The organism is Verrucomicrobiota bacterium, from assembly GCA_019247695.1.
In the GTDB taxonomy this organism is placed as follows: domain Bacteria; phylum Verrucomicrobiota; class Verrucomicrobiia; order Chthoniobacterales; family JAFAMB01; genus JAFBAP01.
Genome location: JAFBAP010000112.1, coordinates 1 through 57,671, shown reverse-complemented (window position 1 = coordinate 57,671; position 57,671 = coordinate 1). Strand labels below are relative to the sequence as shown.

Here is a 57,671-nt window from a genome sequence, read left to right as displayed (position 1 = left end):
ATTCGCCTGCGGGTGGCTGGGCGCCCGATGGGGCGTGCTCGCGACGGTGCTGTTGACTGAGGGCGCCACCGCCGCCCTGATCCTGGCGGTGTTGAGCCTGCCGCTCACCCCGACGCTCGTCGCGCTGCCGCTATTGGGGGTCATGCTCAACGGCACCTCCTCGGTGCTTTACGGCACGGTACCCGAGTTGGCGCCGCCGGGCCGGGCCGAGCGCGCCTTCGCTCTATTCTACACCGGCGTCATCGGTTCGGGGGCGCTTGCGCCCGTGCTGTACGGCTTGGTGGGCGACTGGGCCGGGCCGCGCTGGGGCACCGCGATGACGGCCGGCACCGCCCTGCTCACCTGGCCGTTGGCCCTGCGGCTGGCGCCGCGCTTGCGGACAACGGGCGTCCGTTAGCGGCACGATCACCGGTAACCGATTCTTTTGTCCAGCCAAGCGATGGGCCGGGCAAAGGCATGCCCCTTGCCGAGCGCGGGTTTTTGGACATAAAGGACCTATGTCGGACCCCGACGTCACCAACCCCGCTTCGCCTTGGCCTTACCTGCCCACGCTCCTACGGCTCGTGCTGGCGGTCGGCTGCGGGGTCTTCGTGGGCTTGGAGCGCGAACACCACGGCAAGGCAGGCGTGCGGACCTTTGGCTTGGCGGCCTTGCTGGGCTGCGTGGGCGGATTAGCCGGGGATCGGTTCGCCACTTTGGCGATGGCATGTTTGCTGGTGCTGGTGGGCTTGATGAACTGGCGCCAGTTTACCCTCCGCCAGACGCTCGCCCTCACCACCTCCACTGCGCTGCTGCTCGTCGGATTTGCCGGCGTCTTCTGCGGCCAGGGCCATACCTTTACCCCGGTAGCCGTGACGGTCATCACCGCGGCGTTGCTGGCCTGGAAAGAGACCATCAGCGGCTTTGTGGTCGGTTTAAGCGACCTGGAATTGCGGTCCGCCATCCTCTTGGCCATCTTGAGTTTTCTCATCTACCCGGTGCTGCCCGCCCGGGCGGTTGACCCCTGGGGCTTGATCGAACCGCAGGGTACCTGGATCACCGTCCTTCTGATCGCCGCCCTTGGCTTTGTCAATTACGTGCTGTGGAAACTTTACGGCCCGCGCGGCTTTGACATCACGAGTTTCCTGGGCGGTTTGGTCAACAGCACCGCCGCGGTGGCCGAATTGGCCCAACGGGTTAAAGAAGGCGGCGAGGGCCTTCTCGCCGTGGCTTACCGGGGAACCTTGCTGGCCACCGCCGCCATGCTCTTGCGCAACTCGCTGTTGTTGGCCCTCCTGGCCTGGCCGGCGTGGGTGAGCAGTTTGATCCCCCTGGCGCTGATGATCCTCTTCAGCATGCTTTTCATCTGGAAGGGCCTCAAACGGGGCAGCGCTGGCCCGGAAACCCCGAAGTTGAACCTCGAGCAACCCTTTTCGTTGAAGGCCGCGCTAAAATTCGGGTTAATCTTTCTGGCGTTGCACGTCGCGGGAACCCTGGCCCAAAAGCGCCTTGGCACCTGGGGATTTTATGCCGTGAGCGTCGCGGGGGGCTTGGTCTCGAGCGCTTCGGCCGTGGCCGCGGCCGGCACGGCCGCCGCCCACCGGGAGGTGAACGCCGCGATTGCGGCGAACGGCGCCGTGCTGGCCTCTTTGACGAGTACGCTGGTCGACATCCCGCTAGTGGCCCGGGTCGCCGCGCAGCGATCGTTGACCGTACGGTTAAGCGCGGCGCTGGGGGTCATTGCGGGTGCAGGCATCGTGGGAATCGTGTTTCACGATTGGCTCAGGCGCTGACCTCAAAGCCCAAAGTTGCCCGTCGGCACGAGTTTTTCCGCCGAATCAGAAAAGCTGCAACGCTTCAGGACGAAACATCGGCCCCGATTTGCCCCGGTCTCCACCGCGGTCCCTCCCTGAGCGCACCACAAGGCTCTATGCCCCGCGCACTCGGACCCGGCAGGGCATGCGTATACTTAGAGTTTCTGCGGAGTTGTAAATGCAAGAAATGGTGATTTGTGCTCTGTCTGACCTCGTTGGTTACATCGAGGAACATTGCTCCTGCCGGGGCGAGGTTTTCTTCCGTGGCCAGCGCGTCGACGAACCGCTGCTACCCTCTATTGCCCGCCTGCATCCCAAGCATGGGGGCTTATTGGAGACTGAACAGGCGCTGCTCAGGCAGTTCATGCGCCGTAGCCTGCCCTTTCTGGAGATGCGCCCCGAAACCCAGTGGGACTGGCTGGCCGTCGCTCAGCATCATGGGCTGCCCACCCGATTGCTCGACCGGTCGGTAAACGCTTTGGCGGCGACCTGGTTCGTCGTGGAGCGGCCCGCCGAGTCGGACCATGGGGTCATCTGGTTGTTCCACGCTCGAGAGGGGTTGGTGAGTGATGGGGGCGATTACGTGGACAGTTCCGGGAAGGGCAACCCCTTCGAAATCAAGCAGCTCAGCATTCTCGTTCCACGCTTGGTCTCCAGCCGGATTGCGGCCCAAGGCGGCTACTTCACCGTTCACCCGAGCCACGACGAGCAATCGCCCTTCCGGGCGCTGGAAGAGGATGAACACTTCGAACAGCGACTCGTGAAACTCAAGATCCCCGCGGCCATCTTCCCGAGCATCCGGCACGATCTCACCCGCCTGGGCGTCAATGCGATGAGCATCTACCAAGACTTGGTGGGCCTGTGCCAGGACATCAGGTGGCGTTACGCGTACGCCGCAGACGAAGGGCCGGTCATGTGGGAGGACGGGAGCGAGCGCTCGCTTGCCGGCGTTCGGAAACGTTGTCGAGCCTTACAAAGCAAGCAAGGCCTTTCGAGCTTTTCAGCGGTTTGCAGCTAAGCGGTAGTTCTCGTGCGCTTACCCCTACCGGATCCCCGCACGCTCCACGGCCAGAAGGTGCTTTTGATGGCAAACCGCGAGGCGGCCATCCAATCGCTTCGGACCATGGAGCGCTTGCCGCGACTCTTCCGACGCTGGTAACCGCGATTTGGGCGGCCGGGCCCACCCCCCCCGCGAGCACCCCGCAGCCGGTTCCACTTTTCTTTACTCGGCGGTCTTCGTGCCCGCATCTTTTGGTCGTTGCTGAACCAGGACAATCCCGAACACAATGGCGGCCAGCCCGGCCCAGTCGCCGGGCCCGATAGCTTCGTGCAACAGGCACGCGCTCAGCGCCAAGCCAAACGCGGGCGTGAGGTAGTAGTAGGCGCTCACACGGCTTGCCTCCCCATGGGTCAGCAACCAAAACCACAGCAACGAGGCCCCAACGCTGAGGACCAGGACCAGGTAAGCGAATGCCAGCAGTAACTCCGGCGTGATCGTCACGCCCAAGGGCTCGAAACAGGCCGCCGTCACGGCCATGAAAAGCCCGGCACTGCTCATCTGCAGGGCCGTGACCACCATCAGATCGAACCGGACCGCGTACCGCTTGAATATCAGCGTCGAGCAGACGTTGGCCATGACGCCGCCAAAGGCCAGCGCCACGTCGGGCGGCAGTGCGGTCGTGCCGCCGGTGCGCGCGAGCACGATGGTCAACACCCCGCCAAAGCCGATCACCAAGCCTGCCAGCTTGGTGATCGACAGCCGTTCTTTGAGGAAATAAGGCGCGACAAGGGCCAGCAGGAGGGGGTTGGTGCTGGCAATGATGGCGCCCATGCCGGCCGAGAGGCGGTGCAAGGCCGTGTAGGTCAGTCCCAAGTAAAGGGCGTTGCCAAACAGCCCGAGGATCGCCGCGAAAACCCAACCCGAAACATGTTTCGGCCACGGCGGACGCCGCGCAACCGCGATGCAAACCAGCACCACACCCGCCGCGAGGAACCGCGCCGCCAGAAACCATAAGGGCGGGCTCTGGGTGGAAGCCACTTTGCTCGGCACGTAAGCCGAGGCCCATAAGAAAACGTAGAAAACCGCCAGCGTGGTGCCCACCCAGCCTTTTGCGGGGGGAGCGGCCGGCTTCGCTGTCATGGTGGGAAGTTGCATCGGCGCTAAGATTGCAATTTTCCGCTGTGAACCGGCAAAGTAAACGCCACGGCCCGCGGAAACTGCTGGAACCCGAAAAGTCCAGGGACTTAGTCAAGTCGCGGGTCCGGGGTTCCAGGTCGGGGCTATCCTGTTTAAAGGGCACGGCAGGACGGCAGAGAGCTTCAATGAAACCAGCGGCGCCGGCTTGTCGGTCCAGAGCGGAGCCACCGGCAAGATTTATTGACCTTCAGAAAGGCCCGCGTCGAACAACCGCACCCAATTCAACCCGGGTTCTCCGCCGCCGGCAGTAAAGGGGCTCGCCGCGGCGGATCGCCTCGGCGGCTTGCGCGACCGTTTGCGCTGCGGGCACCGGCGGCGGCTCTCGATCCATCACGTCCCGTACCCGCAACAAATCAAAACGGTCCACGCTGTACTCGCGATCAGCGCGATCAGTTGGAGCAGCCCATCGGCCGCCAACGCGCTGGCCAAGCTGACGGCCGCTGCCATCCGGCAGAGCCATAAAAGGCGGCGGTCGGTCGAAAAGTCGGCGAGCAAGGAACCCGAGGTACCCATAGCAGGAATCTATCGACAATATCGAGAAACGATACAGTTCGACTTTGCCGTCGGAACCGCTGGGAGACGATCGCGGCCGGCGTTTTCTTTTTGGTTAGATCATACACCTTTCGTTTTCGCCAAAGGCTGAAACGCTTCCGCCTATTGCATCGGGAGCGAGTTTCATTGAATATCGCGGGATGTTTTCACACGTGGTTATCTTTTGGACTGACCCCAGTGAGCCCGATGCCCCTGACCGGTTGGTTGCTGCGGCCAAACAATACCTGACGTCAATCCCGGGCATCGTGAATTTCCACGTCGGTAAGATGGTGCCAAGCCATCGCGGCGTGGTTGATCAGACGTATCAAGTGGCGCTGAACCTACAATTCTCGAGCAAACAAGCTCAAGATGAATACCAGGATCATCCTCAACACGTGGAATTCGTGAAGCAGTGTAAGCCGCTCTTCGCAAGGCTCGTGGTATACGACTTCGAGTGAGACGAAAGGAGCCATTTACACCCCTCCTCAGAATGGTTGAGCCGGTCTTAGCCCCGAAGGGCGGCAGAACCCAGCCCAGGGTTCCACCGCATGGCCATTTAGTTAAGGATACAAGGCCGGGTATTGCTTTCGTCCTGGAGGAACGGCTGATCGTAGCCAGGCACTTCAGTGCCTGTGCGGGCGTTGCCCCAGGGGTGAGGTGCCCTGCCAGCTTTACACCTATCAGATCGTATAAACCGTCCAGGCCCAACGGGCCGGGAGAACCTAGCCCAGGATTTACCCCTCGTTGTTACCCACATCTGGGAGCTCGTTTTCACAAATGGTTATCCCCAACCACTTGCATAACGCACGTTCAGACGAACATTCCCTTGTAACGGGCTGGGACGCAAGGGGTTGCAAAGATGTGGGCAAAGACAAGGGGTTACCCTGGGAACGCACCCCGCCCCGATCGAACCCTCCTAAGGCGTCACGCCTGTACGCCTCCGCTGACAAACGCCCGCCCCGCCGGGTTGGATTTGTTGAAGGGGCGGCAGAAACCATGAGCAACGCTTTCTGCCGCCCCTTAAGGGCTCGATCGTGATTTGACGGTTACCCAGGGTAAACCCTGGGCTAGGTTCTCTTGGCCCTTCGGGCCGTAAGACGGTCACGGCTGTCTCCGCGCTGCCCTCAAAGAATGTGGGCAAAGCTCAGGGATTCACCCTGGGCTAGGTTCTCCCGGGCCGTTGGGCCTAAGACCAATTCAACAAGGTGCGGAGCATCCCCCGGCGGCGCCCCCCCTCCAGCCGGCATTCTACCGAGATCGCTGCCTGAAGGGTATAGGATCAGCCGTTCTACCGGGACGGAAGGCCACGCCCGGCCCGCCGCCCCTAACTAAATGGCAGAGGGGTGGAACCCTGGGCTAGGTTCTGGCCGCCCCTTCGGGGCTAAAACCGGCTTAACCATCCTGAGAAGGGGTGTAAGAAAGCGTTCGAGAAATGGCTCGGGAAAAAGCTGCCGAAGTGATGCTCGAATCACGTCTCAGGCCGGTTGGGTAGGTGGTCCTTTCTCTCCCGTCGGGTTGCAGCAGGCGCGTCTTGCGAACCGGCTTAGCCGGCATCCGTCTCACGGGAGAATCAGCGGGGCAGGCACAACCGTAACCGGTACGCCGCCCTTGAAGTTGCCGTACTTGACCAGGTTGATTTTGCCCAAACCGCCGCTGCTGTCGGTGCCGCCGGCGCTTCCTTCTTCGCCCCAGACGGCGATCGCGATCGTGTTCACTCCGTGCGGGTTCAGGATCCCGGGTTGGATTGGAAACGTTCGTTGGGGACCAAGCTCGTTAGCATAGATGCCCATTTGCCAGCCATTTACGAAGATCAGCGCACGGTAAGGCAGCGAGGTCGGGTCAGCGATGTTGATGCCGATCGGCACGTCCGATTCCGCGGGCAAGTTGAGATTAAAGGTGGTTCGATACCAGCCGACCCCCGCCGGAAGCTGCCGGTTTACCCAACGGTCAGGCAGGTCAACCGTTGCCCAACGCTCATCGTTAAAGAGGGGCAGATACCAGCCGTGTCGCTCGCCATAAAGCCCTCCGTTGTTGAACCAACCGCGGACCGGGTCGATCACCCGTTCGCCGCCTCGATTCCCTTGAATCCGCCAGGAGAGCGTGCCGGTGGCGGTACCCTGCAGGATGGCCGTTTTGATACCCCGCGGATCGCAGACGGTGTTGGCCCCCGCCTCAAAGGGCAAGAACGACTCATTATGGCCCATGTTCATGACCAGCACCGCGACGACGTTATTCTGGTTTGGCTTAAGGGCGCCCTGGGGGAAGCCAAACGTGCGCTGGCCGCTGGGCTGGGTGCCGAGCAGGGTGCCGTTGAGCCAAACCGCATAACTCCCGTACACACCGCCTTCACCGTCCAGGGTGATCCCAGTCTCCTGTCCGGTGGCGCTAAAATGGCCCCGGTACCAGATATGGCCATGGTGGAAACCGTAATCATCTGCATAGAGAACGGGTAGGCTACCGGGCGGGTTGGGATTATTCGTCGTGAGGTGGTTGGCCATCACCCAGCGTGAGTCATCGAAATCGGCGTCCCGTTCGAACGATTCGAACTGGAACTTCCACCCTGTAAGGGCCGGCAATCGGGCAGCCACCGGGCCGGACAGGCTTGCGGTTAAGGTCCCATAAGGCGTGCGCCGGGTCTCCACCGCCACGCCGTTCCAGGCCACGCGACGCACCGATTCGGGCACAAACAGCTCGAGCGTGGTCGCCGCGTCCAGATCACCGGTCAGTTTAAGGGTATTGCCTATGATCTTTGCGCTGCGGACGAGGTAAGCGCCCGACACCAGCACTTGGCGACCGCCCAGATCACGCTCCCAAAAGGTCGCGCTGGCGGGGTAATCGGCGACGAGCAGGGACAGAGTTCCCGCCGGCCCGATCACCTGCACCCTCGCCAGCCCGCCGTGGACGTAATTCAGCCGGAGGTCCCCGTTCGACGGATCGTAGGACGAATCCACGCTGCCGGCCAACACCTTGATGGTGGGTTGGGCGTTGAACCGCAGCACGGTTTCACCTTGCCGGCCGGCCGGTGCATACAAAACGACGTAATCGGCGTCCCCCGTGTCCGCCTCGGTCATCAATTCCGAGGTGGAGTAGACCAGGTGGCCCCGCTTCAGGGCAAAGTTGGCCAGCAAGAGTTTCGCCTCGCGGCCGGCGATCTCGATGGCGGCCCCGGGTTGCTGCGGTACCGAAGCGTAGTCACCGTCGGGCGTCCGGACCGTGATATGGGTGCGCTCGTCCGTCGTTGAGGTGGCATCCGCATGGCGCAACACGTAGACAAAGGTGTTCGTCTCCGGATTCCTTCGCGTGTACTGTAAAAGGGCGGCGTTCGTCGGCGCAGGGGCCGAGCTCACCGGGTCGGTCTCACTGATCGGGGCGACGGCTCGAAGCAGGTGAGCGATGCGCTTTTGTTCCGCGTATTTGCCGGTGAGCACCCGAGGCTCGCCGATCGCCGCGCCGTAATCATACGAGGTGTAGACCCCGGTGATGAATGAATTCGCCCGGCCGTCATAAGGCAACCATCCCCAACTGGTCCCGCCGCAGGTCATGTAGAAGTTGATCATCGTGAGGCCCTGGCCGATGAGGGATTTGTAGAACACGCCCTCAAAGTTGGCGTTGGTTAATTCATAACAATTCCGGTAGCCCGGGCCGCCCCAGACGTCCGTGCTTCCTCCTTGGAGCTCCGCAGAGAAAAGCGGGCTGTTTTGCAGCAGCGGCCGATTAACCGTGAAGTCGGGAACCTGCGACCATTTTTGAGCGTCTGAGGCATCGAAGCCTTGCGGGTAGCTGTCAAAGCCGGGGAGATTCACGGCACCGAGTCCGGTAATGTAAAGCGTCGCCCCGAGGGTAGGTTCATTGAATGTAAACGGGACGACAATTCCGTCGGCGCGCGCCTTATTCTGGAGGTCCTGGATGTATTGCTGCCCGTTGGTTGAAGTGTCGTAAAGCTCGTTCTCAACCTGGTAGGCAATCACGCTGCCGGTTCCGTTGGTAAGTTGATGGCGCGCGATGATGACGTCGATGCGTTCCATCCATTCATACGCCCACCTCAGGTAGCGCGGATCTGTGCTCCTGAGGCTGGCGGGAAGTCGAATCAGCCAGCCGGGAAATCCCCCGGCGTCGACTTCGGCATTGATGTAGGGTCCCGGCCGGGCGATCACGTACAGGCCCGCCTCATTCGCAAGCTCAAGGAAGTAATCCACGTTGCGGATGCCGGTGAAGTCATACGTCCCCGGTGACGGGGAGTGGTAGCCCCAGTCAAAGTAGACGGAGATACCGTCGAAGCCGGCTGCCTTGATTTTTTCCAGCACGTCCCGCCAGAGGGATGGGCTCGGCAGACGGAACGGGTGGATTTCGCCGGAGTAAAGGAAGATGCGCTTCCCGTCTATTTTGAGCGAGTAACGATCGTAAGTGATGGTGTGCGGGCATCCGCCGGTTGATGTCTGCGAGACAGGCGCTGCGTTCACCAGGCTTAACCCCAACGCAACGGACGTGAATCCGCCCGTCAGCGCCAAGCGTCGTGCGGTCGGCTGCAGGAAAGAAACCAGCGCCGGCAACGGGGGAAACAACTTCATGGACTGTTCCGCATGCCTTTTGGAGGGAATCCCCCTGCTTTCGTTTTTCGATGCGGCGTTGCGTTGGCCGAACGCCGGACCGGGATCATGAATGCCGCATCGGACTTCTTCCGAGCGGCCGCAGGGATGGGGCGGACGCAGGGGCAACCGGTAGAGGTTGGCGCTTGGAGCAGTTATGCCTAGCCTGGCCGCCGTACCTCGTCATAACGGAAACAGGTAACGAGGTGATCGTTGACCATGCCCACTGCCTGCATAAACGCGTAGCAGATCGTGGATCCGACAAACCGGAAACCGCGCCGGCGCAATTCAGCCGAAAGCCGGTCGCTCGCCGGGTCGCGCGCGGGCACGTCGCCCATTGATTGAAAGGCGTGCTGGATGGGCTTGCCATCCACCGCAGCCCAGAGAAATGTCGCAAACCGATCGGGATCGCCTCCAAACTGCGTCATGAGCACCCGCGCGTTATTGATCACGCTGTCCACCTTTTGGCGGTTGCGAATGATCCCGGGGTCCCGCAGGGCGTTGGCGATCTCCGCATCCGTCCACTGGCTGAGGGCGTGGGGATCAAACCCGCAAAACACCTTCCGGTAATGCGCACGCTTTCGAAGCACGGTTCGCCAACTCAACCCTGCTTGCGCGCCCTCGAGGGCCAGCATTTCAAACAGGTGCCCCCCGTCGTAATCGGCCACCCCCCATTCCTCATCGTGGTATGAGAGGTATAACGGATCATCGACTTTACACCAGGGGCAACGGGAGCGGGCGGGGATCACGCAATTTTCGTCATCCGAAGATGCGAAAGAGTCCAGCGGATAATCCAAAAAAGCTCCTCGTTTTCGTGCCCGCCGGTGCGGCGCTGCCGAGACCAGGACACTCCGGGGCAAAGACAGCTCGACAAGCCTCAGAACCGATGTATTAGCCCGCCAGGGCGCGTGAGGGTTGCCGGCTCGATCCTGGTGGGAATCGCGCCCAAGAAATTGGCGTGACGATCCCCACGAGCATCTACCCGCAGGGTGAGCAAATGTGCAACTCAGGGGCGAGAACCGGCCGCCGTCCCTTGACTTTCAAGGGCATCCCTCTACATTCGCGCGTCCATAAGCCTACCCGTATCAAGCGTGCGGGTCGTGCATCCACCAAAGTTCCCCGCCATGACCACCCGACACCTTTTAGCTTCGCTCATTTTTTGCAGCCTGTGCGCGCTGCCGGCATCCAGCCGGGCAGAAGGACAGCGCCTGGATCTCAAAGGTAAAACGATCAGGTTGTCCGTACTCGGCGTGGCGGGCTGGCTGCCGAGCAAACTCCCGGTCGACATGGCTCCGGAATTCGCGAAGTACGCGGCGGAGAAGTACGGCTACCACGTCAGTTTCACTTACGCCGATGCCCCGTTTTCCACGCTGTTTCAGAAAGCGGCGTCGTCGCTTGCCACCAAGTCGAACGAGTACTCGCTGATTGTCAGCGACAGCCAATGGTTGGGGGCATTTACCGAGCCGGGCTGGATCGTGAAGCTGGATGACACCATCAAGCAAAACCCGGACTTGAACCCGGAATGGTACCACCCCGTGCTGGTGAGCTCTTATATGGAGTACCCGGACAACTCGGGTCACAAGGTGGCTTTACCGCAGGAAACCGACGTGCTGGTCCTGTTCGTCCGCAAAGATCTTTTTCAGAATCCGGCCGAACGCGACGCCTACAAGCAGCAGACCGGTCGCGAATTGCCGCAAACGTTTGAGGATTGGGAAAAGGTCGACTTTGACGAATTCAAAGCGATTTCGAAATTTTTCACCCGCCCGGACAAAGGTCTGTACGGCACGTGCCTTCAGCACTCGAAAGAGTACGACTTCGAGAGCATGACCCTTTACCCGATCCAGTGGTCGGCGGGGGGCGAGTTCTGGAATCCCAAGACCCACGACGTGGAAGGTTACCTGAATACCCCGGTCAACGCCAAAGGCCTGGAAATCCAAAAATCGTTCCTGGAGGTCGAACCTCCGGGGGCGGTCAACTACGGGATTGCCGAGAACATTGACGCCTTCACTCAGGGTAAAGTGGCCACGGCTCAGATGTGGGCGGCGGTGGGCCTGGCGATGATCACGCCTCAAAACCGCGACAAGGTGATGGTGGTGCCTTCGCCTGGGATCAAGCAAGCGGACGGGTCCATCAAGCGCCTCTATTGCATCGGCGGTCAATCCTGGGTGATCAACAACTACGCTACCCCGGAACAAAAACAGGCCATTCTCGATTTTCTCAAGTGGTGGTATTTGCCGGAGACGCAGCTGGAATTTGCCAAAAAGGGCGGCAACCCGGCGGTGAAAGCAACGCTGGAGGATCCGAATTTCGACAGCATCAATCCCTGGAACCGGGCGATGAAGTTCATGATCCCGTTCAACCGGGATTTTTACCACTCACCCAAGTACGCGGAGCTGTTGGCCATCCAGCAGGAAGCTTTTACGTCGTACGTCACCGGTGCGGTTAACGATCCCATGAAGGCGTTGAACTGGGCCGCCGCGCGCCAGCAGCAGGTGCTGTACGATCTGGGCGACACGGAGAAAAAACCGACGACTGAGTACCTGAGGCTTCAACTCAAATAGCCAGCCAGGCGGGCCGGGAGGCCAACGCCGCAGGGAAAACGGTGAGGTAAACGTCAGGGGGGCACAGCCCGGTTCATTAACCTTTAATCGTAGTGATCGGGCATGCGTGCGATCGAGAATTCCCGCTTGTATCCATGGCTCCTCCTTGCGCCGGCGCTCATGTTTTTCGCGATCTGGAATCTCCTGCCGTTGTTTTGGATGGTGGGCATGAGCTTCTACAACTATTCGCTGACGCTTGGGCGGCCGCCGCGTTTTGTCCAGTTTCGTAACTACCTGGATTACCTCGACAACATCGACCTGTGGCTGGCGTTCAGCCGCACGTTTACCTTCGTCTTTTTCAGCGTAACGCTCACCACGTTGCTCGGTGCGCTGATCGGGACCCTCTACTGGGGAAGCACACGAATGCCCGGCCGGCGCCTCGCATTGACGCTCCTGTTTTCCCCGATGATCCTCACGCCTGCGGCCATCGGCACCTTCTTCCGGCTTAACTACGATCCGACGTTCGGGGTGATCGGTTATCTGACGCGCCTCATCACGCACACCAACGTGGAATACCTCGGCACTGAAGGTTTGGCGTTTGCCGCCCTGGTGGCGGTCGATGTCTGGATGTGGACGCCGTTCATGGTCTTGATCACGCTGGCTGCGCTCGGGTCGGTGCCGAAAGCAGAACTCGAGGCTGCCGAGATCGACCGGCTCAGCCTTTGGAATCGGTTCCGGCATGTGATCCTGCCGCATGCCCGCTTCATCCTGGTGTTGGGCATCATCCTTCGCACCATTGACGCTTTCAAAGTGACGGATCTGGTTTACCAACTGACCCGGGGCGGTCCCGGCGGTACGACCGAGGTAATCGGCGTTATGATGTTCCGGCGGGCCTTTGAAGCCTTCAGCATCGGGTGGACCTCGGGCGTCGCGGTGATCACCCTGCTCACGGCAATTTCTTTCACCGCCCTCTTTTTGTACCTCTTGAACCTTCACCGGCGGAAACACTCGGCATGAGCAGCCGGCAGAACTGGAAAACCTACGCGTACTGGGGCGTGCTCTGGCTGGTCGCGCTGGTCTACTTTTTCCCGGTGCTGTGGATAATTTTGTCTGCGTTCAAGACCAAGGAAGACCTGTTGTCGATCCCGCCCAAATGGCTTTTCCAACCTACGCTTGCCAACTTTGCTTCTCTCTTTAACCGGGAAAGCTTTTGGCCGACGTTTTGCAACAGCCTGCTGATTTCGGTGGTATCCGTTTCGGTTGCGATCGTGATCTCGTTTCTGGCCGCTTACGCTTTGTCGCGATTCAAGCCGTTCGGAACGGATTTCATCATGTTCTTGATCCTGTCGATCCGGATGGTGCCGGGCGCCGCGGTGGTCGTACCGGTTTACCTGATGTACGCGGCGTTGGGGTGGAAAGACGGTTTCTGGCCGATGACGTTGTTTTACGCGATGTACAGCATCCCGTTCTCGCTCTGGATTCTGAAAGGGTTCATGGGCGGCGTGTCGCTGCGGTTCGACGAGACCGGCCTGGCCAACAACGCGTCCCGCTTTCACGTGATCTTCAAGGTCATCCTGCCGCAGGTGAAACCCGGATTGATTGCGGCGTTCGTGTTCAACCTGATCTTCGTGTGGAATGAGTTTTTGTTTAATTTCATTCTCGGCGGCAAAAGCACGACGACCATCCCGACCCTGCTCGTCACGCAGTCTTACCAACAGGGCGGCGTCGACTGGACGTTTGTGGCGTCCCTGGGCGCGATTTACCTTTTGCCGCCGGTTATTGCGTTGTACTTTTTTCAGAAATACCTGCTCGTGGGCATGACTTTCGGTGCGGTTCGCGGCGAAGTGTGAACCGGGAGAGAAACGGCCCGCTGCTTTTCAGCCGATCTGATGCTGCCCGATGAAATTTTTCCGATTGCCTTTTGCCGGTAAGCTCGAGATCGTTCTTCTCACCGGCATCCTCATCGGATTCTGCCTGATCGCGCAGAATGTGTCGGTGGACCTTTACCGATGCGGTTTGATTCTGCTGATGGTGTCGGCTTTGCTGCAAACCGTGGCCGGAAACATCCCGCCGGACTCCAGGCTGGTTGGCACGCTTCTGCGCTTACTTCTCGGGTTAACCATCGTGGCGGGGGTGTTTGCCGTCGGGATCTGGCTGGTGCCCATCCTCGCCAATCTTGGAAACCGTCCGAGCTGAGAAGGCGCCATGGCCGAGATCGACCTGCGAGACGTGAGCAAGGCGTACGGCGAGCATCGGGTGCTGGACCGGGTAAGCGCGACCTTTGCTCAAGGCAGTTTTTCGGTCCTGCTCGGTCCGCCGGTGTCCGGCAAATCGGTCTTGATGCGACTCATCATGGGACTGGAACCGGTGGATGAAGGCAGCGTTTGGCTCCGTGGCAAAGACGTGACCCGCACAGCGGCCGGAACCAGACACATCGGTTACGTGCCGCAGTCCTTCGCCCTGTACCCGCATTACCGGGTCATCGACAACATCGCTTACCCGCTCGCGCTTGCCGGCCGCAGCCGGGACCAGATCCGGCCGCCGATCGAGAAACTCGCGCAGAAACTGAAAATCACCCACCTGCTGGAGAAGTACCCGAACCAGTTGAGCGGGGGTGAAAAACAGCGCGTCGCCTTGGCCCGTGGCATGATCAAGGACACGTCCGTGTTCATCCTGGACGACCCCCTGGTCGGCCTCGACTTCAAGTTGCGCGAACAACTCTTCGTTGACCTGCGTGACATGCTCTCGGAAGTAGGCGGTACATTTATCTACACGACTTCGGACCCGCTGGAAACGCTGGCTTTGGCCGACCAAGTCTACATCCTGGACGAAGGACGCATCCAGGAACATGGCCCGATGGATGAAATGTATTATCGTCCCAACCACGTCCGCACCCTGCAACTGCTTGGGTTCCCGGCGGCCAACCTGATTTCCGGCGAGGCGCAAGACGGGCGCTGCCGTACCGCCCTCGGCGAGTTCGCGGTCGACCTTTTCGACTCCACACCGCGACGCTTGACCGTGGGCTTCCGGGCCGAATCGATCCGGTTTCAGACTGAACGTTCCGTCGAAGACCTCGGCGCGACCGGCCGAACCCTGTTGCAAGAAGACCTGGGAGCGGAAACGTTGATCTACTTTGAGGCGGGCGGCACACGTCTGGTGGGAGCCTGGTCCAACGCCGCGCCGGCGCCCGTGAGGGCCGAGGGATTTTCCTTCACGGTTCCCGGGCCCGAACTCCTCCTTTTCGACGCAGAAACCGGTGAACGCGTGATCGCGGGAAACGCTCGCGCCGGGGTAGCCGAAGCCCGTTCAGCGGGGGGATAACGCTGTGTCAGAAGTTACGCTTGTCGACATCACCAAACGCTTTGGAAACTTCGAGGCGGTAAAGCGAATCAGCCTGCGCGTTGTGCCGAATTCGACGACGTGTTTGCTCGGCCCGTCCGGCTGCGGCAAAACCACGATCCTTCGCATGATCGCCGGCCTGGAGTCGCCCACCTCCGGGCAAATCCGAATCGGCGGCCAGGACGTGACAAACGCGCCGCCCCGCCGCCGCGACATCGCCATGGTCTTTCAATACCCGACGCTTTACCGGGGGCTGGGGGTCTTCGAAAACATCGAGTTACCGTTGCGGGAACTTAAACTCTCGCCTACGGAGCGCCGCCGGCGAGTCCAAACCGCCATTGAGCTTCTTGGCCTGGCAAAGAGCCTGAAAAAAGATCCAGACCGTTTCGATAACGGCACGCGCCAGCGCGTGGCTTTTGCCCGGGCCGTCGCCCGGCAACCGGCCATCCTGCTCTTCGATGAACCAATCACGAATGTCGATCCCGACCAAAAGTTCCGGCTCAAGCAGGACCTGAAAAAACTGACGCGGGAGCTGAAACAAACCATCGTTTACGTGACCCACGATCAGAACGAGGCCATGACTTTGGCCGACCAAATCGTGCTGATGAAGGACGGCGAGGTGCTCCAGCAGGACGCGCCGCGCGAAGTGTACAATCATCCCAGCCATCGTTTCGGGGGATGGTTTTTGGGGAATCCCGGCATGAGCTTCCTGGATCATCGGCCTCACACCGGTGAGCGTGGACTGCTCAAGTCCGACCTCTTCCCTTATCCCGTGCGACTCTCCGGCGAGTTGCCGGCCGGTGCGCAATCGCAGAAAAAACTCGTTCTCGGCATAAGGCCTGAACACGCAGGGCTCACCTTGGATCCCCATCCCGAATCCGTTCCTTGCACAGTCGTGCGTAAGTTTCTTGGTGTGGCCGGCCAATACCTGGTCGCGGTGCGCCTGCGCGAGCACACCGTGTGGGTCAAATGCGGTAACTTGATCGGGAGAAAAGTGGGCGAGCGAGCCTATTTACGGTGCCGCCCCGAGGCCATCACGGTTTTCGATGAAAGCGAGCGCGCCTTGCCGGTCTGCCTCGTTCGGCACCCGGCCGGCACGGAGACCTAGTGGGTCGTCAGTTGTCAAAGTTGTTGCCGTTGATTGGCCCGCGGATTGGTTCTTGTTCGGTTACGGCGCGCAACGGTTGCTTCTGGGCCGGGCTTATGCCGGAGGCCCGTAAGCTTCCCCCTTTATATCATTTCGACGGCCATGGAGGTAAGAGCTTGTCTTGCTTCGCAGGTGCCCGGCCAGTGTTAAACCTTGGAGACCGTATAACCGGCCCAGGCCCAACGGGCCTGGGGCCGGTTTGATCGCCTGAAGGGCCAAAGGAACTGAGCCCAGGGTTTCACCCCGGGAAGGCGTTTCCTCCCTGATCGAGCCCTGAAAGGGCGGCAGAACCCGTGAGCAACGCCCTCTGCCGCCCCTTCAGGGCTCGATCGAGATTTTACGGTTACCCAGGGTAAACCCTGGGCTATGTTCTACCGGCCCGTTGGGCCTAAAACCATTTCAGCTAAGTACGGATCCTCCTCCGGCGCCGACCCGCCCTGAGCCGACATTCCCCGGGGCTATGTTCTACCGGCCCGTCGGGCCTGTTGAGGGTTAACAAATATGATCATCGAAAAATTCGGAGGGAAAATGACCATGATCGTATCGATTAAGTCTCAATAAGAACTGGCCCGTCGGACCTAAGACCGATTCAACCAGCTACGGATCCTCCTCCGGCGCCGACGCCCCCTGAGCAGGCCTTCTACCGAGATAACTATCTGAATGGTATTGATGACCACAACGTTGACAAATGACCCACCAGCTCACACGGCGCCGCAGTGTCCACTGCGTGTTCAACTCCGGCCGGCCTGGCCCATCGGAAGCCCCTGCCCTCCTAAAACTACCCCGTGATTTCTTTCACTTTCTACGGGTTTGAGACTCGGAGCACTGCTTTGCCGCGACTCACCTTTTTGATCGGAAAGTATGCCTGGGCAGCTTTCTCCAGCGAGAACGCTTCGCCGACGATGGGCCGGATCGTCCCGGCATCAATGAGCCTGGTGAGAGCGAGGAGCTGTTCCCGGTTGGGTTCAATGAGGAGGAAAGCCTCTTTTACCTTCGGGTCTTGACTGGTTTCCGAGCTGGTGGCCACCGTCACCACGCGCCCACCCTGCTTAACGGCTCGCAATGAGCGCGCCAGGGTGTCGCCGCCGACAAGGTCCAGGATGAGGTCGGCGTCAGCCGCAACCTCCTCAAACCTTGTTTTCCGGTAATCGATAACCTCGTGAGCACCGAGCGCTCGGACGAACTCCGCGTTCGCCTCAGAGACCGTCGTTGCGACGAAGGCTCCCTTCCAAGCCGCCAATTGGATGGCCAAACTGCCGACGCCGCCTGCGCCACCATGGATCAGGACTTTCTGACCGGTTTCCAGCTTTCCCCGGTCAAATAATGCCTGCCACGCCGTCAACCCTGAAATCGGCACGGTCGCCGCTTCCAGATGATCGACGGCCGCCGGCTTGGGCGCAATTTGGGCCGGGGTGGTCAGGCAGTACTCGGCAGCAGCGCCATCGCTGAACCAGTCGTTCATCCCGTAGATGAGATCGCCCTTTTTTAAGCCCGTGACTTCCGGACCGACGGCTTCGATCATCCCGGAAAGTTCGTGACCCGGAATCGGCTTTAACCGTGGTGCACCTTCTCGGGTATGCCAAGTTGGGTACCATTCGAGTTCGCCGGGGGTCACGGTAGTGGCGTGAATTCGAATCAGCACGTTACCGGTACCGACTGCGGGCGCCGGTACCTCCTCGAAGATTACGCCTTCGCTGCTGCGAGCGTGGTAAAGTCGGACGGCGTTCATGCTTTCAGTTTACCGCGAATCGTGCTGGATCCTTACTATACCCGGCTCAAAGCAGGAGCTCGGGACGGTACTCAAAATGCATGGTATCGTAGTGGTACCATTTGCCGCCCCAGATAAAACCGTGCCGTTCAAAAATCTCAATGATCCGGCGTGGAACACGGTTCCGGTAGGGGATCAAGCCGTTCGTTGCCCTGCCGCCCCAGCGCCAGTAGTCCGCATAATCGGCATTGATGTCGATGGCAATTCCGAACGCGTGGGCGCTGAGCTGGTCAGTGCCGGCGATCGGACGCCAGTTGAAAGTTCCGGCGGTCTTTAGAACAAATCGTTTATCTTCCGCAGGAAGTTGGTCGAGTTCCGCCGAAACGGCTTCTAACCGTTTATCAACCCCATTGACGCTCGTGATGCGCACCGTCGCATGCGTGGACTTCGGCATCCAAGGGATCGGCCGAAGATGAGCCTCTACCTCCTGCGCGTTCGCGCCGTACATCTTTTTAAACAGGGTTGCGCAACGATAGCGTCCCGGGTCGAAATTCACCGCCGGAGGCCGATAGGAATCAGGGCCGGTCGGGTAAGCTTGCCAAAGCTCATCCTCAGGATCGGCGTCGGACAGGCGTTGCTCGTAGGTCTTGGAACGGCCGTCATCGAAAAGGATCGCGGTGCCGTCCTGGCAGACCAACTGATTGTCCTTATAACCTGCGAAGAAGTTGGGGTAGGCACGCAGAAACGCTTGCGCTTTAGCCGGAACGCTTTGCGCACCCGCACGCATTTCCACGCCCATCGCGCCGGCGAGCAGCCATCCCACCAGGAGCAGGAGTGAACGTCTACTCTGAGATGATGGTAACATTCACGAAATTTTGGTAAACCTCGACCCGGATCAGCGGCGTACCATTGACGACGAGGCGACGCGCTTCCGGGGTGCTGGTTCCCCGTTCCAGCAAACGCTCCAGCCGCGCACGATTTTCCTTGCTACTGAAGAATTGATCAGGTTCATCCTCCGGGTCACGGTAGCCATACACGTAATAGTTCGCTCGATCCTGGCGGATGATCGCTGCGGGACTCTGGAGCCGTTGACCGTTGCTGTTGAAGTGATCCCGGGCGCTGAGCCGGGCAACGTAGGACTCGATGGGCGCGGAGCCGTCCATTTGCGCAACCAACCCGACGCAAGTCAGGCTCAGAAATGCGATGAAGAGCAAAAACCACCGGAAAGCTTTCATGACGCTCCCGAGTGTACCAAGCGGCTTTTGCTCATGCAACCTTGGTCAGCTTCGAAAGAGGCATGCTGAGGCACTGTAGCATTTCTTGGAGTCCGCCAGGACCCACCCGCCTTGAGCGCACCCCACCTTGTTCCGCTCCCCTCAGCCTGCGAAGGCATGCTTCGGGCTGGGTCGCGCAAAATATCCCAGTCGTTGAAGCTGTTCTGCCTTTCCGGCATCGCGTTGTCACCCCGCGTAGCAACACCGGTGCAAGGCTTCAGCTCAGTTCACCATCTGCGGTGGGTACTACTGTTCTTTGATGGGGCCAACCGACCCGAACCGATATTACATGTGGACAGGTTGGGTCGGCAACGATGGCAGCGGCGGAGGCCCGGTAGTCGATAACGCCGACGCAGGGTACGGCTGGTCTACCTTCCCGGAGTTACTGGAGCAGGCCGGGGTATACTGGAAGATTTACCAGGACATCGGCATGGGCCTAACCGCGGCCGGTGAATGGGTTTGACTCAGGATGCCTACATTGGCAACTACGGCGACAACTCGCTCCTCTACTTCCAACAATATCAGAACGCGCATCCGGGCAGCCCGCGTTACGAGAAAGCCAGGACGGGAACCAACGCCTTCGCCAGGGAATCACTGTTCGATATCTTCCAAAATGACGTTCGCAACGGCCAACTGCCGCAGGTTTCATGGATCGTCGCCCCGGAAGCCTACCCGGAGCACCCGAACCGGCCGGGGAATTACGGCGCGTGGTATGCGTCGGAGATTCTCGATGCGCTGACAGCAAATCCCGAGGTATGGAGCAAGACCTTCTTTTTCCTCACGTATGACGAGAATGACGGATTTTCGACCACGTCGTCGCCCCAACCCAACCTCAGTCCCGGACCCAAGGGTTCTCGAACGTCGACACCACCAATGAGATATTCCCGGGCAACTCCGAATACCCGAGTGGTCCCTACGGGTTAGGCATGCAAGTGCCGATGCTTGTCATATTGCCCTGGAGCAAGGGAGGCTGGGTCAATTCGGAGGTGTTCGATCACACGTCTATCATCCAGTTCATCGAACGGTGGTTCCGTAGCCGGAATGCGGAACTGCGCGAGCAAAACATCACCGCTTGGCGCCGCGCGGTTACCGGTGATCTAACCTCGGCGTTCAACTTTGCAAGCCCCAACGACGCCGCGGTTTCGCTGCCGAGCACCAGCGTTCCGGATCTTTATACTCAGGCGATTACCGCCTGCCGCTTGCAACCTGGCGATAACCTGAGGAAATACTGGCGACTCGAAGCTACGTTCGGTTGGTATGACTTTGCGGTCGGGGTTGATTCCGATCCCGGCTTTCAACAGCGTATCGCGGGTCACGTCGAGACCGGCAAAGATCGTATGACGTATCCCCCATTGGAGGGCGGTGGCCAACGTCGCGGCCAACTCGTAAAGGGTTCGATGTCCGTAGTGTGGTCCGGCGCCTTTCCGGACTGGAATCCTTACGGTGGACAGGATCATACGTGCGAGCCGGCCCGGAACCGGGGCGCCACCGGGCCTTGGAGGTGCGAGCCGCCGTGATTGATGGCCGCCTGCACTCGGAGACCCTCCCGGCGGCGCTTGCCTGCGGGGGTGACCCGGTTTCTCTGCACCCCACGGTTCCTTCCGTTTTTTTCCCTTCCACTTTTACTATAACTTCTGAAACATTTTTAGTATAATTTCTGAAACATTTTTAGTATAATTTCTGAAACATTCTCCAATCATCAGCGCCCTTAACGATTTACCTTCACATGCACCCAACCGTGCCCGCCCAAGTTTCCACCGGCGTTGCCGGCCTCAACCGCATCCTTCATGGAGGGCTGCCCGTACACGAGATGTACCTGGTGACGGGTGAAGCCGGCACAGGCAAGACCACCCTGGCCTTGCAATTCATGCGTGCCGGCCTCAACGGCGGCCAGCGGGTGCTCTACCTTTCCTTGTCGCAGAGCGCCGAGGCGCTGCGTAAAATCGCGGCTTCGCACGGCTGGTCCCTGGAGGGCGTGACGCTTGAGGACTGGTCCACCTTTGGCCCGACCGAGCAGGCGCCAGGCCAAGAGGCCGTTTTCCGCAACGTGGCGCTCGAACTGCGCGACGTCATCTCCCAACTCTTTGCGCTCATCGAGCGCGTGCAGCCCGAGCGACTGGTCGTGGATTCCCTGTTGCAGCTGCGCCCGCTGGCGAGCAACGTACCGGACTTTCAACGACAGCTGTTCGCGCTGGGGCAACACCTGGCGTCCAAACGTTGCACAACGCTACTCATTGACGCGCACACGGGAGAACCCACCAGCCAAGACATCCAGGATCTCACCCATGGGGTATTGCGGCTGGAACGCTGGGCACCCGAGTTCGGCAACGTGCGCCGGCGGCTCCTGGTCCTCAAAATGCGCGGCTTGGCCGTACACGGAGGTTACCACCACTTTACGGTGGGCACGGGGGGGCTGGAGGTTTACCCGCGGCTTGCGGTGGGCACCCGGCGCGACCACCTGGGGAGCACCCCGATGGCGAGCGGCCTGAGCGCCCTGGACACGTTGCTGGGCGGCGGCCTGGAAGCGGGCACCGCCGTGCTGCTCCTGGGCGCCACCGGCACGGGCAAGACTTCCCTGGCGACCCTCTACGTCCACGCCGCGGCTCAGCAGGGCAAACCGGGCGCCGTTTTCATTTTTGAGGAACGGCTCGAGACGTTTTTCATGCGGGCAGCCAGCTTGAACCTGGACCTGCGGCCCTTCGTCGACAAAGGGCTCGTGACCGTGCAGCAGATCAATGCCGGTGACTTGTCGGCGGGGGAGTTTAGCGACGTCGTGCGCCGGAGCGTGGACGAAGGCGGCGCACGCGTGGTGCTCATCGACAGTTTGTCGGGCTATTTCCACGCTATGCCCCAGGAGCAGCAACTGCTGACCCAGATGCACGAACTGTTGAACTTTCTGGCGGCTAACGGCGTGCTCTCTTTATTGGTCGCCGGCCAACATGGCCTCGCCGGGCCGGAACTCACTGGCCCGCTGGACATCAGTTACCTGTGCGACACCCTGTTGTTGCTGCGGCACTTCGACGCGGGCGGGACGATTCGTAAAGCGGTCGCCGTTACCAAAAAGCGCACCGGCCCGCACGAGCACACGATCCGTGAACTGTATCTTGAGCCCGGCGGTATCCGGGTGGGCGAGCCGCTGCGCCAGCTGGAAGGCTTGCTGACGGGCGCGCCGCATGTTCTGGGCGCGGGGCTGACCGGCGACGCCTGGGACGGCGAGCGGTGAGCGAGGATGCCGCGGTCAGCGCCCTTGGGTCCACCCCTCATTCCCCTCCGAAAAGCACTCGATCCCGAGCCGGGTTGGCCCTGCAGCAAAGAGGCCTGCAGGACGTGTTCTGACGCAGGGCCTCAGGTCCCAAGTGGTGGGCCGGCGGGAAGCTTCGGAATCTTTGAAACGCCCGCCCCGCCGGGTGCCGACCATGAAAAAGGCTGTGTTCGACTCGCTTAGGAGATGCAGATCGGGCTGACCTACGGTGCCGACGGTGCCGCTGCCGCTTCGCAAGCGGGTAGAGCGGACGGGCGATGCGCATTGCGATCCAGGCGGTGCGGACTCTCGCTCTCCTCGCGAATGGATTCCATGCAGCCGCGCTTCAGGCGCATGAACTCGGGGCTGGTGAGCGTATCCGTGAAACGCGGGCGGTCAAGCCTCACGGGAATTTCGGCTTTGATCCGGCCGGGATGGGCGCTGAAGACCACCACGCGGTCGCTGAGGAAGATTGCCTCGTCGATGTCGTGGGTGACAAAGGTCACCGTCATCCTAAGTTCCTGCCAGAGTTCCAGGAGCAGTTCCTGCATTTGCAGACGGGTTTGCGCGTCGAGCGCGCTGAACGGCTCATCCATGAGTAAGAGGCGCGGGCGGTTGACGAGCACGCGTGCGAGATTGACCCGCTGCTGCATGCCGCCGGAGAGTTGTTCCGGGTAGCGGCGTTCGAATCCGGCGAGGCCGACACTTCGCAAAATGTCATGCGCGCGTTCCCGGCGTTCGACCCTCCGCACGCCGCGCAATTTAAGGCCAAACTCCGTGTTGCCGAGCACCGTTTTCCAGGGGAAAAGCGTGTGGTGTTGGAACACCATGCCCCTTTCTGCGCTCGGGTGGCGCACCGCCTCACCGTCCATGACGATCTCGCCGGCCGAAACGGGCGTAAAGCCGGCAACGGCTCCGAGTAAGGTTGACTTCCCGCAGCCCGATGGCCCAAGGATGGCGATGAATTCGCCCGGCAGGATGTCGAGGTCGATGTTGCGTACCGCCACCATCGGCTGCGCGGCAGCGCCGAACGAGATGCCGACGTTCCGCAGCCGGATCGCCCCGCGCGCGCCGTCGACCGAAGCAGGCGCGCTCATACGGTGGCTGCTCCTGAACGCAGCCACGGCATGCACCACGCGCCTGCTTGTTTGATCAACCAGCTGCTCAGCATGCCAAGGACGCCGATGGCGATCATGCCTACCACGATGTCCGGGTAGTTCTGCAGCGTGTAGGCTTCCCACGTGTAGTAGCCGATGCCAAATTGGCCCGAGATCATTTCCGCGGTCACAAGTGAAAACCAGGACGTGCCCATCCCGATGCTCAATCCGGTCACAATCGACGGCAACGCACCGGGCAGGATCACCTCGCGGAACACCGTAATGGGCCCGGCGCCTAACGTCATCGAGGCGAAGATGAGCCGCCGATCGAGGCTCTGCACGCCGTGGATGGTGTTGACCAGAATCGGAAAGAACGCGCCGATAAAGGTGATGTAGACCATGCTGTACTCGGGGCTGGTGAACATTAGAATCGCCAGGGGAATCCAGGCGACGGCGGGAATCGGCCGCAGGATTTCAAGGGGCAGCATGAGCGCGTCGCCGGCAAGCCGGAACCGCCCGATGACGAGTCCCGATCCGACGGCCAGAACCGCCGCCAGCGAAAACCCGAGGAAAATCCGCCGCAGGCTGTTAACTACGTGGCTGAGAACCTTTGGCGATTGCAGAATGCGCTGCGTCGCCTGGACCACTTCGGTTGGGGCAGGCACATTCTGGAATTGAATGATCGTGTGCCAACCCCGGGTGGAAGCCTGCTGCCACACCCACAAGCACGCAACGATCGACGCAATCCGCAGCGCCCATGAACGGGCAAACCGGATGAAGTCCGGCGCGGGCTGCGACCGGGCAAGAGCGCCGGAACCGACGGATCGGAAATGCAAGGCATTCATCGCCTTAAGAAGCTTGCGCCTACGTGCCGGGTCCGGACGGGGCGAGACCGGCCTGTTGCGTGGTGCTGAAAAGGGCCGCAGCGTCGCGATAGGCGAGAACCTGGCCGCCGTTCCCGGCCGCCCAGGCATCCGCACCTTCGCGCAACAGGAACGCGGCCAGCTTCCCCCCTTTGTTCACGTACCAGACCTTGTCGGCAAAAAGTTTAATACCGATGTCACGATCGTGAACGAAAACCACGCGCGCCCGCTTCGCTTGAACCTGGAGCTGCCCTAGCGCTTGCAGCGTTGCCTCGGGCGAGCTGTACAGGCGCACCTTGTGCTCGCCACGTACCCAGATTTGACCCGCGAGTTTTGGTTCGCTAATCGGCCGGCCGGTGTCCGCGGCGCTACCGGTGAAAGGCAAGGGGGCGTAATCTTTCAAACGCGCTTCGTAATCGATGCCCGAGGCCGCCGCCGCTTGCTTGATGAAATGATCATCGACGAACTCATCGACCTTGACGTCGGCTGCCGTCTTCTTGAGAACTTTCAGGGTCTGCGACGCGTTGCGCAGCGCATCGATTACCTCCGGTTTGAAGGTGAAGTCACGCGTCTGAATGCCGGCCGGACCGTGGAACGCACAAAAGACCTCTGCTTCGATTCCCGTCCATTTTTCATACGCCTCAGCCAGTTCTTCCGGTTTCTCGCGCAAGAGCCGGTCGGCTTCCAGCGTCGCCTGGAGAAACGCCCCGACGATTTCCGGGTATTTCTGCGCATAGTCGGAGCGCACCTGCACGCCGTGGGTAGTGGTCAGGCCCGTGCTCTCCCCGTCGAGGATCTTGCGCGCAAAGCCGCGAAAGGGAAACAGCTCGCCAAAGGGCACAAAGTCCGCGTGCGCGTCAATCTGATTCGCCTTCAGTGCCGACCCGCCTACCTCCGGGGTCTGCACGGTGATGGTCACATCCTTTTCCGGGTCCCACCCCTCCTTTTGAATCGCTCGCAACAGAAACGCGTGCGCCGTGGAAGCGGCCGGCACCGAAATGCGTTTACCTTTCAGTTCCCGGATGCTTTGCACGGGCGAGTCTTTAGGCACGAGCAGCGCGTTGCCGGCGCCACGGATCCCCACCGAAAGGGAGGCGACGTACAACGTTTTTACGCCGGTCCTGGAAGCCAGAAAGCTGGCATGGCCAACGGTGGCCGGGAAATCCGCCATCTGCACGATGTCGAGCCGGTTGGCGAGCACCTCGGTGTTCAACTGCGCACCCGTCGGTAAATTCAGCCAATGGATGTCGTACTCGGCGTCTTTGTATTTGCCATCGTGCGGCAGGTACTTTTCAAGCAGGTGCAACTCTCGAACGACCGGACCACCGGCGGCGCAATTGATCGTGGTGTCCTGCGTGCCGATGCTGACGCGGAATTTTTTCGCCGGCCTGCCCGCGCGTGACTGTGAGGAGGGTAAGGCCCGCCGCGACGATCTTCAAGGTTCGGGTTTTCACGGAGTGACGATTAGACGATTAGGGACGATTAGGTTGAGGCATCGCGAGGCGAAGGATCGTTCAGCCGATCAAGGGCACGGCGTGCCGCCTTCTGGACGCCGGCGTCCGGGTCTTGCAGGAGGGTTTCGAGCTCAGCCGCCGCAGCGTTGGGCCCGCAGTGACCGAGAGCCGTGGCCGCGGCGATGCGGACATCGGCAATGTCATGGGAGAGGAACCGCACAAGGGAGGCTGACTCTGCGCCGCGCAGTTGGCCCAGACTTGCAAGCGCCTCTTTGGTCACCTGCCAACGCGTGTCGTCCAACGCACCATTCAAGGCGGTGACGGTCCCTTCCGAAGGAAACCGGCGGAGGGCGATCGCCGATTCACGCCGTACCTGCCAATCCTCGTCGAACAGCGTTTTAAGAAGGTCGCGGTTGGTTGTCGGCTCCTGGAAAAAGCTGACCGCGCCAACCGCGATTTTGCGCACTTCAGGGTCCGCATCGTTCAGCGTTTGGCGAAGGATCGGCAAGACCTCAGCCCGGCGCAAATGGGCCAGCGCAATGACGGCCTCTCGCCGGACATGCGGGAACGCGTCACCCACCGCGCGCGTGAGCGCGGGAATAGCTTCCGGGGCCCTTAGGTCCCGCAAGGCAAGGATGGCGGCTGCGCGCGCGTCCGGGTCCGGGTGCGCCACTCCTTCAATCAAGGGGTAGGTGGCCGCGGACGTGCGGAACTCGCGCAGGGCGATCCTCGCGGCGGTGGCGACGTCGCCATCGCCGGCAGCCGCGGCATCCACCAGGGCGAGGATGGCCCGGACGTCTCCCAATTCCTCCAGAACGCCGATCGTCAGCCGCCGCACCGCGGCGTCAGGATCGCGCAGCAACGGCAGGACCGCTTCGATCGGCACCGCGTCGGGTTCCTCCTGAAGTTCTGTGAGGGCGATTCGGCGTACGTCAACCTCGTTGCTGCGCAGCCGTTCGGTCCATAGGTTCGGGGTGGTTTCAGTCATAACAGGTTACCGGATCAGGAACGGGATCTTGACCGTGATCGCGTTAGTCGGGCAGTCCACCTCGCACGCGAGGCAGTACCAGCAGTCGTCGAACTTCATGTGCGATTTGCCGGTGACCGGGTCGATCGCCAGACAATCCACGGGACACGATTCGACGCAGACGTGACAGCCACGGATGCATTTTGGCTCGTCCACAACCACCGGCACATCGAACAGCTTGGTCGTTTGCCGGTTCGGCGCGATCTGGGCCGCCTGGGCCGCGGCAGTCTCGGAAGTAAATTTGAGCCTACCGGCCACAACCGGTTTGGAGAAAGGTTCTGTACTCATTTGGGGTATTTACGCGACCGCCGAGGCAATGCGGAGGTGGTGGTATGACCGGAGTTCATCTTCGTCGAGCGGCACCACGTAAGGGGCGACCGGCCGCTTCAGCGGCTGCATGCCGCCGTCGGCTCCGCGCTTCAGGTTGACGTGCACGAACCAGTTCACGTCATCCATTTCAGGAAAATCCTGGCGGCAGTGGTACAAGCCCCATCGGCTTTCGGTTCGGTAGAGCGACGCGCGCGCGGCCATCTCGGCGCAGTCCCGGATGAAGCCGCACTCGGTCGCCCGCATCAGTTCGTGCGGGTCCCGGGCGCCGAGTTGCTCAAGTTCTTCGTGCGCCCGGAGGAAATACTCGAGGCCGCGTTGGAGCCGGTGGGCGCTTTTTGGCGGCTGGAGGTAATCGTTCACGTGACGGCGCAGCTTGTATTCAAGCAGGTGCGGCTGGATCCCTTCAGGGCGTGCGAGCGGGCGCCGCACGCGCTCGCGCTCGGCGGCGACCTGCCCGTCGTCAACACGGGACGTACCCGCCGAGGCAATAAACTCCGCGGCGTGACGGGCGCAGATCTTTCCGTAGGTAAACGCGCCGAGCATGTACCCGTGCGGCACCGAGGCCATGTCCCCCGCGGCATAAAGGCCCGGCACCGTCGTTTCACCGCGTTCGTTGACCCAGACGCCGGACGCGCTGTGGCCGCTGCAAAGCCCGATTTCCGAGACGGCCATTTCCACCATCTGCTCGCCGTAACTTTCTCCCCGGCCCGCGTGGAACCGGCCCCGGCTGGGACGCTCGGTCGTGTGCAGGATCCGCTCGATCTCGGTCACGGTCTCCGGCGCAAGATGATTCATCTTCAGGTATACCGGCCCGTTGGGGCCGGTGAGTTCTTTGTAGAATTCCATCATCATCTGCCCGCTCCAGTAGTCGGAGCGCATGAAACGATGGCCGCGCGCATTGACCGTGTAACCGCCAAAAGGCCCACTCACGTAAGCGCATGCCGGGCCGTTGTAGTCTTTGAGCAGCGGGTTGATTTGGAAACACTCGATGTTCGTCAGTTCTGCACCGGCATGGTAGGCCATCGAAAAGCCGTCGCCCGCGTTGGAAGGGTTTTCGTAGGTGCCCATCAGGTAACCGGAGGCCGGCAACCCGAGCCGGCCTGCCGCGCCGCAACAGAGAATCACCGCTTTCGCACGGATCACAACAAACTCGCCGGTGCGCACATTAAAGCCGAGTACCCCGACGGCGCGGCCGCCGTCCAACAGCACCCGGGTGGCCATCACGCGGTTTTCGGTCTTGACCCCCGTGCGTCGAAGGGTGCGCGTAAGGATTTTCTTTATGTCGTACCCTTCCGGCATGGGCAATACATAGCTGCCTTTGTGGTGCACCTTCTTGACGTCGTAATCGCCCGAAGCGGTCTTCTGGAATTTGACGCCCCACGCTTCGAGCTCCTGGACCATCGGGAAACTCTCTTGCGCGTACGCCAGCACCGCCGCCTGATTCACGATACCGTCATTGGCCATCGTGATCTCCTTAACGTATTGCTCCGGGGTGGCGTGGCCCGGGATGACCGCATTGTTGACCCCATCCATGCCCAGGGCGATCGCCCCGCTGCGCTTGACGTTGGCTTTTTCCAACAGAAGCACGGTACCCTCGGGCAATGCTTCTTTGGCCTTGATGGCCGCAGCGCAACCCGCCGTGCCACCGCCGGCGACCAGCAAGTCAACGTCGAAATCCGGCTGAAAATCGTTCATCGGTAATCTCCACTAAGCCGGTAGGCTAAATTAACTATACTCGTCAAGTCGGGATTTCAGATTTCCGGGTTCCTGCCAGAAAAGATGCAGCCCAAGCTTCAAATTCCGGCCCGGGCCCGCCCGCGCCCGAGGCCGAGGTTTCAATCGTTCCTCCTGGACAGGTCGGAACGACTACGATGGCTAACCATATGCTTCCGCTCAAATGGCTCGGCCGGGCTGCTCACTTGACATCGCCCGGGGCTGCCCGCTATGCCGGTGGCGGTGCGTGGATCACCGGTGCTATGACAGAAACGTTTGACGTCTTAATCATCGGGGGTGGGCCGGCCGGCAGCACGGCCGCCACCTTGCTGGCCAAGCAGGGCTGGAAAACCGGTCTGCTCGAAAAGGATATTTTCCCGCGCTTCAAGATCGGCGAGTCGCTGCTGCCCGGCAGCCTTCGCACGCTCCAGCGCATGGGCGTCAAAGAAAAGGTCGAAGCCACCGATCTGATCATCAAGCACGGCGGCAAGATTATTTCAGGCTGCGGCACCAAGCAAAATCGTTTCCTCTTCGACCACGTTTTCCGGTGCGAACAGCCCACCGCCTACCAGGTTGAACGCGCGGTGTTCGACAAAGTGCTTCTCGACCATGCCGCGGAGTGCGGTTGCGAAGTGCTGGCCGGTACGGCGGTCCAGGAAATTCGTTTTGACGGGGGCGGCGGTGTGGTGACGACGACGGATGGCCGCACCCGGCGCGCTCGTTACGTGCTCGATTGCTCGGGCCGCGCCAGCCTGCTGGGCCACCAATTCCGCCTGAAGCGGGCTTACGGCCACTTGAAGAAGTTTGCCCTGTACGCGCATTTCGAAGGGGCCGAACGCGAGCCCGGCATCGATGGTTCGTTAACCCAGATGGTGCGGGCGTCGGACCGCTGGTTTTGGTTCATCCCGATCAACTCCCGCAAGACCAGCGTGGGCTTGGTCATGGATGTCAACGCCTACAAACGCGCCGGCCAGAGCCCGGAAGCCGTCCTGATGACGAGCGTGCACGCCTACCCCTGCGCGGCCAGGAAGCTGCAAGGGGCCACGCGCGTGTCGCCGGTGTATGCCACGGGGGATTTTTCGTACCGCTGCAGGCAATTGACCGGCGAGCGGTGGCTGTTGGCAGGCGATGCGGCCGGCTTTATTGACCCGGTCTGGAGCAGCGGGGTTTACATCGCCATTCTCTCGGGTGAAAAGGCGGCCGACGCGCTGAACCGCGTCTTGCACCGGCCAGACCTTCAGGCCCGGGAATTTGCGCGCTATGCGCGACGCATTAACCGGGTGATGGACTTGTACCTTAAGTTCGTTACCGCCTGGTACACGCCGGCCTTTGCAGAAGTGTTTTTCCACCCGCGGGAGTTCCTGCGCCTGGTGCCGGCCGTAAACTCGATATTAGCCGGGGACGACCGCGAGTTGCTGGAAGTGCGGTGGCGCCTTTGGCTCTTTGACTGCCTGGTCTGGCTACAGCATAGGTTCGCCATCATCGCCCCCCGACTCACGTTGGAGCCCAGGCGCTGAGGTACACCCCGCGGGCCGCCCGGCGACGCATCACCTGTACCGGCCGTGCCGCTGGTGGCGGGCACGGAGGACGCGCAGCCTCCACTTCGGCCCGGTCATCACTTGAGCGCACCACAGCGTTTGATGCTCCCGTTTACCGCTGCAAACTTATAGATGGACGTCGCCCGAGTCAGTAAAACATCGGGGTGTGCCAACCTCCATCGTTTCCCTGGAATTACACGGCGAACTGCGCCCTGGCAACGCTTGGTCTCTTATACATCTTCATCGTCCGGTCTCCTGCCCCTAACACCGGCGCTCCAGGCGTCGCTCGGTCCAGGGGATCGCTCCATGGTAGCTGGCCGGAGGGCTTGATCCAATGGTCAGGACAGCCTTTGAGTAGGTTTCGCCCTTGCTGGTAAGTCCACCACTCAGGTCTAACCCGAAGGCTTTACAACCACGATAATATCAGATGTGCGAACGTGGGTTGCCGTTTCAGGGTGACCGTTTGCGAGGTAACCGCCCACCCGGCGGCGATCCATCCATCATCGAAGATTATCCATTTTCAAATGAACAATTAACGGAGACAACTTATGGCTGCCCCTGAATACGTAGAAACCGACGTCGCTGAGCGCCTCGATCGACTGCCCTGGAGCCGATGGCATTGGTTAGTCGTGCTGGCGCTCGGCATCACCTGGATTCTAGACGGCCTGGAGGTGACGCTGGTTTCCGCGCTGGGCGGCATGTTGAAAGAGCCACCACCCTGGGCCTGACCGATGCCAAGATTGGCACCGGGGCCACCGTCTACTTGGTCGGGCAGGTGGTCGGGGCGCTTTTCTTCGGCTTTGCCACCGATCGCATCGGTCGCAAAAAACTCTTTTACGCCACCTTGCTCATTTATCTGAGCGGCACGGCCCTCACGGCCTTCTCGGTCAACTTCTGGACCTACGCCCTCTTCCGCTTCATCGCGGGAATGGGTATCGGCGGTGAGTACTCAGCGATCAACTCGGCCATTGACGAACTCATTCCGGCCCGGGTGCGCGGGCAGGTTGACCTGGTGATCAATTCAACTTACTGGGCCGGGGCCATGTTGGGAGCCCTCGGAACGTATGTGGTACTGAACCCTCACCTGATTCCCCCTTCCTACGGGTGGCGCCTTTCGTTTATCATCGGCGGTGTCCTGGGTTTGCTGATTTTGTTGTTCCGGCACTGGGTGCCCGAGAGTCCCCGCTGGTTGACCATTCATGGGCGGGGCCGCGAGGCGGAGGACATCGTGGCCTCGGTCGAACGGGAAGTCACCCACGATCCAAGCAGCCTGCCGGCTTTGTCGGGCCGCAAGCAGCGCATCCGGCGGCGGGAGTACACCGCCTGGTCGGAGATTTGGAATGCAGTGGCCCATCAATACCCGACCCGCTCCATCCTGGGGTTCACTCTGATGGTGACGCAGGCGTTTCTCTACAACGCGATCTTTTTTACCTACACGCTCATCCTGGTTCAGTTTTACCAGGTGCCGCCGGAGACGGTGAGCGTGTACATCTTCCCGTTCGCGTTTGGCAATTTGCTGGGGCCGATCCTGCTGGGCCACCTCTTTGACTCGATTGGGCGCAAGACCATGATCACGCTGACGTATGCGGTTTCGGGCGTACTGCTGGCGATTACCGGTTACCTGTTCCAAATCGGAGCCCTCAACGCATTAACGCAGACCATCGCATGGTCGATCATCTTCTTTATCGCCTCGGCGGCGGCCAGTTCGGCCTACCTGACGGTGAGTGAGATTTTCCCGCTGGAAATCCGCGGGCTGGCGGTCGCCATCTTCTATGCGTTTGGCACCTTAGCGGGCGCGATTGCGCCGTCGATCTTCGGAGCGATCATCGGCTCCGGGTCGCGGACAGCGTTGTTCTGGGCTTACTGTTTTGCCGGTTTCGTGATGGTGGTGGCTGCGGTCGTGGAAGCGCTCTTCGGCGTCAAAGCCGAACGCAAGTCTTTGGAGTCCATCGCCACGCCGCTTTCGGAAGTGTTGCCGCACGCGCAGCCGACCGGATGACCAAACCAAGGTATTCTTAAATGCCCGGTAGGGACAAATGCCGCATCCCTCGGCAAGGAAAGATTCGCAATGCCTTGAACGCGTCATCGATCTACCGGCCGGTTTGGTGCGGGCAGGCGTTTAAGCGCGCTGAAGTGATCTCGAATTACGCCATGCCCGGAAGGGATGCGGCTGAGGAATCCGGGCATGGCATCGATGAAGTCAAGAACTGCCACTGTGCGCGCGCTTCCTGCCGGCGTGGCACCTGTGCCCCCCCCTTTCCTATCGTACCGCTGGATGGGCGGTGGACTTGGAGCCTTGCCCGGTACTGGTCGCCAAAGGCCGCCCGGAGCGGTCAAGCTGATCCGGGTGCTGGGACGGCTGGTCACCGGACCCCGCCTGTAGAGCGTGTAATACCATTCAGACAGTTACCTTGGTAGAATCAGGCCGGGGAGTGCCGGCGCCGGAGGATGCTCCGTACCCGGTTGAATCGATCTTAGGCCCAACGGGCCGGTAGAACATAGCCCAGGGCTTTACCCCCTGGGTAACCGTCAAATCACGATCGAGCCCTCCTAAGGCGTCACGCCTGTACGCCCATCCAAACAAACACCCGGCGGGGCGGGTGTTTGTTTGGATGGGCGTACAGGCGTGACGCCTTAGCAGGGCTGGGTCGAGGGGGAAACGCCTTCCCGGGGTGAAACCCTGGGCTAAGTTCCGTTGGCCCTTCAGGCGATCAAACCGTCTCGCGGCCCGTTGGGCCCGGACCGTTTATACAGTCTGATAGGTATAACGCTGGCAGGGCACCTGGGAAGACAGGCATAATTTCACGCCCGTGGCCGTCGAACCGGTATAAGACCCCCGGAAAGGCCGGAAGACTTCACATGATCGACTCGGGTCCCCACAGGACCCGCGCATCGTACCCACGGCAAAGGTGCCATTCTCGAAACGGACCGAAACCCGACGGCGGCCGGAACCATTAACCGGGCCCGCGTTTACGTCAGTGGTAACGAGTGGCCGCCGCTCGCCCGATGGCTCACTTGAAACTGCACCAGGAAAACCCGTTTCGCTTAAAACCTTTGACATTGCCCTTGTCCCAGGTTTCGGTACTTACTACTGCCAATACCCTTAATTGCGCTCGCCCCCGTCGTTGCGCGCCAGAGTCGCCGACCGCTACCGCGGCAACGAGCGTTGGCAGGCCTTGTACTTTGCGTAGAAGCTTATTCTAACCTGATCTAAAAGGGACACCAAAGGAATACAAAATGAGAGCAGATTCTCCATCACTCACCGCACGCCCGGCATGGAAGGCACTTGGATCTCACCACAAGAAAGTTCAGGAATTGTCTCTGCGGAAGCTCTTTGCCGATGACCCCCGACGCGGCGAGCGGATGACGATCGAAGAGGCGGGGCTCTACCTCGATTACTCAAAAAATCGCATTACCGACGAGACACTCGGGCTTCTGCTCCAACTGGCCGAGGAATGCGGCCTGCGCGCCCGGATCGACGCCATGTTCCGGGGTGAGAAGATCAACGTCACGGAAAACCGGGCCGTCTTGCACGTGGCCCTGCGCGCGCCGCGAGAGGCGTCGATTGTCGTGGATGGCGAGAACGTGGTGCCCCAAGTGCACGAGGTGCTCGATCGCATGGCTGAATTCTCCAATCGGGTTCGGAGCGGGGAGTGGAAGGGCCATACCGGTAAACGCATTCGCAGCGTCGTCAACATCGGCATTGGAGGCTCCGACCTCGGGCCCGTCATGGCCTATGAGGCGCTTAGGCATTACAGCGATCGCGCCCTGACGTTCCGATTTGTCTCCAATGTCGATGGCACGGATTTTGTGGAGGCAACCGGCGACCTCGACCCGGCAGAAACGCTTTTCATCATTTCCTCGAAAACGTTCACGACCCTGGAGACCATGACCAACGCCCACAGTGCGCGCGACTGGTCCCTCAAAGGGCTTGGGGGCGATCCCAAGGCCGTGGCCCGGCATTTCGTCGCCGTCTCGACCAATGCGGCGAAGGTCGCTGAGTTCGGTATCGACACGGCCAACATGTTCGGCTTTTGGGACTGGGTGGGCGGCCGCTACTCGATGGACTCCGCCATCGGCCTGTCGACGATGCTTGCCATCGGGCCGGAGAACTTTCGGGCGTTACTCGACGGCTTTCACCAGATGGATGAGCATTTCCGCACCGCGCCTTTCGAGCGCAACCTGCCGGTGCTCCTGGGCTTGCTGACCGTATGGTACACCGACTTCTTCAACGCCGAGACCGTGGCGGTCCTGCCTTATGAGCAATACCTCAAGCGCTTCCCGGCCTACCTGCAGCAGTTGACGATGGAGAGCAACGGTAAAAGCGTCACCCTTCAGGGTACAAGCGTGGACTGCCCGACCGGGCCGATTTATTGGGGCGAACCGGGCACCAACGGCCAGCACTCCTTCTACCAGTTGATTCACCAGGGAACGCGGCTGATCCCCTGCGACTTTATCGCCTTCGTCCACTCCCTTAACCCGCTGGGCCGCCATCACGACTTGCTGCTGGCCAACGTCTTTGCCCAGGCCGAAGCGCTGGCCTTTGGCAAGACGGCCGAGCAAGTAAAAGCCGAGAATACCCCGGACTGGCTGGTGCCCCACCGGGTCTTTGAGGGCAACCGGCCCTCAAACACCATCCTGGCCGAACGGCTCACGCCGGAAACCCTGGGCAAACTGGTGGCCCTTTACGAGCACAGCGTCTTCACCCAGGGGATCATCTGGGACATCAACTCCTTCGATCAATGGGGGGTGGAACTGGGCAAGGTGCTGGCCCAACGCATCGTTCCGGAACTTGAATCCCAAGGAGAAGCGGAGCTGGGTCACGATAGCTCGACCAACCACCTCATCCGCCGCTACCGCCGGCTGAAAGGCAAAACGTCATGACCCTCGGCTACGATCAGCCCCTGTACATCCAACCTTTCGACCATCGGGGCTCCTTCCAGACCAAGATGTTTGGCTGGAAGGGCACCCTGACGCCGGAGCAGACCGCGCAGATTGCCGACGCCAAGCAGGTCATCTATAACGGCTTCAAGGCCGCTATTGCCGAAGGCGTACCGAAGGAGAAGGCCGGCATTCTGGTCGACGAGCAGTTCGGCGCGGCCATCCTGCGGGACGCCGCCGCACACGGCTACGCAACTGCCTGTCCGGCCGAAAAGAGCGGCCAGGACGAGTTTGACTTTGAGTATGGTGAGGCGTTTGCCCAGCACATCGAGGCCTTCCACCCGACCTTCTGCAAGGTGCTGGTGCGGTACAACCCGGAGGGCGACCAAGCCCTGAACCAGCAGCAAGCCGCCCGTCTGCGGCGCCTGTCGGATTACCTGCACACGGAGGGCGGCAGCCGCTTCATGTTCGAGCTGCTGGTGCCGCCGGAAAAGGAGGAATTGGATGAGGTTCACGGGGATAAAGCTGCTTATGACCGGGAGATCCGGCCCCGGCTGATGGTCCGGACGATCCGGCAGCTTCAGGACGCGGGCGTGGAACCGGACGTCTGGAAGATCGAGGGCCTCGACCGCCAGGAAGATTGCGAGCAGGTGGTGGCCGCGGCGCGCCGTGATGGCCGGGACAAAGTGGGCTGTATTATCCTGGGCCGGGGCGAAAACGACGAAAAGGTTCATGAATGGCTAACGACCGCTGCCCAGGTGCCGGGCTTCATCGGATTTGCCGTCGGGCGCACCGTCTTTTGGGAGCCGCTGGTCGAGTGGCGGGAAAAGAAGACGCCGCGGGAAGCTGCCGTCGCCGAGATTGCCCGGCGCTACCGGCAGTTCGTGGATGTCTTTGATAAAGCGCGGGCCCGGCAGTGAGACCAGCCAAACGAAAGCCGGGAAGCCGGCCCCGCGGGCCGGGAGCGGCTCACCCAAGAAGGCCATCTGCAGGGTCGCAATGACCGGTTGACAGTGAACGCTTCGGAGGCTTGGACCTTCACCTCGTAATTCGCGAAATCCCGACGGGCAACGGCAAAGCTGCCGTACGAGCGCAACGCGGATGGCGTCCGCCCGAACTGGGGGCGTCCGCCGGATACTTACGATCGCGCCAGGCCAAGATAAAGCTTGCGAATGTGATCGTCATTGAGCAGATCGGCCGACTTGCCCGTCAGCGCGATCCGGCCGGTTTCCAGGGCGTAGGCGCGATTCGAGATTTTGAGGGCCATCCGAGAGTTCTGTTCGACGAGGATGACGCTGATTCCTTCCTCGCGATTGATCTCGACGATGGCCCGAGCGATGTCACGGACGACCATGGGCGCAAGCCCGAGCGAAGGTTCGTCCAGAAGAATCAGCTGCGGGCGGGCCATCAGGGCGCGACTGATGACAAGCATTTGTTGCTCGCCACCGGAGAGACTGCCGGCCTGTTGCCGCAGTCGCTCCTTCAGCCGCGGGAAACGGGCAAAACTCTTCTGCAGATCCTGCTCGATCCCTCCCTTGTCTTTGCGCAGATAGGCTCCCATCAGCAGGTTGTCCTTTACAGACATGAAGGGATAGACATGGCGTCCCTCCGGCACCATTGAAATGCCGAGCCCGACGATGGCAGCCGGATCGAGCTTGTCGATGCGCCGGCCATTGAACCAAATTTCCCCGGCTGTAGGCCTGGCCAGACCGGTAACGGCCCTGAGCGTCGACGTTTTGCCTGCGCCGTTGGCACCGATGAGCGCGACAATTTCACTTTTCTCCAAATTCAACGACACGTTATCAAGGGCCCGCACTTTGTCATAAAAGACACTGATATTCCGGAGCTCGAAATACATGGCTCAATGTCCTAATTCGTCGTCGGGCCGGCCTAAATAGGCTTCAATCACTGCATCGTTCCGCTGGATTTCGGCCGGCGCGCCTTCCGCGATTTTGAGGCCGAAATTCAGAACGATGATCTTGTCGCTGATCCGCATGACAGCCGACATATCGTGTTCCACGAGTACAACCGTCACGCCGCGGTCGCGAATGCCGCGCACCATTTCTACGGCTACATCCGTTTCTTCGAGATTCATGCCGGCGAAGGGTTCGTCGAGTAATAACAAGGCCGGTTCGGCCGCCATTGCAATTGCGATGCCGAGTGCGCGCAGATGGCCATGAGGAAGGTTGCGCGCCCGCAGGCGTTTTACGGCACCCAAACCCAAATAGTCCAGGATCTCTGTCGCACGTTCCCGGAACCTTACCTCGTCCGCACGCGCCTTCGGAGTTGCAAAATAAATGCCGAAGGCTGAAGCACTACAGCGCAGGTGGTGAGCGACGATGACGTTCTGCAAGGCCGTCATTTCTTTGAAGATCGTCGTCTCCTGAAACGTCCGCACCACGCCCCGTCGAGCAACTTCATGAGGCGGCAGGCCGGTGATCGTCTGTCCGCCGTATACCACTTTGCCGGAGGTCGGCGGCACGAAGGAACTTATCAACTTAAACAGCGTGCTCTTACCCGCTCCATTAGGTCCGATAACGGCCACGATTTCTCCCTTTTCAACCGAGAAGCTCACGTTATTGACGGCGATCAGACCGCCGTAACGCTTGGTTATTCCCTGAACCTCGAGGATGGGCATGGGCTATGCCTTGGAGTTTTGGCGTTCGCCAACGCGGCGCAGGCGGAGGCTCAAAATACCGTTTGGCAGGCAGAGCATGCAGAAGATCATCAGGGCGCCGTAGATGAGGGTCTGATAGTCCTGGATCGCGTGCAGAAGCTCGAAAGCGATCACGAGGAGGAATGCACCGACAACCGGGCCAAACAGGTAGTCCAGCCCACCAAGGAAGCAGTAGAGCAGGAAATTCACGGAATCCGCGACGGTATAGCTGGAGGGGTAAATGTTCTGCTGAGACGCGACAAAAAATGCACCCCCGATTCCGGCCATGAAACAACACAGGGAGAAGGCCATGACGCGATACTTCGCGACGTTAATGCCGATCGATGTCGCGAGATCTTCATTTTGCCGGAGAGATCGGAACACCCAGCCGAGCCGGCTGGTCGACAGTCGCCAGACGCCGATCAGCCCGAGCGCCAGCATTGCAGAGGCAAGGAAATAATAAGGCATGGGATCGGCACTACTGAACGGCGGCAAAACCGTCAGCCCGAGGACCCGTATGGCTCCGGGGGGAGGGACATTGACGATGCCGGTCGCGCCTTTCGTTACGTCGCCGCCGTTAAGCGCGAGCAGCCTGATGGCCTCCGTCAGGCTCAGCGTCGTCATTGCGAAATAGACGCCCTTGAGCCGGAGCATGGGCCAGCCGATCAGCGCGCCCAGGGCAGCCGAAACGAGACCCGATAGCGGCAGGCAGACCCAGAATGAAATCCCGTAGCGGGTGGCGAGGATGGCGGTCACGTAGCCGCCGACCAGAGCAAATGCACCCTGCGCCAGATTCATGCGCCCGATCGAGAAAGTGATCCACACGCCGAGACTGATAAACGACAAAACAGCGGCGTTGGTCAGCACCGTAATGAAGTAGGGCCATCTCCCGAGGATCACCGGCACTCCCACGAACAGCAGGAGGACAAAACCTGTAAACCGAATGATTCGTCGAGGGGTAAGAGCATCACCTGCTTCGCCGGCCGTTGTCTGGCCGCCATCGTCAGTCACCTGGTGCATCTGATCGTTTTGTTTACCCCCATGGCTTACCCATTAGTCCCTGCGGCCGGAACAGCAGGAAGACGATTAAACCGACAAAGATCAAAAGATAGGTGATCGACCCCGGCAGAAGCGCATAACCAATCGCTTCGGCAAATCCCAGCACTACCGCGCCGAGAATCGCTCCGGGCACGATACCGGCACCTCCGATCATAATCATGATGAAGGCCTTTATGGAGTATACGGTCCCGACGCCGGAGTTGATCCCGAAGACGGTTATGAGAAGACCACCGGCCAGACCGGCGAGCGCCGCGCCAAGGGCAAAACCGAGTGCAGCTACACGATCGACGTTAACGCCCATGAGGTAGGTTACCTCGCGATCCTGAGCCAGGGCGCGCAGGGCACGTCCCAGCTTTGTATATTGAACAAACAGGAGAAGGCCGATGATGAGGACGAGGGCAAGAACCATGACAAGCAGGCGGCCGGCCGGCAGAAAGGCGTCTCCGATCCTAAATACACCACTCACAACGGGAGGCACGCCCCGCTGCTTTTCTCCGAAGAAAGTAAGCGCGAGATTCTCCAGCAGCAGGGCCGTACCGACAGCAAGCAGCATGGCATTCTCTTCCCGGGTTGCCATCTTGCGCATTCGCCTGAAGAAGAAGGCCTCAAAACACCATCCTACCAGGCCGAGCACGACAACGACTGCAACGAGGCCGGCGAAATAGTTGACGCCGAAAAGGCCATAAAAGTAATAGACGACGAACCCACCGATCATGAACATCTGCCCATGCGCAAAGTTCAGAATGTTCATGATGCTGAAAATCAAGGTGATTCCCAGCGCGATCAGGGCGTAATTGACGGCCAGTACGACGCCATTGAGCAGCACTTGTTGCAGAATCGTGTCCTCCGTTTCGAATCTCGAATCGCCGCAAAGGGGGTTGCCGGGACGGGCCGGCGAAACCCGATCACTCGACGCTGCCGACAAACAGGGTCTGGAACTTACCGCCTTTGACTTCGTTGACTACCATGGGGACTCCGATCTGCCGGGCTTGTGAAAAGTAAGCCGTACCCACATATTTCAGCGGCTTATCCTCTTTGAGGAACGGGTTTTTCATGCTGAAACTGTCCATTGCCCTCTTAAATAGGTCGACGTTATTGATCGCCTCGGGCCCCGCCGTTCGGAGGGTTTGCAGGATTATCTCCAGGGCGTAGACCTTAGTCCCGGCCTCGTCATTCCATTCCCCCGCGACTTTCGTGTAACGCGCTGCAAACTTTTCCATCTCCGGACTACGGATTTCAGGTGTGCTGGCGCCTCCGACGGAGATGAAGCCTTCGGCGGCCGGCCCCGCGACTTCGTTCAGAATCTTGATATCCTGGGCGGTCTCCGTCGAGAGAATCCCCTTGAAGCCGAGTTCACGGGCGCTTTTGAGCAAGAGTGGCGCATCAGCCGGTGCAACACCGGAGAGGACGATGAGGTCGGCGCCGTTGCTCACGACGCGCGACATCACCGGAAAGAAGTCGGTGGTGCCCGGCTCGTAGGTGTCGTTGGAAGATTTGATTTGCAGACCGAGTTTCTTGGCAGCCTGGACGCCTTCATCCCGCTGATTGAGCGGGTCCGACTCGTTGCGGGCAATAAAGCTCACTGATTTTACGCCCTTTTTCTCCATCAGGTATTTATAAATAATCGGCCCGGCCTGGTAAGACGCGATCATTCCCAGGACTGCGTTGCCATGCGGGGGTGAATAAAGGGACTTTTGGAAAGCATACGGGAAGTAGATGGCGCCCGAAGCTTCGGCAACAGGCTGGACGCTCGTAGCCGTCGTGTCGACATTCGGCCCGATGATGTAGTGGATACCGTCCTGCTTGGTCAGACGTTCGCAGCCGGACACGGCTAACTTGGGATCATTTTTGTCGTCGACTGCAACGACGTCGATCTTGTACTTCTTGCCTCCGATTTCAAACCCGCCCTGCTCGTTGTATAATTGGGCTGAAGTTTGGGCGCAATATTTGTTGACGAGGCCCCACGAAGCAGCGGGCCCACTCATCACACCGAGTACGCCGATCTTCAGAACGTCCTCGGCGAGAAGCGAACCGGAAAATAACACCGATCCAAGCGCTACGAGCACAATTCCGTTCAGGAACTGGCGGCGATGAAATTGAATTATCTTCATTGTATAACGCAGTTAAGTTCAAATCGATAAGGAAGAAAGGCGCCCAGGTCAAAACTATAGCTTCCGAAGCGGCAGCCGGGCTACGTGGGGCTCATGCCGGCGAGCAAACCGAGATACTTCTTCGGCAGAGGTGAGGCGTAATCACCACGCTTGCTCGTGGATAGGCCCAGGGCCACCAGTGATTCGACGAATTTCACAGCGGCAGTGACGCCGTCGACGACCGGGGCGCCGATTTCGGAGCTGATGGTCTCGCACAGGTCCACCATTCCGGCACAGCCGAGCACGATCGCTCCAGCCCCATCCTCAATCAAAGCCCGTCTGCACTCTTCGATCAAGAGAGGTGCTACCTTTGCATCCGATAGATCAAGCACCGGAATTTCCACCGCCCTCACGTTGCGGCAGAATCGTTTCATCCCGTAAATTTCGGCAAGGTGCCAGGCCATCCCGCAGGTTCGAGCCAGCGTCGTGACAACGCTGAATCCCGGGGCGACCACGCTGGCAAAATGCATCGCCGCCTCCGCTATTCCAACTACGGGACCACGGGCAAGTTCGCGCGCCGCGAACAAGCCGGGATCCCCAAAACATGCGATCACGTAGCCGTCGAATTGTTCAGCCTCCCCCCGGCGAATTTCCGCAAGCAAACCCGGCACCGCCAGCGCCTCATCGTAGTAGCCTTCGATCGAAGGCGGGCCGAAGTCCGGACTGACCGCGACGGTGTCCGTTCCCGGCGCCGCGAACCGCCGGGCGTACAGCCCGATCCTTTCGGTCATGCTGCTGCTGGTGTTAGGATTGATTATTTTGATGCGCATGATGAGGGCTCCAGCCCGGAGACGATATCTATCAAGATCGGCTTCGCAAAAGCAAGCCCACCACCGGAGTGGGCGTCTTGCGGCAAAGCGTCGGGACCCTTATGGAGGGGCGCAGGAAACCGGAAGAAACCTTGGGGTGACCTGAGGCCGGAACGATTTGTGCACCGCCCAGCCTGTGCCGGGGGGAGATTTTTGTTCGGCATTCAGAAATCCTTCAAGATCGGGAGACAAGACATTCTGTTTCAGGTTCCGAGGCACGTTTCATCGCGGGTCTTTTGGCCCATAGCGAACACGCCGATCTCGCCGTAGCATCGTGGCGGTAACTCCAAAGAAAGGAGTAAACCTTTTATGGTCATTCGAAAAAGCACCACCCACGTTTACTATCCCCTGCCGCCCAACGGGTCGCACCTGCTGTACGGCAGTGGAAGAATCCGACACGTTCGCGGCTTCCTTGTGGTGCACCCGAAATCCCCCACGGAAAGTTCGGCAGTGTCCCGTCCGTCGTCTCGCGGCGGCGCGATTTAGCCGCCCGAGCATGCCGTCGTCCCGGCGGGCGGCGGTTGCTTTGGCATCGCGATCCTGGATTGAAGCGTTTTGCAGGGGTATGCAAGCCATTACCAGCAAACAATCGTTCAAAAGACTTTTGCGTACCGGGAGCGCACGCGAGGGCGCGTGCGCTCCCCCGGAAGAGGAGCAGCCACCAGGGCTAGACCGATACAGGCTTTAGCGCGCCGTTGCGCCGTAACCGGAGGGCTTGAATTCTCGGATCAAGCGCGGGTGCGGTTTCGTCCCCGGCAGTGCGTCGACGGCGCTTACAGCCGGCAGATCAAGAGTTCGCGCTCGTAAACCATCTCCTTGGGCAAATGATCGTGGAGGTCAAGGAATAGTTCCTCATGCCCGATCACTTCCTGGCGCCAGGCAGCGCGGTCCACGCGCTGAAGTTCCTCAAAGCGTTCTTTGGAGAAGTCCAGGCCTGTCCAGTCGATGTCCTCGTAGCGCGGCTGCCAGCCGAGCGGCGTTTCCTTCGCCACGCTGCGGCCGCGCGCGCGGTCCACTATCCATTTGAGCACACGCATGTTTTCCCCAAAGCCGGGCCAGAGGAATTTACCGCCGGCGTCCTTGCGAAACCAGTTCACATGAAAGAGGCGGGGCGTCTCGCTGAGGGAGCGCTGCATGCTGATCCAGGTACGGAAATAATCTCCCATGTGATAGCCGCAGAAGGGAAGCATCGCCATCGGATCGCGGCGCACCTTGCCGACGGTCCCGGCGGCGGCGGCGGTCATCTCGGAGCCCATGGTCGCGCCGATATAGACGCCTGCACTCCAGTTGAAGGCTTGGTAAATGAGCGGCATGGTGGTGGCGCGACGGCCGCCGAAAATGATGGCGCTGATGGGCACGCCGGCTGGGTCTTCCCAGGCAGGGTCAATGGTGGGGCATTGCGCGGCGGGTGCCGTAAAACGGGCGTTGGGATGCGCGGCTTTTGCGCCGGTTTGCCGGCCGATTTCCGGCGTCCACTTTTGGCCCTGCCAGTCGAGGCACTCGGCAGGCGGTGTGTCGGTCATGCCCTCCCACCAGACGCCCCCTTCGGGTGTGAGAGCGACGTTGGTGAAAATGGCATTTTTCGCCAAGGTGGCCATGGCATTCGGGTTGGTTTTGGCCGAGGTACCGGGAGCGACCCCGAAAAAGCCGGCCTCGGGGTTGATGGCCCGCAGGCGACCCTCGGCGTCCGGCCGCAGCCAAGCGATGTCGTCGCCGACGGTCCAGATTTTCCAGCCGTCCTCTTGGAAATGAGCCGGCGGGATAAGCATGGCGAAGTTGGTCTTGCCGCAAGCGCTTGGGAAAGCCGCCGCCACGTAGGTTTTCTCACCCCGCGGGTCTTCGACGCCCAAAATGAGCATGTGTTCGGCCATCCAGCCTTCGTCGCGGGCGATGTTGGAAGCGATGCGCAGGGCGAAACATTTCTTGCCGAGCAGGGCGTTTCCGCCGTAGCCGGAGCCGTAGCTCCAGATTTCGCGCGTCTCGGGAAAGTGCACGATGTATTTGTCGGCGTTACACGGCCAGGGGACGTCTTTCTCACCGCGTTTAAGCGGCGCACCCACCGAATGGACGCAAGGCACAACGCGTTTGGTACTGGCGTCGATTTCCTTGAAAACGGGCAGGCCCACGCGCGCCATGATTCGCATATTGACAACGGCATAGGGCGAGTCGGTGAGCTGCACGCCGATCTGCGCCATGGGCGAGTCGAGGGGTCCCATGCTGAACGGCAGCACATACATGGTGCGCCCGCGCATGCAGCCGGCAAAGAGCTGCTTGAGCTTGTGGCGCATTTCATAGGGGTTCACCCAGTTGTTGGTCGGCCCCGCGCTATCCTTTGAGAGCGAGCAGATGAAGGTGCGGTCCTCGACGCGCGCGACGTCGCCGGGATCGGATTTCGCGTAGTAGCAGCCCGGCCAAAGTTCCTGGTTGAGCTTGATGAAAGTGCCGCCTGCGATCAATTGCGCGCAGAGCGCCTCGTATTCGGCCTCCGAGCCGTCCACCCAGTGAATCGACTGCGGATGCGTGAGAGCGGCGATCTTTTCGACCCACCTGAGAAGGTGTTTGTTTTTGGTCAGCGGACGAGAGGAGGAATAGGTGGAAACGGCGGATGGCTCCGAAGGGGTGTCCGATTCCACGGCGGGAGCGGTCGGAGACGTTTTCGTGCGGGCTCGAGGAGGTGGTATGGAGCGCATGGGAGGATGCAATGGTTTCGGTTTCTGTGCTGACAATATTGCACCGCAACCTGAAGCGAAGCTGAAAGAAACCCAAAAAAAATTTTACGTTGGATTCACGTCGACCAAAGGTATGGGCACGACGGTGTTTTGCGCCTGAAGTCCACGATCTGTCCGAACGGCAAGCCGTCCCGCCGGATTCGCACGACCCAGGGCTGAGCGAAGGACCCAAACCGCGCATGTCGCCGACCAGGTGGCGGCGTTTATGGCCGCCCGATGGTTTGCGCCGGCAGACCTGGTGGTGGTAAGCTGCGACGGCATGGGGCGCGTACCCCATTTATCTCAGAGAAACAAGCGAGCATGGACCAGCCAGCGAAAAGAAGCCGGATGACCCGCAGGCGTCTGCTGCAGATGGTCACGGCGATTCCCTTCCTGACGCACATTGGACGGTGGATGTCGGGCCCGTTGCAGGCAGAGACGGTCACCCGTACCGCGTCACGCGCCCGTCCGGCTGACCCCGAGTGGCCCTCCGAAGCTGGTTGGAACCGTCTTAACCAGGAAGTCCGGGGCCGCCTTTTGAAGGTTCGGTCGCCGCTGGCGGCTTGCCTGGAGGCCCCGCCGGGCTCCAACTGCGCCCAACTTTTCAAGGAACTGAGGAATCCCTACTACCTCGGCGACGAGGTTGGGCTGACGCAAACCCTCGGCTGGGTCGGCGGCTGGACATCCCGACCGAGCGCTTACGCGGTGGCCGCCGAAACCGCCGATGACGTGGTGGCGGCTGTCAATTTCGCCCGCGAGAACCGGTTGCGCCTCGTCGTGAAAGGCGGCGGTCATAGTTATCAGGGCACCTCCAATGCCGCGGATTCCTTGCTGATCTGGACCCGGAGGATGCACGGCGTCACTTTGCACGATGCCTTCGTGGGAACCGGGTGCGCCGGGCAATATCCACCGGAGGAGGCCGTAACAGTCGGCGCGGGGGCGGTGTGGGGGCACGTTTACGAGGCCGTAACCACCAAGGGGGGACGCTACGTGCAGGGTGGCGGCTGCATGACCGTCGGCGTCGCGGGCCTGGTCCAGGGCGGCGGTTTCGGCAGCTTCTCGAAAGCCTACGGGATGGCGGCGGCCAGCCTGTTGGAAGCTGAGGTTGTTACCGCCGATGGCGTCGTTAGGATCGCCAACGCCTGCACGAATCCGGACCTGTTCTGGGGCCTGAAGGGCGGCGGCGGCAGCCTGGGCGTGGTGACTCGACTGACGCTGCGGACGCATCGTCTGCCGGAGTTTTTCGGCGCGGTCTTCACCACCATCCAGGCGACCTCTGAAAGCGCGTTCCGCCGTCTGGTCGGCAAGGCCTTGGAATTTTATCACGAAGCGCTGTTCAACCCCCACTGGGGCGAACAAATGGCCTTCCGGCCCGACAACGCGCTCATGATTTTGATGGTGTTCCAAGGGCTTAACCAGCAGCAGGCCAAGGCCGTCTGGCAGCCGTTCTTTGAGTGGGTGGCAGACGCCCCACAGGATTTCCGCATCGCGTCAGGGCCGTTGATCCCCGCGGGGCCGGCCCAGCACTTTTGGGATCCCGCATTTCTAAGAAAACTTCCCGGACTGGTGCTTGCCGATGACCGTCCCGGCGCGCCCGAAGCCAACGTATTCTGGGCGAGCAACCTGCAGGAGGCGGGCCAGGTTCTGCACGGCTACCAATCCGCCTGGATTCCTGCCGCCCTTCTCCAAGCGGATCAGCAGGCGCACCTTGCCGAAGCCGTGTTCGCGGCCTCCCGGCATTGGCGCGTGTCCTTACACTTCAACAAGGGCCTTGCGGGCGCCCCACCCGAAGTCGTCGCTGCCGCGAAAGACACGGCGATGAACCCCGCCGTTCTAGACGCCTTTGCCCTGATGATCAGCGGCGCTGAGGGACCGCCGGCGTATCCCGGCATCCCAGGTCACGAACCGGACCTGCCGACCGCCCGCCGTCAGGCCGAGGCGATCGATCGAGCCATGAACGAAGTACGCAAGGTGCTTGCGAACCCCGGCTCCTATGTGGCAGAGAGCAATTTCTTCGACGACGGATGGCAGCAATCCTTTTGGGGTTCGAATTACGCCAGGCTACTCGCGGTCAAGGATAAATATGATCCGGACGGCCTCTTCGTCGTGCATCACGGGGTAGGCAGCGAACGCTGGAGCGATGATGGTTTCACGAGATTAACCGACCCTTAGCGGGACATTTTGGCATTCTTATACCAGCCGCGTACCAGCCGTGTTTTGCCGCGGCGTCGTGTGACTGGTCCCGTTCTCACTTAAGCCGGCCCTGAGCATCCCGCCATTCCCACCTAATACCATTCAGAGAGTTATCTGGGTAGAATGTCGGCTCAGGGGATGTCGGCGCCGGCGGATGCTCCGTACTTGGTTGAACCGGTCTTAGGTCCAACGGGCCGGGAGACCGTCTTACGGCCCATTGGGCCTAGACCGTTTATACGGTCTGATAGGTGTAACGCCGGCAGGGCACCCGGAAAGACGATAAGATTTTACCTCCATGGCCGTCAAAACGGTATCATACGGTCCTGAAGGCGCGGAGGTTTTCGAACCGGGCCGTTGATGTTTTGAGGCTGCCACAACAGTAAGATCTAAAGTTTGAGAACGCGGTGGCAGCATTCTAACCGATTGCCCCCCGGATCCTCAAAGAAAACCGCATAATAGGTGGGGGATTCCCATGCGGGGCCTTCCACGTGGCGGGCACCTGCGCGACTGGCCACCTCGGCCAAGCGATCGACTTCCGCCGGGTTTTCCGCCCAGAAGGCGATGCGGTTTGCATTGGGCACATGCCCAGCCGACTCCGTTACTCCGAAAAATGCTTCCGGTCGGCCATCCGATGCCGGGGCTTCGTACTGCAGCCAGCCGGGAATTCGCATCTGCCGCGTAAAACCCAACGCCGGCAGCAGCAGTTCATAAAACTCGCGGACGGCCGTCAGGCTGCCCACCCGCAAATCGATGTGGTCGTAATGGCGCGGCATAAGGGTTTTATGTTTTCGACGATTCCGAGCTTCTGCTTGGTTCTACAGGCGGTACAAACCTTCCGAGCCAGCATTTAACAGGCAAGCAAATCCCTTTAATGCGCGTCAGCCGGTTGATTGGGGGATTTGAAACCTTTGATGGCCACCGCCAGAAGCAGTCCGGCACAGGCCGGTAGGATCAAACCGGCAAAACAGTCGAAATAAGAGAGAAGCGACGCCTGCTGAGTAAGCACGCCGTAGAGCTGACCCTCCGCCCGCTTGGCTGCCTCAAGGACGGAGTACCCGGCGTGAACGAAGGCGCTGGTGGCCTGCTGAAGCCAATCGCGATAAGTCGAACGGTCGGCAGTCAGGTGTTGCGCGAGAATGCTTTGGTGAAACTGGGCGCGTTGCGCCAGGACGGTGTTGGCAAACGTGATGCCGAAGCTGGCGCCTTCGTTGCGAAACAAGTTCGTCAGGCTGCTCGCCTTATTATTCTTCTCCGCCGGCAGATAGGAATAGGCAACTTGCGTGATGGGGACGATCAGAAAACCCAGCCCAAAGCCTTGCAGCATGCGCGCGCGTGCGAAGACCCAGTAGTCCGCCTGCAGGGTAAGATGATTCAGGCGCCACACCGCTATCGCCAAAAAGAGGAACCCGGTAAAAATGAGTCGTTTCGCCCCGACGATCGGAATAAGGCGCACGATAAACGGTGCCATGGCCACAATGACGAGGGCGCCGGGCGTGAGGGCCATTCCCGCCGTGGTGGCGTCGTACCGGTCGAGCAGTTGCAGCAGCTGAGGCATCAGCACGGTGGTACTGAACAGGATAAATCCGAACAGGAAGAAGAGCGCACAAGCGAGGGCGAAATTCCGGTTTGCCAGCAGCGATAGATCAACGACCGGATCCTGGTGGTGAAACTCCCAAAGGATCGCAGCGATTAATGCAATCACGCTGATTACCGTGAACGCGGTGATGAACGGGCTGCCGAACCAGTCATCCTCCTGACCTTTGTCGAGGACCACCTCCAGGCAGCCAAGACCAACGGCGATCAGCAAAATCCCCACATAATCGATCCGCGTCCGGCCCGAGTGGCTAACCCGCCGGCGCTCCTCGGTGAACGCAGGTGGGTCGGTTACTAACTGGCTGGTCAGGAAGAGCGATAGAAGGCCGACGGGGAGGTTGATAAAAAAGATCCAGCGCCAGGTGGAATTATCGGTGATCCACCCGCCCAGGGTTGGTCCGAGGGCCGGCGCCAACACGATCGCCATGCTGTAAAGGCCAAAGGCCGCGGCGCGTTTGGCGGGCGGAAAGGCGTCCACCAGCATCGCCTGTTCCGAAGGGGCGAGGCCGCCTCCGGCCACGCCCTGCAACACCCGAAAGAAGATTAACAGCCCGAGGTTCGGGGCCACCCCGCACAAAAACGAACTGAGCGTGAAAAGGGCCACACAAGCCATGTAATAGTTCTTCCGGCCGAACGCGCGGCTCAGCCAGGCGCTCAGCGGCAGGACCACCGCATTAGCCACCAAGTAACTGGTCAGCACCCAGGTGGCTTCGTCGAGGCTGGTTCCAAGGCCCCCGGCGATGTGCGGCAACGCGACGTTGGCAATGCTGGTGTCCAGCAGTTCCATGAAAGTGGCAAGAGTCAGCGTCAGGCCGATCCACCACGGATTGATGGTGCGCCCGCTTGGCGTGATCGTGTGGCTCATACCATTTGCCGTCCGGCTTAGTCTCGGTTTCGGAAGATCAGCCCCAACTTATGGTTCAGCGGCCGCCGCGGCAGGGTCCGCTGCGCCGAGGACGGCCGGCGGAAGCGGGTCGGCGCGACGGCTGCGCTCTGCAACGACGTCACGAACGTTGACCCTGGGTTCCACCGACTCGCCGGCCCAGAGCCGCGCGAGCTGCGCTGGGGGCTCATCGAACACAATCTTAACCGGCACCCGCTGGACGACTTTAACGAAATTACCAGTGGCATTTTCCGGCGGCAACAAAGTGAACCGGCCGCCGGTGCCCACCTGAAAGCTCTCGACGTGCGCCTTGAAAGCGCGGCCGGGAATCGCATCAACCCGCACCGAGACGGGCTGGCCGGCGTTCATACCCTTTAGCTGGGTCTCTTTGAAGTTGGCGATTACCCAAACCTCAGGCAGAACGAGCGAAAAAAGGGTTTGCCCCGGTTGAACGTAGTTACCGGGTTCAACGCTCTTCTTCGTCACCCGGCCGCTAAAAGGAGCGAAGATTTTGGCGTATGACAATTGCAGCTGCGCCTGCTGCCGTTGTGCTTCCGCCTGTTGTATCTCCGAAGCAGCCGTGGCGTACTGCGCGGCCGCCAGCCGGAGTTGCGCCTCTTGCGAACCCACTTTCTTCGTTGCGGACGCCACGTTGGCGTCCGCGCTTTTGGCTTGGGCGACCGAGGCATCATATTCGCGCCGGTCGATCACCCGCGTCTGATAAAGTTTCTCGTTCCGCTTGAGATCGGCCTCGGCGTTATCCGCCGTTGCCTGGGCGCCCTCGAGGTCCGCTCTTGCCTGGCCGAGGCCAGCTTGAGCCACCTGCCGTTGAGCCTCCGCTTCGGTCAGCTTGCTCTGAGCCGAGGCAAGGCTGGCGGCGGCGCTGGCGAGGTTGACTTCGTAGTCGCGCGGGTCCAGTTCGATCAACAGATCGCCCCGCTTGACTTCATAGTTATCGTCAACATGGACTGCTCTGACGTGCGCCGAAATTTTAGGGCTGACTTGGATGACGTGCGTTTCGATGGTAGCATCGTCGGTCGTTTCATAACCGGCATTGCCAAGGTACCAGTAAGCGGCACCGGCCAAGCCAAGCGCGCCAATGGCGCACAGCACGGCACGACGGCGAGCGGACCGCTTCGGTTTTCGAGGAGCCGCATTGGAAGGACCGGCGATCTGGCCGCCCACCGCAGGCCGATTGCCGTCCGCGGCTTTGAAGCCGGTACGTGGGGTAGCAACGGAGGAGGCACTCATGAGGCAGAGCGGGTTAAGTCAAGGTTGACGGGTGGCGCGCGCCTGACGGGTCAGTTCCGTGATGGCGGCCAGCGAAAAGCGGGTGATGTGCTCGGCAATCTCGGCGATTTCGGCCTTGCCGACGCTAAAATCGGGATTCAGGCGCTCGATGATGGGCCGGGACTGGAGAAAATAGAGACATTGACCCATGACGCTTGAGCCGATGTAGCTGAGTTGGCGTTGGTTGAAACATCCGCCGGTAAGTTCGTGAAGGACCGGCCTGAGAAATTCATCTCGCAGCGGCCGGATATTCTTCTCCACCAGTTCGTCCAGCGCCGTGGTCGGGTTAGCCATCTCGCGGGCCATCAGACGCCGTTTCCATCCCGGCTGAGCCGGATCGAGCAAGAATTCGAGAAAGTGGCAGATTAGGCTGCGGAGCCGGTCCTCCGGTGACCCGCCAGCCTCAGCCATGACCTCGCGAAACGCCGCTCTCGCCAGGCAGGCATCCACGACCACGCGAGCGTAAAGTTCAGCCTTATCGCGGAAGTGGTAATTGACCGCGGCAATGTTGACCCCGGCCCTTTCGGTGATGGCGCGAATGGTGGCGCCCTCGAAGCCTTGCTCGGCGAAGACCTCGCCGGCCGCGCTCAGGATCTTGGCGCGCGTCGTGTCCTCACGACGTTCAGGGGCGTTACCTTTAGCTGCGTGAACCACCATGCCCCAGATTAAAACGACCGTTTTAAAAGGTCAAGTAAATCCCTTGTTTGATATAAACGTTTAAGGGGCCGTTCCTTTTCGTGTTCGTGCATCCGAGGGTCCGGACGGCCCGGCAGGCGCGATAGCGCCCGCGTTGGCCACCTCATGCGTGAGACCGGGCCAGACCGGCATGCAGCCAAGGGTGGTACTGCCGATTCCGCGTAGAAGGTTGTGCGGAATCTGGTTCATTTCCCGCGACCTCCGGGCGTTTTCGCCGGCGGCAAGCAAAGGCGCCGGTTAGAATCCCAGGGCCGGAACGCGGGCGTCTCACCGGGCGAGGACGCGACAATCTTTTATACTCCCGTTGCCAAACCTGAAAGCTGATCGGGAGTGTGCTGGAGCGAAAGCTCAACGCCAGGTTAGATTTGTCAGTATTCTAACTGGCGCAAGCACTTTGAAACCTCACCTTCCGCTACACGGAGCGGATCCCCGACTCACTATCTTTCACCGCTACTCGGACTTCGATCCTCGCCCGGTCTTTTGCTGCAGTTCCTCAATCTTCTTTGAGGCTTCGCCTTTCGTAAGATTTTCGTCGAGGTCTTCACCGGCTTCCGTAGCCAACGTATGCAGGTAAGAACGTTGAGCCCCGGTACTGGGTTCATCTTTGGTAACCCAATCGTCCGGATCTTTCCGTGCGTTGGAAGGCAGGTTTTCTCCTTGGGATTTATTCTTTGCAGCCATACTCGTTTTATGTCCAGTGCGCCTCGTGGTGAGCGCGCTGGCCAAGGATAGTGTTCACATGAACATTATTCAACCGCTTTTAATAATTGCGTTTAACAAGGCATTGGTCGCCGGCAAGGCGGCGCCTGAACGCCTGAACGCCTGAACGCCTGAACGCATGAACAAGCACGAACTGCCGCGTCCGGCCCTTCTTGCCTGGCCAGGTTCATGGGCTCAGGCCGCACGTGGTTCATCCTGCTGCCCGGTTCTGAACGGTCGCTTCGCTCCGCCAGCTGTACTGCGGTTCGTAGCCCAACACACGCCGGGCTTTCTCGATGGACTGGAGCGTCTCGTTCGGCCCGACCTCTTTGCTCAGCGGCACTCCAGGGTAGGCGGCGGCGATCAATTCCGCATTGGGCCTGCTCATGACGGTGTCGGCGTTGGCGATGAGGAACGCCTGAAATCCTTTGAGCGGCGCCTCCAGGGCTTTGCGGATCGCCTGAGCGGCGTCGCGCACATCGATGTACGCCCACAGGTTCCACTTGCGCAGATTCGGATCGGCATCGAACCCCGCAAACTTCGCGTAGTCGTCCGGTTCCATAACGTTAGAGAAGCGTAACCCCACAATTTTCAGCTCCGGGTCCCACCGGCAGAATTGTTTGGCCATCTCCTCGCCCAACAGCTTCGACAGCGAGTACGCGGTTTCCGGGCGGGCGGGGTACTCTTCATCCAGCGGGATGTACGGCGGCGGCGCCTCGAAGGGAAGGCCCAGCAGCGTTTCGCTGGACGCCCACACCACGTTTTTGATGTTCAGCTTGCGCGCGCCTTCAAAGACGTTGTAAGTGCTTAGCGTGTTAACCCTGAAGGTCACGGCATTCGGGTATGCCGAGGGCCTCGGGATGGCAGCCAAGTGCACTATAGCGTCCACGTGGCGGTAGAGTTCATCCACACCCGACAGCGCATCGATGGTCTGGCCATAGTCGGCGAGGTCAACTTGCGTGAACCGGGCGCGTTCTTCCGCCGGCGGCAGGGCATCAAGGTTGAACACTTCGTAGCCGTGGTGCAGGAGTTCTGCAACGCATGCCCGGCCCACTTTACCACTACCGCCCGTCACAATGACACGTGCCATATGTTTCTATTCGTAAATCCATTCCCAACGGTTTTCACCCTTGCACAAAAAGCGTTGCGGCGATCCAGCTTACTCGGCGCCTTGCCGCCCCGGGGCGATCGGCTCATTGTAATGCTCTCGGCCCGATCAGCCGGTTCGATAGTCCAACCGGCGCATTCAAGACTGGCCCCGGCAGGAGTGGATCAAAGCAACCTTTTGGGCCAAGGACCCTGACCAGCCGTCGTGGACAGTTTGGAAGACTGGCTGGCAAGCCGAAGCGACTCTGGTGGACGACTTAAGGCAGATAGCCGACAATACGGGATCAGGCTGGGGATTCGGGATTGGTGATTCGACGCGAGTGATGCATAAGCTGATTGATCCACCAAATCCGGCCTACACCCTCAGGATCACGCCGGCGACGGTGCAAACGGCAACTCTCAAACAGGCAGGCCTGGAACAAGTCGAATACGCAAAAACGTTACGTGGCCAGTGCGTTGTCGTGTGATTCGACCGGAATATCCCGGCCAAGGGGTCGGCTTCATCCCAGTTAGCAACCACGATGTCTCCCGGCGCGCCCGGAAGTGTGATCGTCACCATACTGCCGCAGGCACGATAGGCTCGGGCGCGTCAGCCGGCTGTGAAATAGCATTGAATGAATGCGTGACCTGAGCTCGCCACGGTATAAGCAGTTTGTGGGTAGGCGGTGTAGTGCCGGCGTTCGATGATGGCGCGCTCAAAAAAGGGCATGAAGAGGAAGTACGGCTGCGTCGTGAAGCACGGCACGAATACACCGCCGGGCCGGATAAGCGCTACCATCAAAGGAACCACCGCGTTCCAAAAGGCTGGATCGTTACGCGTTTCGGCCGGCAAATACGGGTCGAAGAAGAGGCCGTCAACGCTGCCTTGGGGCAACGCCGGCAGCATGGCGAAGAAGTCGCCCTGGATGATCTGGAGGGACGCGGGCAGAGCGGGGGTTCGGGCGAGAAAATGGTCGATGACCGGCTGGTACAGCTCGATGACGGTATGGCGCCGGGTGGTCGGCTGACTGGCGATGTGCAGCGCCGAGAGCCCGAGACCCAAGCCCACCTCCATAAACTCGGAGCCGTAGCGGCAGAGGATATCACCGCTTCGACGCATGAGGTCCGCCTCCCAGCCCTGCATCGCCTGCCCGCCATCGATCAGAAGGGTCGTTTCGCCGGCGCTTTCCACGAACTCGATGCTGGCGTCCATGCCGATCCTCAACTCCGGTCAAGGTACAGCAACCGGCGTAACGGCTCGTCGAGCACCAGCGTGCCGTCCACCCCGATCCGGGCACGGTAACGATCACGAGGAGCACGTGAGATGGTCTGGGCGGCGGGCGCGCTTGGCGGTGCCTTCGTGAGTGCAACCGCGAGACTCGCAACCGTCGGCGCGTCAAAAATCGCACCAACGGAAAGTTCAACGCCAAGGATAGACCGGATTCGCGAGACTGCCTGTGTGGCCAACAGCGAATGGCCACCCAACTCGAAAAAATCGTCGTACACACCGACGCGCTCGCGACCGAGTAATCCCGACCATATCCCGGCGATGGTGTGCTCTGAAGGCGTCCGCGGGGCTGCGTAGTTCGAATCATCATAGGTCGGCACCGGCAGGGCGTGCCTGTCGATCTTGCCGTTAGCGGTCATGGGCAATGCGTCCAGGATCTCGAATCTAACCGGCACCATATAACCGGGCAGCCGAGCCCGCAGGTGCGCGCGGAGGGAATCGATTCCTTCGAGTGGAGACGAGAGTACGACGTAGGCGACCAGGCGATCGCCACGTGCAGCGACCACCGCAGCGCGCACGCTCGGGTGAGCTTGCAGGTGGCTTTCGATCTCGCCCAGTTCGATTCGAAATCCGCGGAGCTTGACCTGCTGATCGAACCGGCCAAGAAAGTCCAGGGTGCCGTCGCGACGACGGCGCACCCGATCACCGGTGCGGTACATCCGTTGTCCGTCGCACGACGCAAAACGCTCGGCAGTGAGTTCCGGGGAGTTGAGGTAGCCGCGGGCAAGTCCGGCGCCACCTAGCCACAATTCGCCCGGCACCCCAACCGGCAGCGGTTGGCCGTACTGATCGACGACTACCGCCCGGACGTTGTCGATGGGGTTGCCGATGGGTGGCGGTGCTCCGGCCGTGCCCGGCTCAACTCTACACGCGGTGGCCACCACGGTAGTCTCGGTGGGTCCATAGTGGTTAGCCAGTTCGAATGACAACCCGGCGGGAGGTGAGCGATGGAGAAGGTCCCCGCCGGTCAACATAAAGCGTAATGCCAGGTGCGGCGGCATCGGCTCGGCAAGTACTGCTTCGGCGAGCGGGGTGGGCAGAAAACCCATCGTGATTCGTTCGGCGGCCAGCCATTGAAGGAGATCGGCGGGGGATCGGGCAGCGATGGGCGGCACATGGACGCTCGCACCGACGGCAAGGTACGGCCAGAGCTCCCATACTGATGCATCAAAGGCGGGACTTGCGATCAGGGTGGCCCGGTCCTGCGCCGTTACCTGGTACTCGCGAACGTGCCAGGCGATGAGGTTAGAGAGCGAGGCGTGCTCCACCAGAACGCCTTTGGGGGTGCCGGTGGAACCCGAGGTATAAATTACGTAAGCGAGCGTGCCTGGGGCCACGGGCAGTGCGGGAGGGTGCGGCCGGGGTGGACCGAACTCATGAGGATCATTGAAGACGAGCAGGGGCTGGGCGTCGGACAGGATCTGGCGGCGCCGCATCGAGGGAGAATCGGGGTCCAATGGGAGGTAAGCGGCCCCGGCCTTCCAAATCCCGAGCAGGGCAGCAACCAGGTCCGGTCCGCGAGGCAGAGACACCGCGATCAGTGCATCCGGACCCGCACCACGGGCGAGGAGTTGGTGGGCGATGCCGTTAGCGGCATAGATCAAGCTGCGGTAGGTCGCCCTGCCGACCGCGGGTGCATCGGGGGCACGGGCAGCTTGCGCTTCGATTGACTCAACGACACGCTCCGGCGGGATCGGCCTTGCGGTGGCATTAAACGTCGCCAACTGCCGCTGTTCATCTGGCGTCAGCATCTGTATCCGGCTCAGCGGCCCATCCGGATCATCGGCCAGTTTCTCCAACATCAGTACCAGGTGCCGGGCAAGGCGCTCCACTGAGGGCTGGTCGAACAAGTCGCTGCTGTATTCGATGTCACCTTTCAGTTCTGCGCCGGCGCCCCTTAAATGCACCACCAAATCGAACGGTGACGTACCCGTGTTAACGTGCAGACGGCCGGCATCGCCCCTGGCCTCATCGGATGATGAGTCGATGAGGTGCAGGACGACTTGATGCAGAGGGTTACGGCTCAGGTCACGTTCGGGCTGGAGGTCTTCGACGAGTTTCTCGAACGGCAGATCCTGGTGAGCGTACGCCCGCATGGCACGATCGCGAGTCCTGGTAAGCAGTTCCCTGAAATGGGGGTCATTACGAAGGTCACACCGCAAGACGATGGTGTTGATAAAAAATCCGATCAGCGCCTCAGTTTCGCTGCGGGTTCGACCGGCAACGGGGAACCCGATGACGACTTCATCCTGCCCGCTATAACGGCTCAGCAGCGCCGAAAAACCGGCCAGCAGGGCCATGAAGAGGGTGGCGCCCTGCTCCCGGGCCAGCCGCCGTAGTTTCACCACTACACCCGCCGGGATCTGCACCGGGATCGTCCCGCCGCGGAAGGTCGGCACCGGGGGGCGCGGCCGGTCAGTGACCAGGTTCAGCACCGGTGCACCCGCCAGCTCGGCCCGCCAGAAATCCAACAATTCCGACAAGCGGGATCCGGACAGCTCCATGCGTTGCTGCGCCGCATAATCCCTGTACTGGATGGCCAAAGGAGGAAAGGCCACCGGAATCCCGCGCACGCGCCCGGCGTACAAGGCCGATAATTCCCTTAGGAAGATGCCCATTGACCAGCCATCGGTAACGATATGATGCACGCACGCCACCACCTTTCCCGTATCGGTGGCCACGCTGGCACGCACCAACGGTCCACGCTCCAGGTCGAACGGCCGGCGAATGAATTCAAGGGTGGGAACATTCACCTCGACCGTTACCGCCGCGTGTGCATTTACCCGTTGGAAAGGTTCCCCGTCCACCGCTTCAAACGTCGTCCGCAAGGTCTCGTGACGCGCGACGACTGCGTCGACCGCTGCCTGCAATGCGGTCACGTCCACCGGTACCGTGAGCGTCAGGGTGCTGACGGTATTGTACACCGAACTCGTCGGATCCAACTGCGCCATGAACCACAACCGTTGCTGACCGAAGGAGGTAACCGCCAGCCCATCCCGGACCGGAGGCGAGGTCACCCCGCTCCCGCGCTGGCGCTCACGCAGCAACCGCTCCACGGCAGCGCGCCGTGCCGGGGAAAGCGCCTGCAGCCGATGGGCGAGGAAACGGGTATTATCGTCAGAAGGTGCGCTCATGGGGATTCTTGGCTGAGGTAAGCGGCGAGGGCATGGATGGTGGGCCGGCGGAACAGTTCCAGGATGGGGATGTCGCGGTTGAGGCGCTTGGCCAGGCGCGCCTGCACCCGCACCAGCAGCAGCGACTGGCCCCCCAGGTCAAAGAAGTTGTCGTGCACCCCCACCTCA

At 60.7% G+C, this 57,671-nt stretch carries 45 protein-coding genes and 2 pseudogenes (1 of these 47 running past the window's edge); 18 read left to right on the top strand and 29 right to left on the bottom strand.

Annotated elements, in window-relative coordinates; all coding sequences use genetic code 11:
- The 3 genes from JO015_13095 to JO015_13085 form a co-directional block, all read left to right on the top strand.
- On the top strand, positions 1 to 397 hold the 3' portion of the coding sequence (locus JO015_13095) for an MFS transporter (protein MBW0000033.1). 809 nt of this gene lie to the left of the window's left edge; 397 of the gene's 1,206 nt are visible here — the last part of the coding sequence; its start codon lies off the left edge, out of view; its stop codon occupies positions 395 to 397.
- A 100-nt stretch (positions 398 to 497) separates the two neighbouring features.
- Positions 498 to 1,772 carry an MgtC/SapB family protein gene (locus JO015_13090; protein MBW0000032.1) on the top strand — a complete coding sequence of 425 codons (1,275 nt, stop codon included), beginning with the start codon at positions 498 to 500 and terminating at the stop codon, positions 1,770 to 1,772.
- Between the two features lie 208 nt (positions 1,773 to 1,980).
- Positions 1,981 to 2,811 (top strand): FRG domain-containing protein, encoded by an 831-nt coding sequence (locus JO015_13085; GenBank protein MBW0000031.1) that lies wholly within the window; start codon positions 1,981 to 1,983, stop codon positions 2,809 to 2,811.
- 204 nt (positions 2,812 to 3,015) lie between these two features.
- Here JO015_13085 and JO015_13080 read toward each other — a convergent pair whose 3' ends face one another.
- Together JO015_13080 and JO015_13075 are read right to left on the bottom strand one after the other, a co-directional pair.
- A complete protein-coding gene (locus JO015_13080) occupies positions 3,016 to 3,933 on the bottom strand; it encodes a DMT family transporter (protein MBW0000030.1) in 918 nt (305 codons plus the stop codon).
- A 387-nt stretch (positions 3,934 to 4,320) separates the two neighbouring features.
- A complete protein-coding gene (locus JO015_13075; GenBank protein ID MBW0000029.1) occupies positions 4,321 to 4,503 on the bottom strand; it encodes a hypothetical protein in 183 nt (60 codons plus the stop codon).
- Positions 4,504 to 4,682: 179 nt separating this feature from the next.
- Here JO015_13075 and JO015_13070 point away from each other — a divergent pair, with 179 nt between their 5' ends.
- Positions 4,683 to 4,979 carry a Dabb family protein gene (locus JO015_13070; protein ID MBW0000028.1) on the top strand — a complete coding sequence of 99 codons (297 nt, stop codon included), beginning with the start codon at positions 4,683 to 4,685 and terminating at the stop codon, positions 4,977 to 4,979.
- A gap of 1,101 nt (positions 4,980 to 6,080) precedes the next feature.
- Here the strand turns inward: JO015_13070 and JO015_13065 are convergent.
- Both JO015_13065 and JO015_13060 read right to left on the bottom strand, forming a co-directional pair.
- The gene (locus JO015_13065) at positions 6,081 to 9,089 is read right to left on the bottom strand and encodes a beta-galactosidase (protein MBW0000027.1); all 3,009 of its coding nucleotides are present in this window, start codon (positions 9,087 to 9,089) and stop codon (positions 6,081 to 6,083) included.
- 179 nt (positions 9,090 to 9,268) lie between these two features.
- Complete coding sequence (locus JO015_13060; GenBank protein ID MBW0000026.1) at positions 9,269 to 9,853, bottom strand: DNA-3-methyladenine glycosylase I; 585 nt, start codon at positions 9,851 to 9,853, stop codon at positions 9,269 to 9,271.
- Between the two features lie 378 nt (positions 9,854 to 10,231).
- On the opposite strand from JO015_13060, the gene JO015_13055 reads away from it, so the two are divergent.
- The 6 genes from JO015_13055 to JO015_13030 all read left to right on the top strand — a co-directional run bounded on the left by JO015_13055 (position 10,232) and on the right by JO015_13030 (position 16,094).
- Complete coding sequence (locus JO015_13055; protein MBW0000025.1) at positions 10,232 to 11,668, top strand: extracellular solute-binding protein; 1,437 nt, start codon at positions 10,232 to 10,234, stop codon at positions 11,666 to 11,668.
- 102 nt (positions 11,669 to 11,770) lie between these two features.
- Positions 11,771 to 12,664, top strand: coding sequence for a sugar ABC transporter permease (locus tag JO015_13050; GenBank protein MBW0000024.1), 894 nt, complete (start codon positions 11,771 to 11,773; stop codon positions 12,662 to 12,664).
- A complete protein-coding gene (locus JO015_13045) occupies positions 12,661 to 13,497 on the top strand; it encodes a carbohydrate ABC transporter permease (protein MBW0000023.1) in 837 nt (278 codons plus the stop codon). The genes JO015_13050 and JO015_13045 overlap by 4 nt, the downstream gene beginning before the upstream one ends.
- A 49-nt stretch (positions 13,498 to 13,546) precedes the next feature.
- Positions 13,547 to 13,843, top strand: a complete 297-nt coding sequence (locus JO015_13040) for a hypothetical protein (protein MBW0000022.1) — start codon at positions 13,547 to 13,549, stop codon at positions 13,841 to 13,843.
- 9 nt (positions 13,844 to 13,852) lie between these two features.
- Entirely contained in the window at positions 13,853 to 14,968 is a 1,116-nt protein-coding gene (locus JO015_13035) for an ABC transporter ATP-binding protein (protein ID MBW0000021.1), read from the top strand.
- A gap of 4 nt (positions 14,969 to 14,972) precedes the next feature.
- Positions 14,973 to 16,094, top strand: a complete 1,122-nt coding sequence (locus tag JO015_13030; protein MBW0000020.1) for an ABC transporter ATP-binding protein — start codon at positions 14,973 to 14,975, stop codon at positions 16,092 to 16,094.
- A gap of 841 nt (positions 16,095 to 16,935) precedes the next feature.
- On the opposite strand, the gene JO015_13025 is transcribed toward JO015_13030, so the two are convergent.
- Genes JO015_13025 through JO015_13015 form a run of 3 tightly spaced genes read right to left on the bottom strand, consistent with a single transcriptional unit; the run spans position 16,936 to position 19,076 of the window.
- A complete protein-coding gene (locus JO015_13025) occupies positions 16,936 to 17,862 on the bottom strand; it encodes an NADP-dependent oxidoreductase (GenBank protein MBW0000019.1) in 927 nt (308 codons plus the stop codon).
- A gap of 46 nt (positions 17,863 to 17,908) precedes the next feature.
- Positions 17,909 to 18,706: a M15 family metallopeptidase gene (locus JO015_13020; GenBank protein ID MBW0000018.1), complete on the bottom strand. Its 798-nt coding sequence runs from the start codon at positions 18,704 to 18,706 to the stop codon at positions 17,909 to 17,911.
- Entirely contained in the window at positions 18,684 to 19,076 is a 393-nt protein-coding gene (locus JO015_13015; GenBank protein ID MBW0000017.1) for a hypothetical protein, read from the bottom strand. Before JO015_13015 ends, JO015_13020 begins: the two co-directional genes overlap by 23 nt.
- 298 nt (positions 19,077 to 19,374) lie before the next feature.
- On the opposite strand from JO015_13015, the pseudogene JO015_13010 reads away from it, so the two are divergent.
- Both JO015_13010 and JO015_13005 read left to right on the top strand, forming a co-directional pair.
- Positions 19,375 to 20,632 (top strand): annotated as a pseudogene (locus tag JO015_13010) (DUF756 domain-containing protein).
- A 209-nt stretch (positions 20,633 to 20,841) separates the two neighbouring features.
- On the top strand, positions 20,842 to 22,338 hold the full coding sequence (locus JO015_13005) for an AAA family ATPase (GenBank protein MBW0000016.1): 1,497 nt from the start codon (positions 20,842 to 20,844) through the stop codon (positions 22,336 to 22,338).
- 242 nt (positions 22,339 to 22,580) lie between these two features.
- On the opposite strand, the gene JO015_13000 is transcribed toward JO015_13005, so the two are convergent.
- The 6 genes from JO015_13000 to JO015_12975 all read right to left on the bottom strand — a co-directional run bounded on the left by JO015_13000 (position 22,581) and on the right by JO015_12975 (position 28,822).
- On the bottom strand, positions 22,581 to 23,366 hold the full coding sequence (locus JO015_13000; GenBank protein ID MBW0000015.1) for an ABC transporter ATP-binding protein: 786 nt from the start codon (positions 23,364 to 23,366) through the stop codon (positions 22,581 to 22,583).
- A gap of 83 nt (positions 23,367 to 23,449) precedes the next feature.
- A complete protein-coding gene (locus JO015_12995; protein MBW0000014.1) occupies positions 23,450 to 24,298 on the bottom strand; it encodes an ABC transporter permease in 849 nt (282 codons plus the stop codon).
- Between the two features lie 19 nt (positions 24,299 to 24,317).
- Positions 24,318 to 25,679 carry an ABC transporter substrate-binding protein gene (locus tag JO015_12990; protein ID MBW0000013.1) on the bottom strand — a complete coding sequence of 454 codons (1,362 nt, stop codon included), beginning with the start codon at positions 25,677 to 25,679 and terminating at the stop codon, positions 24,318 to 24,320.
- A 119-nt stretch (positions 25,680 to 25,798) separates the two neighbouring features.
- Positions 25,799 to 26,758: a HEAT repeat domain-containing protein gene (locus JO015_12985; GenBank protein ID MBW0000012.1), complete on the bottom strand. Its 960-nt coding sequence runs from the start codon at positions 26,756 to 26,758 to the stop codon at positions 25,799 to 25,801.
- 6 nt (positions 26,759 to 26,764) lie between these two features.
- Positions 26,765 to 27,085 (bottom strand): ferredoxin family protein, encoded by a 321-nt coding sequence (locus tag JO015_12980; protein ID MBW0000011.1) that lies wholly within the window; start codon positions 27,083 to 27,085, stop codon positions 26,765 to 26,767.
- Between the two features lie 9 nt (positions 27,086 to 27,094).
- Positions 27,095 to 28,822: a fumarate reductase/succinate dehydrogenase flavoprotein subunit gene (locus JO015_12975; protein ID MBW0000010.1), complete on the bottom strand. Its 1,728-nt coding sequence runs from the start codon at positions 28,820 to 28,822 to the stop codon at positions 27,095 to 27,097.
- A gap of 281 nt (positions 28,823 to 29,103) precedes the next feature.
- Here JO015_12975 and JO015_12970 point away from each other — a divergent pair, with 281 nt between their 5' ends.
- From JO015_12970 to JO015_12955, 4 genes and pseudogenes are all read left to right on the top strand, one after another.
- Positions 29,104 to 30,357 (top strand): tryptophan 7-halogenase, encoded by a 1,254-nt coding sequence (locus tag JO015_12970; protein MBW0000009.1) that lies wholly within the window; start codon positions 29,104 to 29,106, stop codon positions 30,355 to 30,357.
- Positions 30,358 to 30,926: 569 nt separating this feature from the next.
- Positions 30,927 to 32,377, top strand: a pseudogene (locus JO015_12965) (MFS transporter).
- Positions 32,378 to 33,615: 1,238 nt separating this feature from the next.
- Complete coding sequence (gene pgi, locus JO015_12960; GenBank protein ID MBW0000008.1) at positions 33,616 to 35,262, top strand: glucose-6-phosphate isomerase; 1,647 nt, start codon at positions 33,616 to 33,618, stop codon at positions 35,260 to 35,262.
- The gene (locus JO015_12955; GenBank protein MBW0000007.1) at positions 35,259 to 36,179 is read left to right on the top strand and encodes a DUF2090 domain-containing protein; all 921 of its coding nucleotides are present in this window, start codon (positions 35,259 to 35,261) and stop codon (positions 36,177 to 36,179) included. Before pgi ends, JO015_12955 begins: the two co-directional genes overlap by 4 nt.
- Positions 36,180 to 36,397: 218 nt before the next feature.
- Here the strand turns inward: JO015_12955 and JO015_12950 are convergent, their stop codons facing one another.
- The 7 genes from JO015_12950 to JO015_12920 all read right to left on the bottom strand — a co-directional run bounded on the left by JO015_12950 (position 36,398) and on the right by JO015_12920 (position 44,623).
- A complete protein-coding gene (locus JO015_12950) occupies positions 36,398 to 37,117 on the bottom strand; it encodes an ABC transporter ATP-binding protein (GenBank protein MBW0000006.1) in 720 nt (239 codons plus the stop codon).
- Between the two features lie 3 nt (positions 37,118 to 37,120).
- Positions 37,121 to 37,897, bottom strand: a complete 777-nt coding sequence (locus JO015_12945) for an ABC transporter ATP-binding protein (GenBank protein MBW0000005.1) — start codon at positions 37,895 to 37,897, stop codon at positions 37,121 to 37,123.
- Positions 37,898 to 37,900: 3 nt separating this feature from the next.
- Positions 37,901 to 38,935 carry a branched-chain amino acid ABC transporter permease gene (locus JO015_12940; GenBank protein ID MBW0000004.1) on the bottom strand — a complete coding sequence of 345 codons (1,035 nt, stop codon included), beginning with the start codon at positions 38,933 to 38,935 and terminating at the stop codon, positions 37,901 to 37,903.
- 13 nt (positions 38,936 to 38,948) lie between these two features.
- Positions 38,949 to 39,809, bottom strand: a complete 861-nt coding sequence (locus tag JO015_12935) for a branched-chain amino acid ABC transporter permease (GenBank protein MBW0000003.1) — start codon at positions 39,807 to 39,809, stop codon at positions 38,949 to 38,951.
- Positions 39,810 to 39,879: 70 nt separating this feature from the next.
- Positions 39,880 to 41,085: an ABC transporter substrate-binding protein gene (locus tag JO015_12930; protein ID MBW0000002.1), complete on the bottom strand. Its 1,206-nt coding sequence runs from the start codon at positions 41,083 to 41,085 to the stop codon at positions 39,880 to 39,882.
- 80 nt (positions 41,086 to 41,165) lie between these two features.
- Positions 41,166 to 41,894 carry an aspartate/glutamate racemase family protein gene (locus JO015_12925; GenBank protein ID MBW0000001.1) on the bottom strand — a complete coding sequence of 243 codons (729 nt, stop codon included), beginning with the start codon at positions 41,892 to 41,894 and terminating at the stop codon, positions 41,166 to 41,168.
- Positions 41,895 to 42,706: 812 nt separating this feature from the next.
- On the bottom strand, positions 42,707 to 44,623 hold the full coding sequence (locus JO015_12920) for a phosphoenolpyruvate carboxykinase (GTP) (protein MBV9999999.1): 1,917 nt from the start codon (positions 44,621 to 44,623) through the stop codon (positions 42,707 to 42,709).
- A gap of 366 nt (positions 44,624 to 44,989) precedes the next feature.
- Between JO015_12920 and JO015_12915 the strand changes: the two genes are divergently transcribed.
- Entirely contained in the window at positions 44,990 to 46,813 is a 1,824-nt protein-coding gene (locus JO015_12915; protein MBV9999998.1) for an FAD-binding oxidoreductase, read from the top strand.
- 407 nt (positions 46,814 to 47,220) lie between these two features.
- On the opposite strand, the gene JO015_12910 is transcribed toward JO015_12915, so the two are convergent.
- The 6 genes from JO015_12910 to JO015_12885 form a co-directional block, all read right to left on the bottom strand.
- A complete protein-coding gene (locus tag JO015_12910; GenBank protein ID MBV9999997.1) occupies positions 47,221 to 47,607 on the bottom strand; it encodes a VOC family protein in 387 nt (128 codons plus the stop codon).
- 95 nt (positions 47,608 to 47,702) lie between these two features.
- Positions 47,703 to 49,292 carry a DHA2 family efflux MFS transporter permease subunit gene (locus JO015_12905; protein MBV9999996.1) on the bottom strand — a complete coding sequence of 530 codons (1,590 nt, stop codon included), beginning with the start codon at positions 49,290 to 49,292 and terminating at the stop codon, positions 47,703 to 47,705.
- 48 nt (positions 49,293 to 49,340) lie between these two features.
- Positions 49,341 to 50,561, bottom strand: coding sequence for an HlyD family secretion protein (locus tag JO015_12900; protein MBV9999995.1), 1,221 nt, complete (start codon positions 50,559 to 50,561; stop codon positions 49,341 to 49,343).
- An 18-nt stretch (positions 50,562 to 50,579) separates the two neighbouring features.
- Positions 50,580 to 51,257 (bottom strand): CerR family C-terminal domain-containing protein, encoded by a 678-nt coding sequence (locus JO015_12895; protein ID MBV9999994.1) that lies wholly within the window; start codon positions 51,255 to 51,257, stop codon positions 50,580 to 50,582.
- A gap of 489 nt (positions 51,258 to 51,746) precedes the next feature.
- Complete coding sequence (locus tag JO015_12890; protein ID MBV9999993.1) at positions 51,747 to 51,977, bottom strand: DUF3072 domain-containing protein; 231 nt, start codon at positions 51,975 to 51,977, stop codon at positions 51,747 to 51,749.
- Positions 51,978 to 52,206: 229 nt separating this feature from the next.
- Entirely contained in the window at positions 52,207 to 53,085 is an 879-nt protein-coding gene (locus JO015_12885; GenBank protein ID MBV9999992.1) for an NAD(P)-dependent oxidoreductase, read from the bottom strand.
- Positions 53,086 to 53,425: 340 nt separating this feature from the next.
- Here JO015_12885 and JO015_12880 point away from each other — a divergent pair, with 340 nt between their 5' ends.
- Entirely contained in the window at positions 53,426 to 53,569 is a 144-nt protein-coding gene (locus tag JO015_12880; protein MBV9999991.1) for a hypothetical protein, read from the top strand.
- A gap of 122 nt (positions 53,570 to 53,691) precedes the next feature.
- Here JO015_12880 and JO015_12875 read toward each other — a convergent pair whose 3' ends face one another.
- The 3 genes from JO015_12875 to JO015_12865 form a co-directional block, all read right to left on the bottom strand.
- The gene (locus JO015_12875) at positions 53,692 to 54,294 is read right to left on the bottom strand and encodes a class I SAM-dependent methyltransferase (protein ID MBV9999990.1); all 603 of its coding nucleotides are present in this window, start codon (positions 54,292 to 54,294) and stop codon (positions 53,692 to 53,694) included.
- An 8-nt stretch (positions 54,295 to 54,302) separates the two neighbouring features.
- Positions 54,303 to 57,503 (bottom strand): amino acid adenylation domain-containing protein, encoded by a 3,201-nt coding sequence (locus JO015_12870; protein ID MBV9999989.1) that lies wholly within the window; start codon positions 57,501 to 57,503, stop codon positions 54,303 to 54,305.
- A partial coding sequence (locus JO015_12865; GenBank protein MBV9999988.1) for a hypothetical protein occupies positions 57,500 to 57,671 on the bottom strand: 172 nt, incomplete at its 5' end. The genes JO015_12865 and JO015_12870, both read right to left, overlap by 4 nt.

Excerpts from the sequence above, each read along its gene's own strand:
- JO015_13090 (MBW0000032.1), top strand. The coding sequence starts at position 498 with ATGTCGGACCCCGACGTCACCAACCCCGCTTCGCCTTGGCCTTACCTG.
- JO015_13085 (MBW0000031.1), top strand. The coding sequence starts at position 1,981 with ATGGTGATTTGTGCTCTGTCTGACCTCGTTGGTTACATCGAGGAACAT.
- JO015_13080 (MBW0000030.1), bottom strand. The coding sequence starts at position 3,933 with ATGACAGCGAAGCCGGCCGCTCCCCCCGCAAAAGGCTGGGTGGGCACC.
- JO015_13075 (MBW0000029.1), bottom strand. The coding sequence starts at position 4,503 with ATGGGTACCTCGGGTTCCTTGCTCGCCGACTTTTCGACCGACCGCCGC.
- JO015_13070 (MBW0000028.1), top strand. The coding sequence starts at position 4,683 with ATGTTTTCACACGTGGTTATCTTTTGGACTGACCCCAGTGAGCCCGAT.
- JO015_13065 (MBW0000027.1), bottom strand. The coding sequence starts at position 9,089 with ATGAAGTTGTTTCCCCCGTTGCCGGCGCTGGTTTCTTTCCTGCAGCCG.
- JO015_13055 (MBW0000025.1), top strand. The coding sequence starts at position 10,232 with ATGACCACCCGACACCTTTTAGCTTCGCTCATTTTTTGCAGCCTGTGC.
- JO015_13050 (MBW0000024.1), top strand. The coding sequence starts at position 11,771 with ATGCGTGCGATCGAGAATTCCCGCTTGTATCCATGGCTCCTCCTTGCG.
- JO015_13045 (MBW0000023.1), top strand. The coding sequence starts at position 12,661 with ATGAGCAGCCGGCAGAACTGGAAAACCTACGCGTACTGGGGCGTGCTC.
- JO015_13040 (MBW0000022.1), top strand. The coding sequence starts at position 13,547 with ATGAAATTTTTCCGATTGCCTTTTGCCGGTAAGCTCGAGATCGTTCTT.
- JO015_13035 (MBW0000021.1), top strand. The coding sequence starts at position 13,853 with ATGGCCGAGATCGACCTGCGAGACGTGAGCAAGGCGTACGGCGAGCAT.
- JO015_13025 (MBW0000019.1), bottom strand. The coding sequence starts at position 17,862 with ATGAACGCCGTCCGACTTTACCACGCTCGCAGCAGCGAAGGCGTAATC.
- JO015_13020 (MBW0000018.1), bottom strand. The coding sequence starts at position 18,706 with ATGTTACCATCATCTCAGAGTAGACGTTCACTCCTGCTCCTGGTGGGA.
- JO015_13015 (MBW0000017.1), bottom strand. The coding sequence starts at position 19,076 with ATGAAAGCTTTCCGGTGGTTTTTGCTCTTCATCGCATTTCTGAGCCTG.
- JO015_13005 (MBW0000016.1), top strand. The coding sequence starts at position 20,842 with ATGCACCCAACCGTGCCCGCCCAAGTTTCCACCGGCGTTGCCGGCCTC.
- JO015_13000 (MBW0000015.1), bottom strand. The coding sequence starts at position 23,366 with ATGGTGGCGGTACGCAACATCGACCTCGACATCCTGCCGGGCGAATTC.
- JO015_12995 (MBW0000014.1), bottom strand. The coding sequence starts at position 24,298 with ATGAATGCCTTGCATTTCCGATCCGTCGGTTCCGGCGCTCTTGCCCGG.
- JO015_12985 (MBW0000012.1), bottom strand. The coding sequence starts at position 26,758 with ATGACTGAAACCACCCCGAACCTATGGACCGAACGGCTGCGCAGCAAC.
- JO015_12980 (MBW0000011.1), bottom strand. The coding sequence starts at position 27,085 with ATGAGTACAGAACCTTTCTCCAAACCGGTTGTGGCCGGTAGGCTCAAA.
- JO015_12975 (MBW0000010.1), bottom strand. The coding sequence starts at position 28,822 with ATGAACGATTTTCAGCCGGATTTCGACGTTGACTTGCTGGTCGCCGGC.
- JO015_12970 (MBW0000009.1), top strand. The coding sequence starts at position 29,104 with ATGACAGAAACGTTTGACGTCTTAATCATCGGGGGTGGGCCGGCCGGC.
- pgi (MBW0000008.1), top strand. The coding sequence starts at position 33,616 with ATGAGAGCAGATTCTCCATCACTCACCGCACGCCCGGCATGGAAGGCA.
- JO015_12955 (MBW0000007.1), top strand. The coding sequence starts at position 35,259 with ATGACCCTCGGCTACGATCAGCCCCTGTACATCCAACCTTTCGACCAT.
- JO015_12950 (MBW0000006.1), bottom strand. The coding sequence starts at position 37,117 with ATGTATTTCGAGCTCCGGAATATCAGTGTCTTTTATGACAAAGTGCGG.
- JO015_12945 (MBW0000005.1), bottom strand. The coding sequence starts at position 37,897 with ATGCCCATCCTCGAGGTTCAGGGAATAACCAAGCGTTACGGCGGTCTG.
- JO015_12940 (MBW0000004.1), bottom strand. The coding sequence starts at position 38,935 with ATGCACCAGGTGACTGACGATGGCGGCCAGACAACGGCCGGCGAAGCA.
- JO015_12930 (MBW0000002.1), bottom strand. The coding sequence starts at position 41,085 with ATGAAGATAATTCAATTTCATCGCCGCCAGTTCCTGAACGGAATTGTG.
- JO015_12925 (MBW0000001.1), bottom strand. The coding sequence starts at position 41,894 with ATGCGCATCAAAATAATCAATCCTAACACCAGCAGCAGCATGACCGAA.
- JO015_12920 (MBV9999999.1), bottom strand. The coding sequence starts at position 44,623 with ATGCGCTCCATACCACCTCCTCGAGCCCGCACGAAAACGTCTCCGACC.
- JO015_12915 (MBV9999998.1), top strand. The coding sequence starts at position 44,990 with ATGACCCGCAGGCGTCTGCTGCAGATGGTCACGGCGATTCCCTTCCTG.
- JO015_12910 (MBV9999997.1), bottom strand. The coding sequence starts at position 47,607 with ATGCCGCGCCATTACGACCACATCGATTTGCGGGTGGGCAGCCTGACG.
- JO015_12905 (MBV9999996.1), bottom strand. The coding sequence starts at position 49,292 with ATGAGCCACACGATCACGCCAAGCGGGCGCACCATCAATCCGTGGTGG.
- JO015_12900 (MBV9999995.1), bottom strand. The coding sequence starts at position 50,561 with ATGAGTGCCTCCTCCGTTGCTACCCCACGTACCGGCTTCAAAGCCGCG.
- JO015_12895 (MBV9999994.1), bottom strand. The coding sequence starts at position 51,257 with ATGGTGGTTCACGCAGCTAAAGGTAACGCCCCTGAACGTCGTGAGGAC.
- JO015_12890 (MBV9999993.1), bottom strand. The coding sequence starts at position 51,977 with ATGGCTGCAAAGAATAAATCCCAAGGAGAAAACCTGCCTTCCAACGCA.
- JO015_12885 (MBV9999992.1), bottom strand. The coding sequence starts at position 53,085 with ATGGCACGTGTCATTGTGACGGGCGGTAGTGGTAAAGTGGGCCGGGCA.
- JO015_12880 (MBV9999991.1), top strand. The coding sequence starts at position 53,426 with ATGCATAAGCTGATTGATCCACCAAATCCGGCCTACACCCTCAGGATC.
- JO015_12875 (MBV9999990.1), bottom strand. The coding sequence starts at position 54,294 with ATGGACGCCAGCATCGAGTTCGTGGAAAGCGCCGGCGAAACGACCCTT.
- JO015_12870 (MBV9999989.1), bottom strand. The coding sequence starts at position 57,503 with ATGAGCGCACCTTCTGACGATAATACCCGTTTCCTCGCCCATCGGCTG.